The sequence below is a fragment of the Rheinheimera sp. KL1 genome (assembly GCF_001275035.1).
Classification (GTDB): Bacteria; Pseudomonadota; Gammaproteobacteria; order Enterobacterales; family Alteromonadaceae; genus Pararheinheimera; species Pararheinheimera tangshanensis.
Genome location: NZ_LAMX01000008.1, coordinates 1 through 57,671 on the forward strand (window position 1 = coordinate 1; position 57,671 = coordinate 57,671).

General features: G+C 47.4%; 46 protein-coding genes and 3 pseudogenes (1 of these 49 running past the window's edge). 12 read left to right on the forward strand and 37 right to left on the reverse strand.

The genetic code is table 11. The features are described 5' to 3' along the window. Positions 1-90 precede the first annotated feature (90 nt). Positions 91-632 (reverse strand): annotated as a pseudogene (locus WH43_RS21185) (ZrgA family zinc uptake protein). 198 nt (positions 633-830) lie between these two features. On the opposite strand from WH43_RS21185, the gene WH43_RS03170 reads away from it, so the two are divergent. The 5 genes from WH43_RS03170 to WH43_RS03190 are packed head-to-tail and all read left to right on the forward strand — an operon-like array spanning position 831 to position 6,535. Then, the gene (locus tag WH43_RS03170; RefSeq protein WP_053423213.1) at positions 831-2,354 is read left to right on the forward strand and encodes a cryptochrome/photolyase family protein; all 1,524 of its coding nucleotides are present in this window, start codon (positions 831-833) and stop codon (positions 2,352-2,354) included. Beyond that, positions 2,351-3,694, forward strand: coding sequence for an FAD-binding domain-containing protein (locus WH43_RS03175; RefSeq protein WP_053423214.1), 1,344 nt, complete (start codon positions 2,351-2,353; stop codon positions 3,692-3,694). Before WH43_RS03170 ends, WH43_RS03175 begins: the two co-directional genes overlap by 4 nt. Then, positions 3,691-5,208 carry a cryptochrome/deoxyribodipyrimidine photo-lyase family protein gene (locus WH43_RS03180; RefSeq protein WP_286049427.1) on the forward strand — a complete coding sequence of 506 codons (1,518 nt, stop codon included), beginning with the start codon at positions 3,691-3,693 and terminating at the stop codon, positions 5,206-5,208. Before WH43_RS03175 ends, WH43_RS03180 begins: the two co-directional genes overlap by 4 nt. Before the next feature lie 59 nt (positions 5,209-5,267). Beyond that, positions 5,268-5,726, forward strand: a complete 459-nt coding sequence (locus WH43_RS03185) for an OsmC family protein (RefSeq protein ID WP_082335664.1) — start codon at positions 5,268-5,270, stop codon at positions 5,724-5,726. Positions 5,727-5,731: 5 nt separating this feature from the next. Next, positions 5,732-6,535, forward strand: a complete 804-nt coding sequence (locus WH43_RS03190) for a pirin family protein (RefSeq protein WP_053423215.1) — start codon at positions 5,732-5,734, stop codon at positions 6,533-6,535. 18 nt (positions 6,536-6,553) lie between these two features. Here the strand turns inward: WH43_RS03190 and WH43_RS03195 are convergent, their stop codons facing one another. Then, a complete protein-coding gene (locus tag WH43_RS03195) occupies positions 6,554-7,501 on the reverse strand; it encodes a M28 family peptidase (RefSeq protein ID WP_053423216.1) in 948 nt (315 codons plus the stop codon). Continuing rightward, positions 7,502-8,689 (reverse strand): tetratricopeptide repeat protein, encoded by a 1,188-nt coding sequence (locus WH43_RS03200; RefSeq protein ID WP_053423217.1) that lies wholly within the window; start codon positions 8,687-8,689, stop codon positions 7,502-7,504. Positions 8,690-9,072: 383 nt separating this feature from the next. Between WH43_RS03200 and WH43_RS20275 the strand changes: the two genes are divergently transcribed. Further along, positions 9,073-9,231, forward strand: a complete 159-nt coding sequence (locus tag WH43_RS20275) for a hypothetical protein (protein ID WP_286049428.1) — start codon at positions 9,073-9,075, stop codon at positions 9,229-9,231. Between the two features lie 37 nt (positions 9,232-9,268). Here WH43_RS20275 and metH read toward each other — a convergent pair. The 4 genes and pseudogenes from metH to WH43_RS03235 all read right to left on the reverse strand — a co-directional run bounded on the left by metH (position 9,269) and on the right by WH43_RS03235 (position 15,783). Next, positions 9,269-12,959: pseudogene (gene metH / locus WH43_RS19755) on the reverse strand (methionine synthase). Continuing rightward, positions 12,956-13,882 (reverse strand): homoserine O-acetyltransferase MetA, encoded by a 927-nt coding sequence (gene metA, locus WH43_RS03225; protein ID WP_053423222.1) that lies wholly within the window; start codon positions 13,880-13,882, stop codon positions 12,956-12,958. The pseudogene metH and the gene metA overlap by 4 nt, the downstream one beginning before the upstream one ends. Positions 13,883-14,166: 284 nt before the next feature. After that, positions 14,167-15,225, reverse strand: coding sequence for a recombinase RecA (recA, locus tag WH43_RS03230; RefSeq protein WP_053423223.1), 1,059 nt, complete (start codon positions 15,223-15,225; stop codon positions 14,167-14,169). 66 nt (positions 15,226-15,291) lie between these two features. Continuing rightward, a complete protein-coding gene (locus WH43_RS03235; protein WP_053423224.1) occupies positions 15,292-15,783 on the reverse strand; it encodes a CinA family protein in 492 nt (163 codons plus the stop codon). 32 nt (positions 15,784-15,815) lie between these two features. Between WH43_RS03235 and mutS the strand changes: the two genes are divergently transcribed. Together mutS and WH43_RS03245 are read left to right on the forward strand one after the other, a co-directional pair. Continuing rightward, positions 15,816-18,401 carry a DNA mismatch repair protein MutS gene (mutS, locus tag WH43_RS03240; protein WP_053423225.1) on the forward strand — a complete coding sequence of 862 codons (2,586 nt, stop codon included), beginning with the start codon at positions 15,816-15,818 and terminating at the stop codon, positions 18,399-18,401. Positions 18,402-18,551: 150 nt separating this feature from the next. Beyond that, the gene (locus WH43_RS03245) at positions 18,552-20,393 is read left to right on the forward strand and encodes an alkaline phosphatase D family protein (protein ID WP_286049429.1); all 1,842 of its coding nucleotides are present in this window, start codon (positions 18,552-18,554) and stop codon (positions 20,391-20,393) included. A 91-nt stretch (positions 20,394-20,484) separates the two neighbouring features. On the opposite strand, the gene WH43_RS03250 is transcribed toward WH43_RS03245, so the two are convergent. The 22 genes and pseudogenes from WH43_RS03250 to xerD all read right to left on the reverse strand — a co-directional run bounded on the left by WH43_RS03250 (position 20,485) and on the right by xerD (position 43,165). Then, the gene (locus tag WH43_RS03250) at positions 20,485-21,291 is read right to left on the reverse strand and encodes a transglutaminase family protein (RefSeq protein ID WP_286049430.1); all 807 of its coding nucleotides are present in this window, start codon (positions 21,289-21,291) and stop codon (positions 20,485-20,487) included. Positions 21,292-21,385: 94 nt separating this feature from the next. Next, positions 21,386-22,411, reverse strand: a complete 1,026-nt coding sequence (locus WH43_RS03255; RefSeq protein WP_286049431.1) for an alpha-E domain-containing protein — start codon at positions 22,409-22,411, stop codon at positions 21,386-21,388. Then, a complete protein-coding gene (locus WH43_RS03260; RefSeq protein ID WP_053423228.1) occupies positions 22,398-23,861 on the reverse strand; it encodes a circularly permuted type 2 ATP-grasp protein in 1,464 nt (487 codons plus the stop codon). Before WH43_RS03260 ends, WH43_RS03255 begins: the two co-directional genes overlap by 14 nt. Then, positions 23,861-24,820, reverse strand: a complete 960-nt coding sequence (locus WH43_RS03265) for an alpha-E domain-containing protein (protein ID WP_053423229.1) — start codon at positions 24,818-24,820, stop codon at positions 23,861-23,863. The genes WH43_RS03260 and WH43_RS03265 overlap by 1 nt, the downstream gene beginning before the upstream one ends. A 3-nt stretch (positions 24,821-24,823) precedes the next feature. Then, positions 24,824-26,275: a circularly permuted type 2 ATP-grasp protein gene (locus tag WH43_RS03270; protein WP_053423230.1), complete on the reverse strand. Its 1,452-nt coding sequence runs from the start codon at positions 26,273-26,275 to the stop codon at positions 24,824-24,826. Positions 26,276-26,519: 244 nt separating this feature from the next. After that, on the reverse strand, positions 26,520-27,518 hold the full coding sequence (gene rpoS / locus WH43_RS03275; RefSeq protein ID WP_053423231.1) for an RNA polymerase sigma factor RpoS: 999 nt from the start codon (positions 27,516-27,518) through the stop codon (positions 26,520-26,522). Positions 27,519-27,615: 97 nt separating this feature from the next. Then, positions 27,616-28,464 (reverse strand): peptidoglycan DD-metalloendopeptidase family protein, encoded by an 849-nt coding sequence (locus tag WH43_RS03280; RefSeq protein ID WP_053423232.1) that lies wholly within the window; start codon positions 28,462-28,464, stop codon positions 27,616-27,618. A 3-nt stretch (positions 28,465-28,467) separates the two neighbouring features. Then, positions 28,468-29,046 (reverse strand): YqaA family protein, encoded by a 579-nt coding sequence (locus WH43_RS03285; RefSeq protein WP_053423233.1) that lies wholly within the window; start codon positions 29,044-29,046, stop codon positions 28,468-28,470. A gap of 16 nt (positions 29,047-29,062) precedes the next feature. Beyond that, a complete protein-coding gene (locus WH43_RS03290; RefSeq protein ID WP_053423234.1) occupies positions 29,063-29,701 on the reverse strand; it encodes a protein-L-isoaspartate(D-aspartate) O-methyltransferase in 639 nt (212 codons plus the stop codon). Between the two features lie 3 nt (positions 29,702-29,704). After that, entirely contained in the window at positions 29,705-30,457 is a 753-nt protein-coding gene (surE, locus tag WH43_RS03295) for a 5'/3'-nucleotidase SurE (RefSeq protein ID WP_053423235.1), read from the reverse strand. Between the two features lie 27 nt (positions 30,458-30,484). Then, positions 30,485-31,537 carry a tRNA pseudouridine(13) synthase TruD gene (gene truD / locus WH43_RS03300; protein WP_053423236.1) on the reverse strand — a complete coding sequence of 351 codons (1,053 nt, stop codon included), beginning with the start codon at positions 31,535-31,537 and terminating at the stop codon, positions 30,485-30,487. Continuing rightward, positions 31,537-32,019, reverse strand: a complete 483-nt coding sequence (ispF, locus tag WH43_RS03305) for a 2-C-methyl-D-erythritol 2,4-cyclodiphosphate synthase (RefSeq protein ID WP_286049432.1) — start codon at positions 32,017-32,019, stop codon at positions 31,537-31,539. Before ispF ends, truD begins: the two co-directional genes overlap by 1 nt. Beyond that, positions 32,016-32,705 (reverse strand): 2-C-methyl-D-erythritol 4-phosphate cytidylyltransferase, encoded by a 690-nt coding sequence (ispD, locus tag WH43_RS03310; RefSeq protein WP_053423237.1) that lies wholly within the window; start codon positions 32,703-32,705, stop codon positions 32,016-32,018. The genes ispF and ispD overlap by 4 nt, the downstream gene beginning before the upstream one ends. Continuing rightward, positions 32,702-32,986 (reverse strand): cell division protein FtsB, encoded by a 285-nt coding sequence (gene ftsB, locus WH43_RS03315; RefSeq protein ID WP_053423238.1) that lies wholly within the window; start codon positions 32,984-32,986, stop codon positions 32,702-32,704. The genes ispD and ftsB overlap by 4 nt, the downstream gene beginning before the upstream one ends. A gap of 104 nt (positions 32,987-33,090) precedes the next feature. After that, positions 33,091-33,735, reverse strand: a complete 645-nt coding sequence (locus WH43_RS03320; protein ID WP_053423239.1) for a hypothetical protein — start codon at positions 33,733-33,735, stop codon at positions 33,091-33,093. Positions 33,736-33,810: 75 nt separating this feature from the next. After that, positions 33,811-35,106 (reverse strand): phosphopyruvate hydratase, encoded by a 1,296-nt coding sequence (eno, locus tag WH43_RS03325; protein ID WP_053423240.1) that lies wholly within the window; start codon positions 35,104-35,106, stop codon positions 33,811-33,813. 61 nt (positions 35,107-35,167) lie between these two features. Further along, positions 35,168-36,804: pseudogene (gene pyrG / locus WH43_RS03330) on the reverse strand (CTP synthase). A gap of 194 nt (positions 36,805-36,998) precedes the next feature. Continuing rightward, positions 36,999-38,525 (reverse strand): lysine--tRNA ligase, encoded by a 1,527-nt coding sequence (gene lysS / locus WH43_RS03335; RefSeq protein ID WP_053423241.1) that lies wholly within the window; start codon positions 38,523-38,525, stop codon positions 36,999-37,001. Positions 38,526-38,552: 27 nt separating this feature from the next. After that, a protein-coding gene (gene prfB / locus WH43_RS03340) for a peptide chain release factor 2 (protein WP_185148506.1) occupies positions 38,553-39,651 on the reverse strand; the annotation gives its coding sequence in 2 pieces (ribosomal slippage) (positions 38,553-39,575 and positions 39,577-39,651; 1,098 coding nt in all). Between the two features lie 136 nt (positions 39,652-39,787). Continuing rightward, complete coding sequence (gene recJ, locus WH43_RS03345; RefSeq protein WP_053423243.1) at positions 39,788-41,509, reverse strand: single-stranded-DNA-specific exonuclease RecJ; 1,722 nt, start codon at positions 41,507-41,509, stop codon at positions 39,788-39,790. A 21-nt stretch (positions 41,510-41,530) separates the two neighbouring features. Continuing rightward, the gene (gene dsbC / locus WH43_RS03350) at positions 41,531-42,238 is read right to left on the reverse strand and encodes a bifunctional protein-disulfide isomerase/oxidoreductase DsbC (protein WP_053423244.1); all 708 of its coding nucleotides are present in this window, start codon (positions 42,236-42,238) and stop codon (positions 41,531-41,533) included. A gap of 21 nt (positions 42,239-42,259) precedes the next feature. Then, positions 42,260-43,165: a site-specific tyrosine recombinase XerD gene (gene xerD, locus WH43_RS03355; protein WP_147902817.1), complete on the reverse strand. Its 906-nt coding sequence runs from the start codon at positions 43,163-43,165 to the stop codon at positions 42,260-42,262. Between the two features lie 24 nt (positions 43,166-43,189). Here xerD and fldB point away from each other — a divergent pair, with 24 nt between their 5' ends. Further along, positions 43,190-43,795 (forward strand): flavodoxin FldB, encoded by a 606-nt coding sequence (gene fldB, locus WH43_RS03360; RefSeq protein ID WP_229670254.1) that lies wholly within the window; start codon positions 43,190-43,192, stop codon positions 43,793-43,795. Here the strand turns inward: fldB and WH43_RS03365 are convergent. From WH43_RS03365 to WH43_RS03375, 3 genes are all read right to left on the reverse strand, one after another. Then, positions 43,792-44,526: a substrate-binding periplasmic protein gene (locus WH43_RS03365; RefSeq protein ID WP_229670252.1), complete on the reverse strand. Its 735-nt coding sequence runs from the start codon at positions 44,524-44,526 to the stop codon at positions 43,792-43,794. The genes fldB and WH43_RS03365 overlap by 4 nt on opposite strands. Before the next feature lie 145 nt (positions 44,527-44,671). Then, positions 44,672-45,865, reverse strand: coding sequence for an amino acid aminotransferase (locus tag WH43_RS03370; RefSeq protein ID WP_053423245.1), 1,194 nt, complete (start codon positions 45,863-45,865; stop codon positions 44,672-44,674). 52 nt (positions 45,866-45,917) lie between these two features. After that, positions 45,918-46,607 (reverse strand): GAF domain-containing protein, encoded by a 690-nt coding sequence (locus WH43_RS03375; RefSeq protein ID WP_053423246.1) that lies wholly within the window; start codon positions 46,605-46,607, stop codon positions 45,918-45,920. A gap of 264 nt (positions 46,608-46,871) precedes the next feature. Between WH43_RS03375 and WH43_RS03380 the strand changes: the two genes are divergently transcribed. Both WH43_RS03380 and WH43_RS03385 read left to right on the forward strand, forming a co-directional pair. Further along, positions 46,872-47,267, forward strand: coding sequence for a translation initiation factor (locus tag WH43_RS03380; RefSeq protein ID WP_053423274.1), 396 nt, complete (start codon positions 46,872-46,874; stop codon positions 47,265-47,267). 51 nt (positions 47,268-47,318) lie between these two features. Beyond that, entirely contained in the window at positions 47,319-48,116 is a 798-nt protein-coding gene (locus WH43_RS03385) for a response regulator (protein ID WP_053423247.1), read from the forward strand. A gap of 38 nt (positions 48,117-48,154) precedes the next feature. On the opposite strand, the gene WH43_RS03390 is transcribed toward WH43_RS03385, so the two are convergent. From WH43_RS03390 to WH43_RS20280, 5 genes are all read right to left on the reverse strand, one after another. Beyond that, positions 48,155-49,828, reverse strand: a complete 1,674-nt coding sequence (locus tag WH43_RS03390) for a M28 family metallopeptidase (protein ID WP_053423248.1) — start codon at positions 49,826-49,828, stop codon at positions 48,155-48,157. Positions 49,829-49,870: 42 nt separating this feature from the next. After that, entirely contained in the window at positions 49,871-51,169 is a 1,299-nt protein-coding gene (locus tag WH43_RS03395; RefSeq protein ID WP_053423249.1) for an amidohydrolase family protein, read from the reverse strand. 11 nt (positions 51,170-51,180) lie between these two features. Then, entirely contained in the window at positions 51,181-54,264 is a 3,084-nt protein-coding gene (locus WH43_RS03400) for an amidohydrolase family protein (RefSeq protein ID WP_053423250.1), read from the reverse strand. 86 nt (positions 54,265-54,350) lie between these two features. Next, positions 54,351-56,954, reverse strand: a complete 2,604-nt coding sequence (locus WH43_RS03405; protein WP_286049434.1) for a bifunctional diguanylate cyclase/phosphodiesterase — start codon at positions 56,952-56,954, stop codon at positions 54,351-54,353. A gap of 23 nt (positions 56,955-56,977) precedes the next feature. Next, complete coding sequence (locus tag WH43_RS20280) at positions 56,978-57,343, reverse strand: hypothetical protein (RefSeq protein ID WP_286049435.1); 366 nt, start codon at positions 57,341-57,343, stop codon at positions 56,978-56,980. A 107-nt stretch (positions 57,344-57,450) separates the two neighbouring features. Between WH43_RS20280 and WH43_RS03410 the strand changes: the two genes are divergently transcribed. Beyond that, on the forward strand, positions 57,451-57,671 hold the 5' portion of the coding sequence (locus WH43_RS03410) for a c-type cytochrome (RefSeq protein ID WP_053423275.1). 232 nt of this gene lie beyond the right edge of the window; the window shows 221 of its 453 coding nt (coding positions 1-221); it begins with the start codon at positions 57,451-57,453; the stop codon falls past the right edge of the window.

Genomic DNA, 57,671 nt, shown 5'->3' on the forward strand with positions numbered 1-57,671 from the left:
ACTAAAAAACGCTCTGGCCGGTTTTTATGTGGGGTGGGACTATATGTCGCAACGCTGTGGAACCTTGTAGCGACCAAATCCGCACATGCTTTATTGTGCTGTCAGCGGTAATGCTGCTGAGTCTGGCGTCCAGTCCCTTGCCCCTTGCTCACCATTGACTATCCACTGTACTGATACTTTTTCTACACCTGCTGCAATAGTGGCTAGATCCAATGTCAACGCTTGTAAACGCGCCGGGTTCTGGCAGACCAGAGTATAGTTTGCATTTAAATCTGCATGTTGTGGCTGAGTGGTGCGCTCTGCCGTTAAATCTGAACTGATGTCAGTTCCTGTCACCGTACAGTTGGCTTGCTCATCAAACTAAACCAGTTGGCGTTGGTAAAATCTGCAATCATTTTTTGTACCAGCTGACGCTGTGCTTCGTCTTTCGCCTGATGTTCAAAACCGACAATATTCACCGTTGGCGTTGCAAAAGCCAGCTCAGCTTCATTGCCCTCCAGCACAAAAGTTAATACGGCCTGACCATGGGTATGGCTGCCATGTTCTTCATGCTGATGCTCCTGCGCTGTGGCCGAGTTGACAAACAAAGCTGCACCAAGCACTAAGCCCCATCGTCTTACTATTGTATTCATGGTTTTTGACTGCACGACCCACTACTCCGAAACAAGAAATATGTCTTTATCATAACCCCGACTTTTGGAAGATATCTGTTTTGCCACCGCCTTCTGCCGCAGTTTTTTGTTAATTCAACGGTATCACAGCTTTCGTCTTGTCATTGATCTGTTCCAGGGCCAGCGCCGTATCAAAAAGCAAAATAATGGTAATGAGTCATGGCAAAGTTAATTCTGGTATTAGGTGATCAACTCAGTCCTGCACTGTCGAGTTTACGTGACGTGCAACCCCAAGACCGGGTCCTGATGGCTGAAGTCGCCAGCGAGGCCAACTACACCCCACACCACAAACAAAAAATCGTGCTGATTTTCAGCGCAATGCGGCATTTTGCCTCTGTATTGCAACAACAGGGGATCCAGGTCAGTTACATAGACTATCAGCAAAAAGTCAGCAGTCTGACCGAAGCTGTGGCGATAGAGCTATCCCGTTATCCAGAGTTGCAGCAAATTTGTATCACCGAATGCGGCGAATACAGGCTGGAGCAAGAGATTTTAAGCTGGCAAACGCAATTTCAGCGCCCTGTAGTGATGCTGGAGGATGATCGTTTTATTGCCAGTAAAGCCATGTTTCAACACTGGGCGCAGGATAGAAAACAGTATCGGATGGAGTATTTCTACCGAGAAATGCGGCGTTACACTGGCCTTTTAATGCAGGACGGTTTGCCGGTAGGTGGACAGTGGAATTTTGATGCCAGTAACAGAAAAGCCATGTCGGCGAAACAGCAGTTGCCGCCAATACTTAAATTTGAACACGACGATATCACCAGAGAGGTTATCGCTTTAGTTCAACAGCAATTTCCGAACAATATGGGCAACGCAGAGCATTTTAGCTACGCGGTGACCGGCAAGCAGGCTCGTCAGGCATTTTTGCATTTTGTTGAGCATCAGTTACCACTTTTTGGTGATTATCAGGATGCGATGCAACTGGACGAACCTCATCTGTTCCACAGTATTTGTTCCATGTATCTCAACTGTGGTTTGTTGGATGTGCGCTGGGTCTGCCAGAAAGTAGAACTCGCTTACAAAGAAGGCAAAGTGCCACTGAACGCCGCTGAGGGTTTTATTCGCCAATTGATTGGCTGGCGTGAATTTGTCCGGGGTTTGTACTGGTTGCTGATGCCGGAGTATAAAGAACGTAACTTCTTAAATGCTCAAACCGCTTTGCCCGGCTATTACTGGACGGCGCAGACGAAAATGCGCTGTATGCAACAAGCCATCAGCCACACCATAGAACATGCCTATTCGCATCATATTCAGCGTCTGATGGTCACAGGTAACTTTGCACTTCTGGCTGGTTTGTCTGTTGATGAGATCTGCAATTGGTATCTGGCTGTGTATGCCGACGCCTATGAATGGGTTGAACTGCCCAACACACTGGGGATGGCCTTGTTTGCCGATGAAGGTGTCTTGGCGTCCAAACCTTATGCAGCCAGTGGTAAATATATTCAGCGCATGAGTAATTACTGCAAGAGCTGCAGTTACGATGTCGCAGAAACCACCAGCCCCACGGCCTGTCCTTTTAATGCTTTGTACTGGAATTTCCTCGAGCGTAATCAGGCGTTATTATCCGGCAATGCCCGAATGCAGCTGAGTTATCAGAACTGGTACCGTAAATCGGATGAAGAACGTGCGCAAATTACCGAAAAAGCCCAACAGTTGCTGATCCATCTGGAGCAATTATGAAACGCGCTTTGGTGTTGTTCAACCAGGCCCTGCGCTGGCACGACAATCTGCTGCTGTCAGAACACGCCGACTTCGATCAGCTAATTGCCGTTGTTGTGTTAGACCCCGCCGAATATTTGACTGAACAATATGGTATCAAACGCGCCAGTGCACAGCGTCTGCAGGCTCAATTAAAACTCCTGCTGGACTGGCAACAGCAATGGCAGCAAAAACACTTGGTGCTGCACCTTCGTATTGGCGACACCACAAGCTGTCTGCTGCAATTAGCTCAGCAGTATCAGGCTCAAAGCCTGATTGCAGCAGAGCCTACTGCACCGGAACAATACCAACAACTAAAGAGCACAGGCTTAGCACTCAGGTTGTATGACATCAATAGCTTGTTGCAGCACCAGCTCAGACCAGATTTAGTCTCATTACCTAAAAGTTTTTCAGCCTTTAGAAAGCAGCGCGAGCCAGAATTGCTGGTGCAGCGACCACTACAACTAAAGTTTTCCGGGCAGTTTTATGGTGAAACAAAGCTGGCTCTGGATACAGTCTCAGCTGATTTTATCAGTCGCTACCACACTCCGACTGCGGCTTTACTGAATGAGGCGGCGGCTCTGGAGCGTTTGACCAAATTTATCTGGCAGCAACGAGCAGTTCTTCATTACAAGCAAAGCCGCGATGCTTTGGATGGTGAATGGAACAGCAGCTTGTGGTGTTTTTATTTAGCTAATGGCAGTTTATCGCCCTGTTATGCCTGGCAGCAGGTTATGGATTTTGAACAACAGCAGATGGCGAATGAATCAACCTATTGGATCCGCTTTGAGCTGTTATGGCGTGAATATTTCCGCTGGCAGATGCGTCAGCACAGTAGCGCCTGGTTTAGTAAAAATGCCTTTCGTCCACCGCTGGATTATTCTGCACCTATCCCGGATAAGCGTTTCGAACTCTGGTGCAAGGGCCAAACAGGCCTGCCTTTGGTCGATGCCAATATCCAAATGTTGTTGCATACCGGCTGGATGTCGAATCGTGGCCGACAGAATGTCGCCAGTTATCTTATTTTTGAATTGCAGCAAGACTGGCGTCTGGGGGCCGCTTTTTTTGAGCAGCATTTACTGGATTATGATTGCGCCAGCAACTGGTGTAACTGGGCTTATATCGCCGGTGTTGGCAATAGCGGCGCCAGGCAGTTTAACCTGATCAAACAGGCCTTAACTCACGATCCGCACGGTGATTTTGTTCGCCATTGGCTACCAGAAAAAACGACAGCAGGCGCTTTGGTGCATTGGCCTGAGGCTAAAGTCCAGCTGCAGGACTTCTGGTTACCTTTTCTTAAGCAGCTCAAGAGTAAAGCATGATCAGTCTGGTCTGGTTTAAGCGTGATTTGCGTATCCATGACCATGGCCCTTTGACAGAGGCGGCACGGCAAGGCGCTGTCTTGCCTTTGTATATTGTTGAGCCTGATTATTGGCAACAACCTGACACCTCAGTACGGCAATGGCTGTTTATCGAGCAAAGCCTGCAACTGCTGGACCAACAGCTGACAGCCTTGGGTCAACCTTTGTTTGTGATCAAAGGCCCGGCCACCCAAGTGATCCGGCAGTTGTGTCAGGAGTTTCCGATCTCCCAGGTATTGAGCCATGAAGAAACCGGCAACTTATGGACTTTTCAACGCGATTTGGCGGTAAAGCAACTGCTGAAAGAACTGGCGATCCCATGGCGTGAGTATCGTCAGCATGCGGTGTTTCGGGCTTTAGATAACAGAGACCTATGGGCTGAACAAGCCGATCAGTATTTATCCGGCGCTTTGTTTCAGCCCCCTGCGTCATTAGATTTTTTAGCTGCAGGCCGCCAGTTGCTGCAGCCCTTCCGGCCACAAAGAGTGCTGGATTTGCCCCCTTGTCGTCAGGGACAAAAGGCTTTTGCTTTGCAAAATACAACGCAAAGCTTTTTTAGCCACAGAGCCAAAGACTACAGCCGGCATATTTCATTACCTGACAAAGCACTGCACAGCAGCTCACGGCTCAGTCCTTATCTGGCTTATGGTCAATTGAGTTTAAGAGCCTTGCAGCAGCAGACCTTGCGCAGCATCAAGCAGCAACCAGCCTTGAGTTTTGGTTTATCGTCTTTTTACAGCAGATTGCGCTGGCATTGTCATTTTATTCAGAAACTGGAATCCGATCCGCTGATCGAAACCGAGGCGCTGCATCCGGGGTATGCCAGGCTACGTAAGCAGGATTTTAACAGTGACTGGTTTTGGGCCTGGTCGCATGGGTATACCGGTTATCCGCTGATTGATGCCTGCATGCGCAGCTTACTCGCCACAGGCTGGCTGCATTTTCGTGCCCGTGCCATGTTAGTGGCCTTTGCCTGTTATCACTTATGGCTGGATTGGCGCCCCGTGGCATTGCATCTGGCTCAGTGTTTTGTTGACTATGAACCGGGCATTCATTACCCGCAAATTCAGATGCAGGCTGGTACAACGGGCATCAATCCTAACCGGATGTACAATCCTGTGCTGCAAAGCCAGCAAAAAGATCCACAAGGACACTTTATCAGGCGCTGGTGCCCGGAACTGACTTTATTGCCCGACAGCTGGCTGCATCAACCCTGGTTGATGCCTTTGTCGTTACAACAGCAATATGCCTGTGTGCTGGGCCGAGATTACCCTCTACCTGTTGTTGATTTACAACAGGCTATGCGACTGGCTAAACAACGCCTGACGGAATGCAAACAACAGCAGGATCAGAGCTGGTGGCGCGAGCAAAAACGTCAGGTCGTACAGCGCCATGCCAGCAGGAAAAGGCCATCAAAGCGCAAAACAAAATCGGCTAACTCGAGGGCGCAGCTGGACCTTGATCTGAACGAATGACACACCAGCTGGTCAATTTAAGTTAAGCTGAGTGCAGTTAACGTAAAAAGGATTGAGTTATGACCATTACAGTCAGCCAACATACGCCAGGCCAATTACGACAAACCATCCGTATTCATAGTCATCAAATCAATGCCGATTTAACTCAGGCTGCCGGAGGCTCAGACACTGGACCTGATCCACATGATTTGTTTGACGCAGCCGTGGCTACCTGTAAAGCCATGACCTTACAGTTATTTGCCAAACGCAAAAATATCCCTTTAGACGAAGTAAAAGTGGAAATCAGCAGGGATGACAGCGCCGAAAGCAAAGGTTTGTACCAGCTGTATGCCACTCTGGAATTGATTGGTGATTTAACCACAGAGCAGCGCCAGCAGTTGCTGGCTATAGCCGATAAATGCCCTATCCATAAATTGGTGACACACAGTGAAGTTCAGGTGCATACCAGCCTGAAATCCGAATCCGCCCGCTTCAAAGCAGTGAGCCTCTGCTTATCCAGCCACAGGAACGTGATATAGGTTTTATGATCAAAAGGTTATTGCCTGCCAAAGCCCAGCGTCGTGTCGGACCTTTTATTTTTGTTGATCATATGGGGCCAGCTACTTTTGTCGCTGGCAGTACTGAAGGTGATGTGCGACAGCATCCGCATATCGGACTGGCTACTGTCACCTATTTATTTTCCGGCGCTATGCAGCATAGTGACACCTTGGGTACCAGACAACGAATTGAACCAGGTGCCATCAATCTGATGCGTGCAGGTCGTGGTATAGCGCACTCTGAACGTATTCCGGTCGATATTCGTCAGGAGCAGGTTCAGGTCGAAGGTATGCAAATATGGCTGATGTTACCAGAGGAGCAAGCCGAGTCAGAGCCTTCGTTTCAACATTATCCCGCGGCTTTATTTCCGGTCATGCAGGTACCAGGCTGTGAAATCAAAGTCTTGTTAGGCGAATATTTTTCTCAGACGTCAGTGGTTAGTTTCCCATCCCGCTGCTGTTATGCCGAACTGAAACTGGACCCGTGCAGCAATCTGACGTTACCCAAATCAGAGCAGCAATTGGCTATCTACCTGGCTAAAGGCTCGTTAAAACAACCACAGCTGAACGCAGGACAAATGCTGGTGATGACTGACGATCTAACAGTGCTGGCCGGTGATGACGGTGCACATTTTATGCTGTTGGGTGGCGATGCAGTGGCAGATCCTGTGCTGCTTAACTGGAACTTTGTCGCCCGTACCCCAGAGCGTCTGGCTCAAGCCAAAGCAGACTGGAATAGCGGCAACTTCCCTCGTTTGACCGACGATCCCGAGTGGATCCCCGCACCTTAAAGTATGCTTGTTTTCTTATTAAGATTTACGCGCCGCCTGATACCATTCAGGCGGCTGCTGGTCCAGCCATAACAGCACCTGACTTAATGAAGAAAACATACGTTGCAAAAAGTCAGAGTCAATACGCTGCCAGTCGTCGTTTATACTGTGGTAATCCGCGTGAGTGTCGACCCCAAAATACAAAAATGGAATACCAGCGCGACGAAAAGGTGCATGGTCGCTGGCATTATCCCAATCTGTGCCTGATTGACCTTGTTGTCGCCCCTGACGCCTTAGTTTGATCTTCACCGCAAAAGATCGTTGTTTAAAAAACTCACTGACTCCGGGTAAAGAACGGGCACCATAGACGTAAAGCTGGTTAGATCGTTCTCCTCTGCTCAACATATCCAGATTCAGGTTAAGCAAAATATGTTCTGCAGCGACAGGGAAATGCCTGAGCAAAGCTTTAGCCCCGTATAAACCATTTTCCTCAGCGTCTGTAGCCGCAAAAATATAACTATATGCCGGACAGTTTTGTCCTAACAAGGCAGCCAATGCCAGCATAGTGGCGACACCAGAGGCATTGTCATCCGCACCGTTGTACACTCTGCTGCCGTACATACCTAAGTGGTCATAATGAGCAGTAATCACCACATAAGAAGACGGATGAACACAACCTTGTCGCCACCCTATGACATTCATTCCTTTCTTTTCAGTAAAACCTGATGAATAGCTAAATACCTGACGGAATCCCTTCTCCTGTATAGGTAGTAATTTTAACTGCTGGTAACGTTGTTCAATATAACGCCTTGCCAGCTCAGCGCCCGGATGCCCGGTTTTTCGCCCCTGCATCCGATCATCAGCCAGTAGTTTTATATCCGTAAGCAAGGCGCTTTCAAACTCAGCTACATCACCCCAAACGTTGACAGAGAATAAACAGCTAACAAAGCACAACCACTTCACCATCATTCGAGTCTGAGCCAGCATTTAATGCTGCTTAGAGGCGGTCATTAAAGAATCGAGCTTAGACTGATATCTTCCTCGCTCCTGCATGCTGGGTGCATGTTTTTTAGCTTGTACCAAGTAATGCCTGGCCGCCTCAGCATGACCAAGCTGGTAGTGCGCTTTAGCCAGCCCAGCCAATGCTTCTGATGCCTTTTTATTCAATTTAAGGCTGTATCTGAAATGCTTTATCGCCTGTTGATGATCACTCATCTGCATAGCTTCATTGCCAAGCATAATGTGATAATACGGATTGTCTAATCGTTGGATATACACTACCCGCTGTAAATCTGCTGCTTTTTCAGTTTCGCCTGTCAGCATATAGAGCAATGCCAAATTAGATTTCACATTGGTTGACTCAGGGTCTAATTGCAGTGCGAGCTTATACGCATCCTCCGCCAAATCAAAATGTTTGACGCTGCGGTACAACACCGCCAAATTATTCCAGCTCTCCGATGAGTTTGGGTCTGTTAAGATAGCCGCTTTTAGATAGGCGAATGCATGATCATAGTCTTTTTCAATCATAAACTGAGCGGCTTTATTGTTGTAAAACATGGCTATGATTTGCGGTTTTTTTAGTACACGAACCGGAAAATCACTCTTATTAGTTTCCAAGTCAAAATCGATAACATAACTAAATTGTTCATAATTTGCAGCTCCTCGTGAGGTCTTTGCGCCGGAGCCAGTCAATTTTAAGTTCACATGACCACTTAACAAACTGACGCCTTGCACATGGGTCCAGTATTCCGGAATGATGACGTCCTGAAAAAGGACGTTCATTTCTGCAACGCTGGCCAGACTGTACGCCAGAATAGTCAAAGACAAACAATTCGCTTGCTGCCTTGCCAATGTTTCTGTGGCGGTTAAGGTTGCGTTAGTCTCATAACTGATACGCTTTCCCTTAAGAAAAAAGATGTAATTTAACAATGCATCGGCTTTTTCTCTGGAGGAGTTCAAAGGCCTGACCATCCGCAACATGTCATGATAAACAGCATCTGGTAATGCGAAAATCTGTTGCTCAGTCTCTATACTTTGCTCGGGGATAGCCGTAAACAAATGATCAGCAAGATACTGCCGGGGTTCTGTATTTAGTTCATTTTGGACTGTCAGACTGCAACCAGCAGTCATCATCAGCAATAGACCACATAGACAACTGAGAGTAATTCTTTGCATTTGATGCTCCTGTCGGGACCCACTGCTCACTAAAAACGGAAGTTATCCCTCGCCTGCTTTTACTATAGAACACGGCCACGGTTCTGGTAAGCATCCTCATTCCCCACTCGCCCCTGATTTACTCCCACTGGTATCATCTCTTTACAATAAAGCGCCCCAGGAAATTTGCACTATGCAGTCAAATATGCCGCTTTATTTAAAGCAAAAAAGTGTTGCGTGATGGAGCAATGGTTAGACTCAGTCATGGTGCACAAAAAAGACCGCTGTCTGGTGTTGAAGCTTCCGCAGCGAGTTGTGGATGGAGGTTATAAAGATATTGTTCAATCAAACAGCATGCCGACACCAGTCCAATCAACAAAATGCCGCTGCTAATGGAGTTATTGGTGCCTGGCGAGGAGGAGCGTATTCAACTGCACGGTGAAATTATGAACTGTCATCTGGAATTACAAAAATTGTCTTTGGGTAGTAAGTTTGAACTGCCGGAACGACAAGTCATTAAAATGCTGCAACCTTTTATTGTTGATCCGACTATCGCCAGTTAAAGGCCGGGTCAGAGCCAGGGCTCTGATCCGATCATCATTATCCTAGATTAGGCGCTAACCAGCTGTCTGCTTGTTCAGTACTCCAGCTTTTTTTCGCGGCATATTCTTCTTTTTGATCAGTGCCAATTTTGCTGACAGCAAAGTATTTGCTATCAGGATGAGCAAAATACCAACCGCTGACTGCCGCGCCAGGCCACATGGCATAACTTTCAGTAAGCTTTATACCTGTTTTTGCTTCGACATCCAGCAGCTGCCATAAAGTGCCTTTTTCAGTGTGCTCAGGACAAGCCGGATAACCAGGTGCAGGCCGTATGCCCTGATACAACTCACGAATAAGCTGCTCGTTATCCAGGTTTTCCTCAGGTGCATAACCCCAGAATTCCCGCCGCACTCGCATATGCAGGTATTCGGCTAAAGCTTCAGCTAAACGATCGGCGAGGGCTTTGACCATAATGCTGTTGTAATCATCATGCTGCGCAGCAAATTCAGCAGCCAGTTCATCAGCACCAAAACCCGTACTGACAGCAAAACCGCCAATATAATCAGCAATGCCGGAACCCACAGGCGCAACGAAATCAGCCAGGCAGCAGTTTGGATTGTCGTTACGCAGCTGCAATTGCTGACGTAAGTTAAATAAACGGCAGCGTTCCACTGTACGGCTTTCGTCCGTGTAGACAATAATATCGTCACCTTCGCTGTTGGCCGGAAAAAAGCCAAATACAGCTTTACCCTGCACTTTTTGCTGCTGGATCATCAAATCCAAAATAGCATTGGCATCTTTATGCACACGACGTGCTTCCATGCCCACTTCAGGGTGATTCAAAATGGCAGGGAATTTACCGGACAGCTGCCAGGTCAGGAAAAATGGCGTCCAGTCGATGTAATCGCGAAGCCGCTCTAAATCCACGTCTTGCCATAAATGCACACCACTCTGTTTAGGCGCTGGTGCCACTTTGGTTAAATCCAACTGGAATTTATTGGCGCGGGCTTGCTCCAGGCTCAGCAGCTTTTCACCAGCCTGCTACGGGCATGCTGGTCACGTGCCCTGTCGTATTCGTCATTGACCCTTTCCAAAAAGGCTGGTTTATGCTCTTTGCTGATCAGCGACTGCACCACGGACACACTACGCGAAGCGTTAGGTACATAAACCACACCATGCGGATAATTCGGCGCAATCTTGATGGCGGTATGGGCTTTGGACGTGGTAGCGCCACCAATCAACAGCGGAATGTCAAAACCCAGACGGCTCATTTCTTTGGCTACATGCACCATCTCATCTAAAGACGGCGTAATCAGGCCAGACAAGCCAATAATATCGACATTTAGCTCTTTGGCTTTTTGTAGCAAGGTGGCACAAGGCACCATGACGCCAAGGTCGATCACCTCATAGTTATTACATTGCAGCACTACGCCTACTATGTTTTTGCCTATGTCGTGCACATCACCTTTGACGGTTGCCATCAGCACTTTGCCCTGAGCCTGAGCACCAGTACCGGCTTTTTCCAGTTCGATAAAAGGCTGCAAATAAGCCACTGCTTTTTTCATCACCCGGGCGGATTTGACTACCTGAGGCAGGAACATTTTTCCTTCGCCAAATAAGTCACCGACCACGTTCATACCGTCCATCAGCGGACCTTCAATCACGTGCAAGGGACGGTCAACAGTTAAACGGGCTTCTTCCGTGTCTTGATCAATAAAGTCGGTAATGCCTTTGACCAAGGCATGCTCAAGGCGTTTATGTACTGGCCAGGCGCGCCAGGCTTCGTCTTCTTTAACAGCCACAGCTCCATCGCCTTTGAATTCAGCGGCAATATCCAGTAAACGTTCTGTCGCATCGTCACGGCGGTTTAAAATTACATCTTCCACCCGCTCACGCAGCAGCTCTGGAATATCGTCATACACCGCCAACTGTCCGGCGTTGACTATGCCCATGTCCATACCTGCGCCAATGGCGTGGTACAAAAATACCGAATGCATGGCTTCACGCACCGGGTCGTTACCACGGAACGAAAAGGAAATATTCGACACGCCGCCTGAAATTTTGGCATAAGGGCATAAGCGTTTGATTTCACGGGTCGCTTCAATAAAGTCGACGGCGTAGTTGTTATGCTCTTCTATGCCAGTTGCGACGGCGAAAATATTCGGATCGAAGATAATATCTTCTGGCGGAAAACCAATTTGGTTGACCAGAATGTCATAAGCGCGCTGACAGATTTCGACTTTACGCGCTTTGGTATCAGCCTGACCTTTTTCATCAAAGGCCATCACCACCACAGCTGCACCATAACGGCGTAATAATTTGGCCTGATACAAAAACGGCTCTATGCCTTCTTTCAGCGAAATAGAATTGACGACTGGCTTCCCCTGAATACATTTCAGTGCAGCTTCAATCACCTCCCATTTGGACGAGTCGACCATAATGGGCACCCGGGAGATATCCGGCTCAGAGGCTAACAAATTCAGATAACGTACCATGGCCGCCTTGCTGTCGAGCATGGCTTCGTCCATGTTGATGTCAATGATCTGAGCGCCGTTTTCGACTTGCTGACGGGCAACGTCTAAGGCTTTTTCGTATTCACCTTCTAAAATCAGCTTTTTAAAACGGGCTGAACCTGTCACGTTGGTACGTTCACCAACGTTAATAAAACGGGCTTGTTGTCGCATTACCACTCCAGACCAAAAGCTTCTAAACCAGACAAATGAAACTGGTGCGTTTTTTCTTTCGGCTGACGAGCTGGCTTTCCTGCAACCACAGCACTGATGGCTTTAATGTGTTCAGGTGTAGTGCCACAACAGCCACCGACAATATTCAAAAAGCCCTGCTCTGCCCAATCAGCAATTTCTTTGGCCATCTCAGCAGCACCTAAATCGTATTCGCCAAATTCATTGGGTAAACCAGCGTTTGGATGTACTGAAACATAACACTCTGAAATACCTGACAAAGTCTCTACATAAGGTCGCAATAGATCTGGCCCTAAAGCACAGTTCAAACCAAAACTAACAGGCTCTACATGAGAGAGTGAATGGTAAAAAGCTTCAGTAGTTTGGCCAGATAAAGTACGACCTGAGGCATCAGTAATAGTGCCAGAGATCATCACAGGTAAACTGTAACCCAGCTCATCAAATACTTTCAGTACCGCAAAAGCAGCAGCTTTGGCATTTAAAGTATCAAAGATGGTTTCAAGCATAATAATGTCAGCACCACCTTCAATCAGCGCATGAGTAGATTCAGAATAAGCGCTGACCAAGGTATCAAAATCGACATTACGATAACCCGGGTCGTTCACATCAGGTGAAATAGAAGCGGTTCTGTTGGTTGGGCCCAATACCCCAGCGACAAAACGCGGTTTATCCGGCGTGCTGTATTCATCACAGGCCTGCCGCGCTAAAGCCGCTGACTCACGGTTGATACGGGCCGATAAATGCGACATCTCATAGTCCGCCATGGCGATAGGCGTGGCATTAAAGCTATTGGTTTCCAAAATATCAGCACCAGCAGCTAAGTACTGGCGATGGATATCCAGAATAAGTTCAGGCTTGGTCAGCACCAATAAATCGTTATTGCCTTTCAGATCAGTTGACCAATCGGCAAATTCAGCACCGCGGTAATCTGCTTCCTGCAATTTATACTGCTGGATCATGGTGCCCATAGCACCGTCTAATACCAAAATACGTTCCGCCAACAGCGTACGAAGAGCGCCTGGAGTTAACACACTGCGATTGGTCATAACTGCTGCCCTATCTGCTGAATATCAAAAGGTGTGGCCTGGTATACATAATAGTTCAGCCAGTTGCTGAACAATAAAAAGGCATGACTTTGCCATAACTTATGTGGACCTTTGGCCGGATCGTTTTGTTTATAGTAGTTCTCTGGGATTTTTGGCTCTAGACCTGCGGCCAGATCACGCTGATACTCATCATTTAGCGTGGTTAAATCATACTCAGGATGGCCAGTGACAAAAACCCGGCTACCCGTGCTGTTTTGTAGCAAATAGGCGCCTGTCACATCGGCTTCTGCTAACACATGCAAATCCGGGTGATGTTGATATTTTTGTTTAGGTACCTGCGCATAACGTGAATGTGGTACTAAAAACTCATCATCGAAACCCCGTACCAATGGGCTTAAAGGCTGACAGACGTTTTGCCAGTAGACCCCGGATAACTTCTCGCCACGAATTTCGCGCTGCAAACCATAATAATGATACAAAGCCGCATGGGCAGCCCAACATAAAAACAAAGTTGAGGTGACATGACGATCAGCCCAAGTCAGAATTTCTGAGAGCTGTGGCCAATAACTGACATCTTCGTAATTCACTAAACCTAAAGGTGCGCCTGTGATAATCAGGCCATCATAGTTTTGCTGCTCTACATCAGAAAAATAACGGTAAAAACAGTCCAGATGGTTCTGCGGGGTATGTTTGCTGACATGGTTATCAAGACGAATCAGCTCTATATCCACCTGCAGCGGACTATTGGCTAACAAGCGCAATAACTGGATTTCAGTCGCGACTTTGTTTGGCATTAAATTCAAAATGGCAATTTTCAGCGGCCGGATATCCTGCGACAAAGCCCGGCTCTCGGTCATGACAAACACATTCTCTGCAGAAAGAGCTTCCACAGCAGGTAACTGATCAATGACTTTAATAGGCATAGCATCTCCGGCAAGACTGAAAAATGAGGTTACTCTGGCTGAAAGCCCTGGAAATGTCAACTTCTAAACGTTTAGACGTCTACAAATAAGATGGAGAGAAAAAGTGAAACATCCAGCAACTCCAGACCTTAATTAACAGCTCCTTATTTGCCAAAAAGAATGAAACCGACACAACTCAAAAAAGCCGGAGCAGAATCAAAAATGACGAGGGTCTCAAAACAACAAACCCGGCCTGAGCCGGGTTCGTGTTAACTTTTGCGCTTATAGCTCAGAGCTGATCCCGCTTACAGATCGGCTTCAGCGTCTTCTGGCACCATACCAAAATCTTCTGCTGGTGACGGAGCACCTTTCGAAGGTTCCAGTAACAGCATACGGCGTAATTCAGCTTCAATTTCTTTGGCAACAGCAGGGTTTTCCTGCAGGTACTTCATGGCGTTGGCTTTACCCTGACCAATTTTGTTGCCTTTGTATGCATACCAGGCACCGGCTTTGTCGATTAGCTTATGCAGCACACCTAAGTCGATTAATTCGCCATCTTTGCTGATACCAGCGCCATACATAATAATAAATTCGGCTTGTTTAAAGGGTGGTGCGACTTTGTTTTTCACCACTTTGACGCGGGTTTCGTTACCCGTCACTTCGTCGCCATCTTTGACAGAACCAGTACGACGAATATCTAAACGCACTGAAGCGTAGAATTTTAATGCGTTACCGCCTGTGGTGGTTTCTGGTGAACCAAACATCACACCAATTTTCATCCGGATTTGGTTGATGAAAATACATAAAGTGTTGGAACGTTTGATATTACCTGTCAGTTTACGTAAAGCTTGAGACATTAAACGTGCCTGCAAACCGACGTGGCTGTCACCCATATCGCCTTCAATTTCAGCGCGTGGGGTTAAAGCGGCGACTGAGTCGACAATGATCACGTCGACCGCAGCTGAGCGCACTAACATGTCACAAATTTCTAGTGCCTGTTCACCTGTATCCGGTTGAGACACTAATAAGTCGTCGACGTTTACGCCTAATTTTTTCGCGTATACGGGGTCCAGCGCATGTTCAGCATCGATAAAAGCACAGGTTTTACCCATGCGCTGAGCTTCTGCGACGACTTGTAAAGTTAAAGTGGTTTTACCTGAAGATTCAGGACCGTAGATCTCAACAATACGACCACAAGGCAAACCGCCTATACCGAGCGCTATATCCAAACCTAACGAACCTGTAGGGATAAAGTCGATATCAAGCGCTGTGCTGTCGCCCAAACGCATAATAGAACCTTTACCAAACTGGCGTTCGATTTGACCTAAGGCTGCGGTCAATGCTTTTTGTTTATTGTCGTCCATTGCTCTCTCCGGTGGATTCTTGGATGCACTCAAAGTGCTGTATGCTCATACAGTAGTCTTTTTGCTTTAGTCTGTCAATAACAAGATCAACTGCTGCAACACAAAATCGATCGCCTGCTGGCGCACGCTAGCTCTGTCGCCAGCAAAAATACGCTGCGACAATACCTGATGGCCCTGAATTTCAAAACAAAAATGTACAGTACCCACAGGTTTAGCGGCAGAGCCACCATCAGGGCCAGCAATACCTGAAACTGCTACAGCTACTTCAGCACCCGCAGCTTTGGCTGCGCCTACCGCCATTTCCAGTACAGTTTCTTTACTGACAGCACCGTATTGCAATAAAGTTTCGGCTTTGACGCCCAGCAACTGTTGCTTGGATCTATTGCTGTAAGTCACAAAAGAGCGGTCCAGATAAGCGGAGCTGCCGGGCACTGCGGTTAACACATAAGCAATACCACCGCCAGTGCAGGATTCTGCTGTGGTGATACTGAAGTTTTTCCGCAATAATAGCGCTCCGAGCTCCGCCGCCAATTGATAGGTGGTTACTGGAATTGTCATCTTTGGTCCAACGCAGGAATTATTAAGCCATTATGCCGCCAGAACAGAAAGACGGGCAAGCCCTAAGCCCGCACACTCCGATGATGCAACAGTACCTTGGCCTGAAATGCCAGCATCCTGATATTTTGCTGTTTTATCGTATGGGTGACTTTTACGAGCTGTTTTACGACGATGCCAAAAAGGCCTCTGCCCTTTTGGATATTTCCCTGACTAAAAGAGGCCAGTCGGCAGGTCAGCCTATTCCCATGGCAGGTGTGCCTTATCATTCGATTGAGGGTTATTTAGCCCGTTTAGTACAGTTAGGCGAATCCGCCGCTATTTGTGAACAAATCGGCGATCCAGCTTTAAGCAAAGGTCCGGTGGAACGTGCTGTGGTGCGTATTGTGACGCCAGGCACTGTTACAGACGAAGCGCTGCTGAATGAACGGCAGGATACGCTGGTGTCGGCTTTGTATCAGCAAAAAGGCAGTTATGGTTTTGCGTATCTGGATTTAAGCAGTGGCCGTTTTTTAATTAACGAAGTCTCTCATTTAGACGACCTGCTGGCCTTATTGCAACGTTTAAATCCGGCAGAAATTTTATATGCCGAAGAGCAGGACTGGCCCGACAGCGTCATTAACCGCAAAGGCGTGCGTCGCCGCCCTGTCTGGGAATTTGAACTCAGCAATGCCAAACGTTTACTGACCCAACAATTTGGCACCCGCGACTTACAAAGTTTTGGTGTGGAGCAAGCGCCAGTTGCGCTAATGGCCGCAGGCTGTTTAATGGGGTATGTCAAAGACACCCAGCGCGCTCAGTTACCGCATATCCGCTCTATTGCGCTTGAGCGTAATCAGGACTGCATAGTACTAGACGCAGCCACCAGACGTAATTTAGAGCTGACCCAAACCTTAACAGGCCAATTTGACCACACGCTCGCGGCAGTATTGGATCAATGCCAGACCGCTATGGGCAGTCGTTTACTCAAACGCTGGATCCATGCGCCGCTGCGCGATCAGGCGTTAGTTTCAGCTCGTCATCAGGCCGTGGCTGAATTGCAGCACCATCATCAGAGCTTACAACCGCTGTTTAAGCAAGTAGGTGATACGGAGCGGGTAATCGCCCGTTTAGCACTTCGAAGTGCCAGGCCTCGTGATTTCTCACGTTTACGTGCTGCGTTGCAGTTATTGCCTGAACTATCGCCTGAACTGACTCTGTTACGCAGCCCTTTATTGGCTCAGCTCTCTGCCAAGTGCAAGCCACTGCCAGAGCTTTGTGATTTATTAGAGCGCGCCATAGTCGAGACTCCACCTATGCTGATCCGGGATGGTGGTGTGATAGCTTCAGGCTACAACGCCGCATTGGATCAATGGCGTGAACTGGCGACAGGGGCTACGGACTATCTGGAGCGACTGGAGCAACGCGAAAAAGAACGCACCGGCATAGCTTCACTCAAAGTAGGTTTTAACAGAGTGGCGGGTTATTACATTGAAACCGGCCGCAGCGCTGCCGATCAGGTGCCAGCCGATTATATTCGTCGCCAGACCTTAAAAAACAACGAACGTTTTATTATTCCTGAATTAAAAGAATACGAAGACAAAGTGCTTGGCAGTCAAAGCAAAGCTTTGGCCTTGGAAAAACAGCTGTATGACGAGTTATTTGATTTAACAGCACCTTACCTGGCTGATTTACAGCAACTGTCCGCTGCTTTGGCCGAACTGGATTTACTGACCAACTTCGCTGAACGGGCTGAACAGCTGAACTACCATCAGCCGGAGCTGACACCAGAGCCAGGCATCCAGATAGAAGCAGGCCGTCACCCTGTGGTGGAACAGGTCATGACCGAACCTTTTATTGCCAACCCACTTCAGCTCTCGCCAGAGCGGCGCATGCTGATGATTACAGGCCCGAATATGGGCGGTAAATCGACTTATATGCGTCAGAATGCCTTAATAGTGCTGATGGCTTATATAGGTAGTTTTGTACCGGCACAGCGCGCTGTATTAGGACCAGTCGACCGGATATTCACCCGGGTCGGTGCATCTGATGATTTGGCCTCAGGCCGTTCTACCTTTATGGTGGAAATGACAGAAACCGCCACTATTTTGCATCATGCGACAGCTCAAAGTTTAGTGCTGATGGATGAAATAGGCCGCGGCACCAGCACTTATGATGGTTTGTCTTTAGCATGGGCCTGTGCTGAATACCTGGCGCAGCAACTCAAAGCCATGACCTTGTTTGCCACCCATTATTTTGAACTGACGGAGCTGGCCTCCCAGTTACAGGGCTTAGCTAATATTCATCTGGATGCGGTAGAACACGACGAACACATCGTCTTTATGCATCAGGTGCAAGACGGCGCGGCCAGTAAAAGTTATGGTTTACAAGTGGCCCAGCTGGCTGGTGTGCCTCGGGTGGTGATCCAAAAAGCCAAACAAAAACTGGCCCAATTGGAACAACAGTCCGTGGTCAGTGCCAAAGCACCTGCAGCGGCTAAAACAATAGAGCCGCTGCAACAACAATTATTTGCCGAAGCCGAACCTCATCCAATACTGGAGCAGCTGACAAAACTGGATCCGGATCAATTGTCAGCCCGTCAGGCTTTGGACTTGTTGTATCAACTGAAAGCCAGCTTGTAGAAATAGGGTTGAAAAAGGAGTGTTGTTATTTCTGAACTAAGTGTGTCTAAAGTAGCAAATGGTATTCCCTTGGTGTGGGCTGGCCCTCTGTTACGCCGCCTGACACCAAAGCGGATATGTCTCTGGTTAGCGACTTCCGAAGCAGTCGAATTGAAACTTCAGCTCCAACCTGATCAAGCTGAACCGCTCGAGTTTGACGCAAAACAGCTGCAGCCCTTTGTGCAACACCTTCAGCTTGCCGGTAAATTACATCTGGTTTTGCTGGATCTGGAACTGAGCGAAGCGCTGCCAACAGAACGCTGGATTAGTTATGACTTGCAGCTAAAAACCAGCAGCAGCGACTGGCAAAACTGGCGGCAGTGGGCGGACGATTTAGTTTATCCTGGACGGGATTTACCGGGTTTTATCATCAAACCCAAGGTGCATTCGGTCTTGCACGGCTCCTGTCGTAAACCACATTTTGGTGCCGGAGACGGTTTAGTTCGTGCCGACCAGCAGTTAGCGGAAACAAACCCTGCAGAGTGGCCAAGCTTGCTGATGCTAAGTGGCGATCAGGTCTACACTGACGATGTGGCCGCACCTACGCTTTATGCTATTCATCAACTGATTGCTAAACTGGAATTTGCTGACGAAACCTTGCCTTGTGCTACTTTAAGCTCGAGCTATGAGCTACACAGCAAAACCCCTTATTATTACCAACGCGAGAAACTGCTGCCTGCTACCGAAGCCAGTTATCAGGTATTAAAACAGTTGTTTCAAGGCGCAAAAAAGCCAGTATTTACCACAGACAGTGCCCATAACCATTTGATCTCTATGGCCGAAGTGTTTTCGATGTACCTGCTGGTCTGGTCGCCTACGCCGTGGCAAGAGCTGGAGTTGCAGATGCCCCAAGCACAGCTCAATAGCTTTAGTCCGGAGCGTCAAAAGCGCTGTGCTACCTACAGCAAAAACCTGACAGAATTTAAAGCAGGTTTAAGCCAAGTCAGACGTGTAATGGCCCACCTGCCTGTCGCTATGATGTTTGATGATCACGATATTACCGACGACTGGAATTTAACCGCAGAGTGGGAAAAAACCGCTTACGAGCACCCGTTTTCACGCCGTATCATTGGCAATGCGTTGACGGGATATCTGCTGTTTCAGGGCTGGGGCAATGCACCGGAAAAAGTGCAAAAGCTACTGCCTTTGTGCCAACAAGCGCTGAGTCAACCCGGCTCTGAAGCGCATGATGAATGCATCAACAGCCTGCTTAAATTCTCTGAATGGCATTACAGCTGGCCAACCCAGCCGCCTTTGTTAGTACTGGATACCCGCACCCAACGCTGGCGCTCTGAGCTGTCAATGGCAAAACCTTCGGGCTTAATGGACTGGGAAGCTATTACTGAATTGCAGCAACAATTGCTGGGCCATGAAGCTGTATTACTGGTGTCCCCCGCCCCTGTATTTGGCGTCAAACTGATTGAAACTATTCAGCGTATTTTTACCAGCTTTGGTAAACCTCTGATGGTCGACGCTGAAAACTGGATGACCCACCCGGGCTCGGCTTATGCGCTGCTAAATTTATTCCGCCACCCCAAAACGCCTCGTAACTTCGTTATTTTATCCGGTGATGTGCATTACAGCTTTGTATTTCAGATAGAGCTAAGGCACAAACAACAAAGCCCATCGATTTGGCAAATCACCAGCAGCGGCCTGAAAAACGAGTTTCCGCATCGGCTTCTGGCTTTACTGGACACCGCCAATCGCTGGCTTTACGCCACACGATCACCACTAAACTGGTTTACCAAAAGACGCCGTATGAAAGTCACCCACCACAGACCCATAGGCGAAAGCAAAGGCCGCCGTCTGGTTAATGCGGCTGGTATAGGTTTAGTCGAGCTAACGGCTGAAGGTGTACCCTGCAAAATAGTGCAGCTGTGCGCTGATGGTGACACAGTAAGTTTTGAACTGGAAAAAGGCGATGATGAACTAACGCAGGATTATAGTTTGTAACTTGACCTGACCCAACATCACATCGGCACTACATCCACTTCCACTTCGAGCTGATGCACACCATGGCCTTGCAGCAAACCTTTCAGTGGCACTACGTCGGCGTAGTCACGGCCATAAGCAGGGTAATATGACGTTCTGCCGGCATCAGGTTGTTGGTGGGATCAAAATCAACCCAGCCCAGTTCAGGGTCGTATACAGCAAACCAGGCATGAGAAGCATCAGCACCTATTAAACGCGGTTGGCCTTCTGGTGGTGAGGTTTCCAGATAACCACTGACATAACGACTGGGAATACCTAAAGCACGTAAACAGCTGACAGCCAGTTGAGCAAAATCCTGACAGACGCCTTTTTTATGCAGCAACACTTCGGACACAGGGGTGACCACTGAGCTAAATTCAGGGTCGTATTCAAACTGGTGGAAAATCAAATCTGTCAGTTGTTGCGCTAGCTGTAATACGGTCAAAGTCGGGTCAGCAATGCTCTGAATTAATGCCTTTGTTTCATCCAGCACTGGGATCATCCGGCTTGGGCCGGTGCACAACAGGGCTTTGAGTTGATCGGGTGAATAGCCTTGTTGCTGACGGAAAAAAGCTGCGACTTGCGGCCAAGGCTGAGTTAAATCCAAAGCCAGACTCTGCTGCCGTGGTAAAACCTCAACCACAGAATAAGCAGTCACTGCCAATTGCTGGTGTGGTGGTTGTAAGTGGATAAAATGCTGGGTATTACCAAAAGTATCTGTTCTGGCATACACAGAAGAGGCTGTAGGCAAAACCTCTAAGCTGAAACTACATAGCTCCTGTGTCGGCAATTGCCGTGGCTGCAAACAAGCCAGATTGTAACTGTTGGCCACAGGATGCTGATAACAATAACGGGTCAGATGGCGGATTTGGTACTTCATAAGTTCGGCCCTGTTACTCTATCCCCAAAGTAATTGAAGTTGCAGCGAGCGCGCGCAGGTAACAATGCTGCAGCTTCAAGTAAGAAGGGGATCATTAAAAACTCTGCCAGGATTTGCCTGCTTCCGCATGGCTGAAATACGACAAGGTAATGCTGTCAGACAATTGCCGAAGTACGGTATGCAACTGCTGCAACAAAAGCTTCAGCTCTGGGGTTGCCTGTAACTGATCATCAAAAAGTTGTTCAGGTTCAGCCAGTTGCAGCAGAGATACCAGCTCCACGGCCAGCTTTTGCTCACGGCTCAGCACCACAGCTGCACCGGGTTTAGGCAGTTGCTGAATTTGGCTGGCAAGACGGGCGCACTGATAACCCACAGAACGTGGCGTACTGTCATCGAGCAGCAGTAAGTCAATCACAGCCAAGGGGTGCAGCTCAGTTTTATAACGGCGTCTGTAGGTCATCAAGGTGTCAGTCATCCGTAGCACGGATTCCATCAATGAAGCACTGCAGCTATGGTTCTGCTCAAATACGAAGACTTCCTGCAGCAAAGTGACACTTTGCAGCGCCCTTTCCAGATGCTGGCCTAAATCCATAAACCTCAGGGTTTGGGTGCGGCTCATGGTTTCGTTATTCAGACCATAAATAGCGGTCTGCAATAATATGACTTCATCCAGCAAACGCACCATTTGCTGTGGCTGCTGCCAGTTCAGCGGATTCGGCCATTGCGTTAGCGCCAGCTGTAATTTATCCAGCACATACCAGGTGTCTTCGCTGAAGTATTCCCGTACCGACTGCGCATTAAAGAGTAAATTTTTCAGCACCTGCGCCAAACCGGCCGGATGCTGCAGCGAAAAGAGTTCACTTAAGGCCTGCTGCAAGGCGCTGGTCTGCTGTAATGAACTCAATGCTGCGCTGTCTGGCAAAGTGCCATTGGCCTGCAAACAAAACCGAACTAAAGCTCTGCTGTCATCTTGTTGACCAGCCGTCACCTGGAAACTGGTTAAAAGCGGCACTGTGTACCGTAAAGCCCGGCAGACTAAATTTAATCGCTCGTTATAACGGCCCAACCAGAATAAATGATCAGCAACCCGGCTTGGCAGCAAACCACTATGACGGGACAACAAGATACGTTTTGGGTATTTTGCAGCAAGCTAACCGCATGATCCTGATCGGCCAGCACCCAGACGTCCTTGGCGACAAAGCCCATGCTGTACTGATGCTGCAAGCTTGGCGCATCAGGCTGATCCGAGCCAAAGCGCCAGGCATCACAGCAGGGCTATGCTGCTCGGATAACAAACCAAATAAACGCAACGCGCCATACTGCTGATGCTCGCCCTGAGTGGCATTCCAGCAAGGTACAGAGCTTAATGGCAGCAAGCGGATGGCAATAAAGACTGTGGGTTCTGCCAGCAGTTGCTGCTGCAACTCTTGTTGTTGCAGCGGGTCTAGTTCAGCCCAAAGCCAGCTTTGGTTTGTATCAATCCGGCGGAATCTGTACTGGTTTGCATCAGATAAAACCTGTTGTAACTGCTCAGGCTTACCACACCAAAAAGCGGCAGTAGTGGGCAATAACAATTCTTCATTTAAAAGCGTTCGGCAAAGCGCAGGTAAAAAGGGCAATAACACACCAGAATCCACTAAGGCAGCTCCTGGCGGATTGGCGCAAAACAGCTGCTGCTGACGAATACTTTGCAATAAACCCGCAGTGCCTGTTGAATCGGGATCCAGCTCCAGCGCATCACAACGGGCATCTGGTAAATAGCGCATCAGGCTGTCAACCTGCTGTAAACCCGTCACTGTTTTTAGCCACAAAGCCCCATCTTTAAACATCAGATCGGCGCTGTGCATCAAGGCTATATCTAAATAATTGGCTAAAAAGGCATGTTCAAAATAGGCGGCGTCGCGTTTGCCATGGGTTAATAAACCACAAAGCGGTCGTCGCCCTTCTGCTGTATGGCCTGTGCCCTGCGCAAACACCAGCTGCAATTTACGGAAAAACCCGGCCAGCTGGCTTTTGCCAATACTGTGATTCAGTTCACCAATACAGTGATTAAACGCCAGCCTGTGCTCTAATACAAAACCTAAGCCTGCCGGCATCTGGCTCTGGTCGGCATAAACACAAAAGGCGCCATTGGCATCGCGACCTATATCCACCGCCAGTAAACTCAGCCACTGCTGATGATTAGGCACCAGTTGATGACAAGGCAACAGATAGTTTTTGTTCTGGAAAATCAGTTCAGCAGGTAATAGCCCCTGCTGGATCAGCAGCTGTGGGCCGTATAAATCCTGCAATACTAAAGAGAGCAGCAACTGACGCTGCTTTACACCAGCCTGCAACTCTTGCCACTCTTTATCACTGACCAGCCATGGCATTAAATCCAGCTGACGTTGTTGCTCCAGCCAGGGATCAAAAGTAGCACCGTTTTCCCGCAGTTGATGTTGCAAGTCGGTATGCAGCTGCACCAGATGCTGCTGACTTTGCTGCTGCCACCACAGCTGCAGTTGCTGCCACTGTGGCAAATCAGTCCATCTTAGCTGTTCGCTTAACTCCTGACTTTCCACAGTCATCATCAGGCCGACATTTGCTGGCTGAGATCTGTGGAGAATTCAAGTTTTGGCGTACTAATCACCTGATGCAATTCAATAATCCCTGTTTGAAATTGGTCAATCAGCTGATGCAGCTGGCCTGTGGTTAATTCTGATAAGTTTTGTGTTTTTAACAAGTCCTGCAACTGCCAGACCCGTTGTAATATAGCAGCACTATGAGGCAAAGCTTTGGCTGATGCAGCTACTCTATGCAAACAGTAGGCAATGGAGCGCGGAAAATCAGCATAAGTTAACAAATAATCCACCGCATCCACTTCGGTGTTTTGATGCGCCAGATAGTAGTGGTACGACTCAACCCCACCCAGGGCATTTAAAATCGAAGTCCAGCGAAAACGTGGTCTTTTAATGTCTGTTGGCTGCAACTGCTGCAACACCATCACATCCATAATACGGGTGGTCATATCAGAGCGCTCTACATGCCGGCCAATATTAAACAAATCAAAAGCGTCGCTGCGCAGCATAGTGCCATCCAGCACCCCGACCACCATCTGACAACGGCGGCTAACCTCTGTCATTAAGCGGTATCTGTGCTGACGACCTTGTAACTGCTGACAATGCTCCTGTAAAAACAAATCCAGTGAATTCAGCTCTTCCCACATATCACGGGGGATCAGTTGTCGTACTGTTCTGGCATTTTGTTTCAGTGCACTGCAGGCCGAACGGATAGAGACCTGACTATCAACATCGGTGATTAAAAAGCCCATCACTTGCTGCTCGACCGTCAAATCACTCGCCGGTAATTGCCTTAAAAGCTCAGCGCCATTCTGACCTAACACATCCAGTAACAAAGGCCAGCTAAACTGACTGTCTTTGTGACTGTCGATCAGCAAATGGCTGGTGGCATTAATTAAACGGGCCGTATCGTCCAACCGTTCCAGATAACGGCCTAACCAGAATATATGATCCAAAGATTTTAATAACATAGATCAGACCTCATCGTTGATGATCCAGGTGTCTTTGCTACCGCCGCCCTGCGACGAATTGACCACCAAAGAGCCTTTTTTCAGCGCCACCCGGCTTAAACCGCCTGTGGTGCAGTACAAATCTCTGCCCTGCAAAATAAAGGGCCGTAAATCCAGATGCCGGGGTTCCAGCACACCGTCACATAAAGTTGGAGCTGTGGATAACGCCAGAGTCGGCTGAGCTATAAAATTACGTGGATTGGCTTGAATAGCGTCCGCCATTTGCTGTTGCTCTGCTTTGGTGGAGCGTGGGCCTATCAAAATGCCGTAACCACCGGATTCATTGGCAGGTTTCACCACCAGTTGATCCAGATTAGCCAACACATAGTCACGCTGTTTTGGATCCAGACACAAATAGGTAGGAACGTTGTCGATCAGCGGCTGTTCGCCGAGATAATAATTGATGATTTGTGGCACATAGGCGTAAATCACTTTATCGTCGGCCACACCAGAGCCTGGCGCGTTAGCGATAGATACATTGCCTTTGGCCCAGGCTTTGATTAAACCCGGAATACCTAAAACAGAATCGGACCGGAAAGCTTGTGGGTCGATAAACACATCGTCCACCCGGCGATAAATCACATCCACCCGTTGCAGTCCATGCAGAGTTTTTAAATAAACAATGTCGTCCTGCACCAGTAAATCAGTATTTTCGGCCAGTTCTACACCCATTTGCTGAGCCAGAAAGCTGTGCTCAAAATAAGCCGAGTTATAAACACCTGGCGTTAACACCACTATACAAGGCACATCACCAGGACGAGGAGATAAAGAGGCCAACATACGCCAGAGTTGATGCGGGTAGTCGTCTACAGGGTAAATAAAGGAATCGGCAAATAACTCCGGAAACACCCGTTTCATCACAGTGCGGTTTTCCAGCATATAAGACACTCCAGACGGCACCCTTAAGTTATCTTCCAGCACTAAAAATTGGCCTGAGCCATCACGCACCAAATCAGTCCCGCAGATATTGGCCCAGACCCCATAACGGAGCGAAATGCCCTTACATGGTGCAAGGTAGTTGCGCGAGTCCAGCACTAAATCAGCCGGTACTATGCCGTCCTTAAGAATGCGCTGGTCGTGGTACAAGTCGTCAATAAACAGGTTTAACGCAGCTAAACGTTGTTTCAGGCCAGCACTGGTTTTTTGCCATTCAGAGCTTGGGATAGTGCGTGGCATTACATCTAAAGGCCAGCAGCGGTCGATATTATTACCGTCTGAATACAAGGTAAAGCAAACGCCCATGGCGCTAATCGTTTGATTTAACTGCTCTTGCCGTTGAATCAGCTCAGCAGAGCCGTGGCGTTCAATAAAACGAGCTATAGCCGCAGCCGGTGGTCGTATTTGTCCATCCGCCTGCACCAGCTCATCAAAACACTGGCTGATTTGCTGATAGTGCCCAAAACTTTTTGCACCCATTGGCGACTCCTTCCCGTCCGATACGACCCGAACAACTTAACTGATGGGCCTGCTTTTTTTGTTCTGTATCAGAAAGGAGCAAGGGTTATGCCATTGCAGTTCAGAGCTTGAACTTTGAGTGACAAGTTGGTGACATACAGAGAAAGTTGGGACTTCAGGTTTTAAGCGGAGAACTAAAACAGACTAGATTGTTTTGCTATTAAACAGAATATTAGGGTCAGAGCTAAAGCTCTGACCCGCTTCATTATTCCTGGAATAATGTTTCGATATTCAGGCCCTGATGAGTCACAATTTCACGCAGACGGCGCAGTGCCTCTACCTGAATTTGTCTTACTCTTTCGCGGGTTAATCCAATTTCCTTACCTACATCTTCCAGCGTCGATGGCTCATAGCCTAATAAACCAAAACGGCGGGCTAAGACTTCTCGTTGTTTGGCATTGAGCTCATCCAGCCAAATCACCAGATGCTGGCGAATATCTGCATCCTGTAATTCAGTTTCCGGGCCTAATTCTTTTTCGTCGGCCAATACATCAAGTAGCTGTTTTTCCGAAGAGCCTGCAACAGGGGTATCCACTGAGGTAATTTTTTCATTCAGCTTCAACATCTTGCGAACTTCTTCAACAGGTCTGTCGAGAGCAGCTGCTATTTCTTCCGGTGTTGGCTCGTGATCCAGTCGTTGTGATAACTCACGGGCTGCACGCAGGTAGATATTCAGCTCTTTGACTACATGAATAGGCAAGCGAATAGTACGGGTCTGATTCATAATGGCCCGTTCTATGGTTTGACGGATCCACCAGGTAGCATAAGTTGAAAAACGAAAACCTCGTTCAGGATCAAACTTTTCCACAGCGCGGATCAAACCTAAATTCCCCTCTTCAATCAGATCCAGCAAGGCTAAACCCCGATTGATATAGCGACGAGCAATTTTCACCACTAAACGTAAGTTGCTTTCAATCATACGTTTACGGGCAGCTTTATCGCCTTTGAGTGCAAGACGGGAAAAATAGACTTCTTCTTCAGCGGATAATAAGGGGGAAAAACCAATTTCACCCAGATAAATCTGAGTGGCGTCCATAGCTCGCTGGCTATCATTGGCTGTAAAAACGTCGTCTGGGGTAGTGTCTTCTTCCGCTGCTAAAGCGGCTAAATCGGGTTCTGCGTTATCATCATCTGCTAAAAGAACATCATCTGTTAATTCAGCTTCTTTAAATTCAATTACATCATCGTCATCTTTATGGCCCATTTCCTTCTCCCACTTCTACAAGCTTTGGGTATCACCTGAACTGCCCGGTATCCTTACCTGTTCGCCCTTTCGGGGTGATGTTTTTTATTATATTTAATTATTTTAAGTATCGTTTTGGATCAACAGACTTACCACGGAAACGGATCTCAAAATGCAGCCGGACAGAGGTCGCATCAGTATCACCCATTTCAGCTATAGTTTGTCCGCTTGCGACAGTATCACGCTCTTTCACCAGTAATTTACGGTTATGAGCATAGGCGCTTAAGAAGTCGTCGTTGTGACGGATAATCACCAGATTGCCGTAGCCCCTTAGTGCATTTCCCGCATAAACGACTTCACCCGCCGCAGCTGCTTTTATAGGAGTCCCTGCTTTTCCTCCTATATCTAACCCTTTGTTACCATGTTCAGCATTAGAGAAGCCTGCCAGTAGTGGTCCACGAACTGGCCATGACCATCTTACTTTAGAACTGGAAACAGAATTTTCTGCTGAAGTTGCATTTTCCTTTACTGTCTGCTTTTGAACATAACCCGTTTGATTGTTGCGCGCAACAGCTTTGTTAGCAGTTGTTAATTTACTTTGCGTTCGCGAAGGATTTTTTACTGTTGCAGTCGCTGTTTTTGGCACTTTAACGGATGAATAACGCTGTTCACCGCGAATTGATGTGTATTTTTTGTTACTAAATCGTAACGTTTGGCCTGCAAAAATACGATAAGGAGGTAAAATATTATTCAGTTGAGCCAGTTCCCGATAATCCATACCGGCTCTGAACGCAAGCGAATACAAGGTGTCACCTGTTTGAACAACATAACCTGAGACTGGTTCACCTTGTGGGTATTTTTTGTAGTAACTTTTGATGTCATTGAGTGTAGTAACAGGTGCTGGCGATTCTCTTGAGCTACAAGCCGTTAATGTCAGAACCAGGCAACAGACACTCAAATACTTCATCAGTTAGCGATAGACCAAATATAAAATACCGCCCAGAGCTACAGTCCCCCACCCAAGCAAGTCGACAATATCGCGCAGTTTTTGCTGCATTTTTTCACCGCCCCAGTACATCAGGCCTGCAACCAAAAAAAACCGACTAGCGCGGCCAATAAAAGAAGCGATAACAAAAGGAAAAAAAGCCATATTCATCAATCCTGCGCCTACGGTAAATAACTTGTAAGGAATAGGAGAGAAACCCGCAATAAATACCACCCACACACCATAGGTAGTGAACCAATGTTCTACTTTGGCAAAAGTCTCCTGATAGCCCATGTATTCGACTGCTGGCAGCACCACAGGCTCGTACAACCATAAACCGAGGAAATAGCCGCAAATACCACCAAATACTGAAAATAATGTGGTGATCCAGGCAAAACGCCAGGCTTTGTCAGGTTGGGACAATGCCATAGGAGCTAACATCACATCTGGCGGTATAGGGAAAATAACGGATTCAGTAAAACTCAAGCCTGCTAAATAACGTTCTGCATGCCGGTGTTTTGCCCATACCAGTGCTTTGTCATACATCCATTGGAAAATTTTCAACTGTTCATCCTTTTGATTAAGCTAGCTCACCCGGAACTAAGGGTACAAAACGCACGGCCTCGACATCTTTTTGCTCAAACTCATCCCCAATACGGGTGAATACTCGTAACACTTGCTCCTGAGAGCCGACTGGGATCACTAAACGCCCGCCCTCTGACAGTTGCTGCAATAAAGCTTGTGGCACTTCATGAGGTGCAGCTGTCACTATAATGCAGTCAAAAGGCGCTTTACTGGCCCAGCCAAGCCAGCCATCGCCATGTTTCATCGACACATTGTGTAAATCCAGTTGCTGCAAGCGGCGTTTCGCCTGAAACTGCAGTGACTTTATCCGTTCGACGCTACAAACCTGTGAAAATAAACGCGCCAGTACAGCGGTCTGATAACCGGAGCCAGTGCCTATTTCCAGCACCTTTTGACATTGCTGAGATTGCAGCAATAACTCTGTCATTTTCGCTACTATATAAGGCTGCGAAATAGTTTGGCCCTGCCCTATAGGCAAAGCCGTATTTTCATAAGCTTTATGCGCCAGTACTGCTTCAACAAACAAATGCCTTGGCGTTTGCGCAATAGCGGACAACACTCTGCTGTCCTGAATACCATCCTGCTGGAGCTTTTGTGCCAATACTGCGGCACTGCGATGGGTGACTACAGCCATAACTTAACACTCAATTCCATCTAACCAGTCCGTTAATAATTCCATGCTGCGATAGGCGGTCATGTCGACATGCAAAGGCGTAATAGACGCGTAACCCTGGGCTATCGCATAGAAGTCTGTGCCTGGGCCTGCATCCAGCTCGGGTCCTAAGGAGCCATACCAATAGATGGGACGGCCCCAAGGGTCTGTAGAGCTTTGCATGGTTTCAGCCTTATGACGACGGCCCAAGCGGGTCACCTGTATACCGCGCAGTTGCTCCAATGGCACAGCTGGTACATTAATATTTAAAATTTGATCCGCAGGCAGTGGCTGAGATTTTAATTTTTTAATCACCTGCACTGTGACATAAGCTGCGGTAGCAAAATGCTGCTCATCACGACCAGCTAAAGAGACCGCAATGGCAGGCAAACCTAAATGTCTGCCTTCGGTAGCTGCAGCTACGGTGCCCGAATACAGCACATCGTCGCCTAAGTTTGCACCGTGGTTAATACCAGCCACCACCAAATCCGGTGCTTTGTCCAACAACTGATTGATCGCCAAATGCACACAGTCTGTTGGGGTACCATTGACTGCGATAAAACCATTATCCAACTGCTGAGTACGTAACGGGTTTAATAGGGTGAGCGAATTGCTGGCCCCACTACAATTGCGATCGGGCCCTACAGTAGTGACTTCTGCTATGGCAGATAAAGCCTGCTGCAGCACCTGAATACCTTTGGCGTACACGCCATCGTCGTTACTTAATAAAATTCGCATTGATGATCTGCCCTCGCCCCAAAGGGGTTAATCCAATGTGGCGTAATTACGTTGCACATCCTGGTAATTCACCAGCTCCCGTAAAACGGCAGTAGCAAAACAACCGGAATAGAGTTTAAAGCTAATTTTTACATTCTGGCCTTGTACTTCGGCCGTTAAATCTTTTGGTATAACCCGAATGCTGCGTCGCTCCGCCCTGACATTGAGTTCAGCGAGCTTATCGACCCAATGTTGCCAGAGGCTCAGGCTTTGTTGTTCAAAAGCCAAAGCATCGGCCGTAGTTAAAGGCTCACCTAAACCCGGCAAGCCCGCCGTGGGGTGAAGGTCAGCCTCCAGTAAGCGTTGCCTTAAAGTGTCATCGCTCTGCGGCACTTTAAAAATAGAACCAGAGCCATCCAGTTGAACCACTTCACCCATCAGCAACTGATTAAAAGTACCAGCTTTTACCCGCGCATCGACTTGTAAATTAAACAAAAAAGAACGGCTGGCCGACAAAGCTAAACCGCGTATTTTCCGATCTTCAATACCACCGCCAGAAAATAGCTGTTCGGCTAAAGCTAAATTACCACCCTGAATACCAAAACGTTGTTCGCCGTAATAATTCGGCACGCCTTTTTTTACTAACTCTAACCGCGCTAACAGAGCCGGAATATCACTGACATCCCTTAACGTCAGGGTGAATTCGTTATATTTTATCGAGCCTAACTTTAACCTGCGCTGATGACGGATACTGTCGAGAACTTTAACGCCCTCGATATTCCAGTCCTGCCAGTTCAGTTGTTGTTTGATAGGCACGGGCACACAAAACCACTGACGGGTGACAGCGTGCCTGTCTTTTAACCCCGCATAACTGACCTGGCGGGCTTTACAACCTACTAATTCAGCCAACAGCTTGGCGACATATTGCGTATTCTGACCAATTTTTTCCACTAGCAGCAGCATATGCTCGCCAGCGCCGGTCGGTGTAAAACTCAGCTCTTCATGCACAACAAAATCATCAGGTTGCACACGCAATAAAGCTGTAGTTTCAGGCTGGCCATATAAATAACTTAGCTGTGGCAGCTGCACTGTTTTTTGCATCAGGACTTCACCAACAGCACCACGGCTTCGACGGCAATGCCTTCTTTGCGACCAACAAAACCAAGTTTTTCTGTTGTAGTGGCTTTGACATTGACTTGTGACAAACCGCAGACCAGATCTTCAGCAATACAAGCGCGCATCGCATCGACATGAGGTGCCATTTTTGGCGCTTGCGCCATAATGGTCACGTCCAGATTACCCACTTCGAAGCCTAAAGCTTTGACATCAGCAAAAACTTTACGCAATAAAATGCGGCTGTCTATGCCTTTAAAAGCCGCGTCTGTGTCAGGAAAATGATGGCCTATATCACCTAAGGCCATAGCGCCTAACAATGCGTCAGATACAGCATGTAGCACTACATCACCATCTGAATGCGCCAGCAAACCTTGTTCGTAAGGAATTTTTACCCCACCTAAAGTGACAGGACCTTCACCACCAAAAGCGTGCACATCAAAACCATGACCAATACGAAACGGCATCATACAGAATGCTCCAGATAAAAAGCGGCCAAAGCTAAATCTTCAGCCTGAGTAATTTTGATATTGTCAGCATGGCCCTGCACCAAAAGTACAGGCAATCCTGCCCATTCCATAGCGCTGGCTTCATCAGTAATAGCCACGCCCTGAGCTAAAGCTTGTTGCAATGCATCCTTGAGCTGCGCTGTCGGAAACAACTGCGGCGTATAGGCATGCCATAAACCAGCCCGATCAACAGTATGCTGTACAGTGTCAGAACCACGTTTCATGGTATCCCGCACAGGCGTGGCCAAAATGCCGCCTTGCCCTTGTTGAATACAGCTCTGAATCAAAAGCTCGATATCACTGACCCGCACTGCAGGGCGGGCGGCGTCATGCACCAGCACCCATGGATACTGCTGCGCGTCAATCTGTAGCAAAGCGTTAAGCACTGAATTAGCGCGTTCAGCGCCACCATTCAGGCGTTGAATCGTCGGGTCATTCGCCAGAGGCAATGCAGGAAAATAAGGGTCATCCGGACTCAGCGCCAGATAAAACTGTTGTAAAGCAGGAACTTGTTTTAAGCGATGCAGCGTTTGCTCCAACACAGTCAGGCCACAAAGTTGCAGATACTGCTTGGGCTTATCCGCTTGCATTCGTTTGCCAACACCAGCGGCCGGGATCACAGTCGCAATAGCAGGAATAGCGGTCATTTTTTATCCAGCGGGCTAATAATCCGGAAAAATACTTCGTCTTGTCTGATCAAACCTAATTCGTTGCGGGCGCGCTCTTCAATAGCATCCAGCCCTATTTGCAGATCAGTCACATCAGCTTTAAGCAATTTATTGCGTTTCGCCAAGACTTCATTTTGTTGTTCCATCTTTGCTAGCTCAGTTTTATGCGCCCAATACTCCATCACGCTATGCTGGCCGAGCCACAAGCGGTGCTGAAGTGCTGCAAGCAGCATGAGTAGCAATAAAACTAACAAGCGCATATCAAACCAAAAAAGACAGAATTGAAAGTATTATGAAGCTTATCGGCCTGACTGGAAAGCCCTAATAAGGCCGAAAATAAAGGCTTGCTAGTGAAAAATACCGCTTAAGGCTGAAAAGGCTTCGCAAAGTTCTGCCAATTTAGCCGGCTTGCCAGCAATAACTCTCTTAAACTCAAGACCCGTGGGGTTTTGCGTTCACTGTTAAGCCACTGATGACCACAACAAGCGGCTGTCATTAAGCTTTTTGTTGGCTTAAGTAAGAATTTATCACTGTTTTCGTCGGTCAAAGGCGTGCCGTTAAAACTAAACCAGCCATGTTCATTGCAATGCAATCTCTGCCCATCGATATCAATTTCATCGACTGAGTCCAGCCAAACTGTTTCTTGCGCCAATTGGTTTTGGTAGACAGGCACTATCAAAGCTAATTTTTTGTGTTTTAAGTAAAACTGTTCAATTTGTTCAATGCCTTGTTCTCTGGCCGGACACTGTGGGCTTTGACGACCTATCCAACTGGCATTTTGACTATCCATTTCAAGCGGGGATTTGTGCGACAAAATACTGCTGGCGCAGCGGCGGATATAAAAAGGCAAACTGGCAATTTTTTTAGGAAGACCAGCTAAAAACTCGGGGGCGGTTTTGGCATAACGCATCAACTCCCGTTCATACAAAGCATTACAAAGCTCTGTATACGTCAGGTCCTGCGCCGGGCCTTGCCACAGCTGATGTTGATCGGCTGAATGTTTTTTCATCCGTTGATGGTAATCAAGGGAGCAAAAGCAATCAAGAGGGCAAAAACCACCCTTGATTGCTTTATCTGACCAGGCTTACGCCTGGCCTTTAATTTCTACGCGGCCACGGTACGGGGCTTTAGCACCTAATTCCTGCTCAATACGCAGTAACTGGTTGTACTTAGACACGCGGTCTGAGCGACATAAAGAACCTGTTTTAATTTGACCAGCAGCGGTACCTACAGCCAAGTCAGCAATAAAGGCATCTTCAGTCTCGCCTGAACGGTGTGAAATCACTGCAGTGAAACCTGCGTCTTTCGCCATTTTAATAGCGGCTAAAGTTTCAGTTAAACTACCGATTTGGTTGAATTTGATCAGGATAGAGTTACCAATGCCCTGCTCAATACCACGGGTCAGGATCTTGGTGTTGGTGACAAATAAATCGTCGCCTACTAACTGGATTTTGTTGCCCATTTTATTGGTCATGTCTTTCCAGCCATCCCAATCCGACTCGTCTAAACCGTCTTCGATTGAAACTATAGGGAAACGCGTAGCTAAACCAGCCAGGAAGTCATTGAATTCATAGGAGGTGAATTCTTTGCCTTCGCCAGATAATTTGTACTTACCATCGACATAAAACTCAGAGGCTGCGCAGTCTAAAGCTAAAGTGATGTCTTTGTTCAGCTCGTAACCAGCAGCGGCCACAGCTTTAGAAATCACAGTTAAAGCTTCTTCGTTAGACTTCAGATCCGGTGCAAAACCACCTTCATCACCCACAGCTGTATTTAAGCCCTGACTGTGCAGTTCTTTTTTCAGTTGGTGGAAAATTTCGGCGCCCATACGCAGCGCTTCAGCGAAGGTTTTAGCGCCAACAGGCTGCACCATAAATTCCTGAATATCAACGTTGTTATCCGCATGTTCACCACCATTGATGATGTTCATCATAGGCACAGGCATGGAATACACACCAGGTGTGCCGTTTAAGTCGGCAATGTGCTGATACAATGGGATTTTTTTGTCAGCGGCAGCTGCGCGGGCTACAGCTAAAGATACAGCCAGAATAGCGTTAGCACCTAACTTAGATTTAGACTCAGTACCATCAAGATCGATCATGATCTGGTCAATTTCTGCTTGTTTGTACGCGTTTTTACCCAGTAAAGCCGCTTTGATTGGACCATCGATATTGGCAACCGCAGTGCGCACGCCCTTCCCTAAATAACGGCTCTTGTCACCATCGCGCAGTTCTAAAGCTTCACGGGTACCGGTAGAAGCACCTGATGGCGCACAGCCACGACCCATGGCACCGCTGGCCAGAAATACATCGGCTTCTACTGTTGGGTTACCGCGCGAATCCATGATCTCACGGGCGATGATATTGACGATCTCAGACATGTAAATCCCCTTCTATGCTGCATAAACAAAAGCCGGACTCAAGGGCCCGGCTTTAATCAAATTAAACCAATTGCTGTTTCTGATATTTATAAGCGGCGGCCACGAAGCCCTGGAATAACGGATGTCCGTCACGTGGTGTAGAGTTAAATTCCGGATGGAACTGACCCGCCACAAACCATGGGTGTGTAGGTATTTCAATCATTTCAACCAGCTGGTTGTCCGCCGACAGACCAGAGATCTTTAAGCCAGCCTCTTCGAGCTGAGCAACATAGTTGTTGTTCACTTCGTATCTGTGACGATGACGTTCACTGATGATGTCATTGCCATAGATCTCACGGGCTTTGGTATTGGCTTTGAGGTTACAGTTTTGGCTACCCAAACGCATAGTGCCGCCCATATCAGACTTATCAGTCCGCTGTTCAACATTACCGTCCGCATCCAGCCATTCTGTGATGAGACCCACCACAGGGTAAGGTGTTTTCTTATTAAATTCAGTTGAATGCGCATCTTTCATGCCGGCTACATTACGGGCATATTCAATCAGCGCGACTTGCATACCTAAACAAATACCCAGGTAAGGCACTTTGTTTTCACGGGCATAACGGGCCGCTAAAATTTTGCCTTCGACGCCACGCTCACCAAAACCACCAGGCACCAGAATCGCATCCACACCAGCTAAAATGTCAGTGCCTTTGCTTTCGACGTCTTGCGAGTCAATGTATTTGATATGCACAGTTAAGCGATTTTTTAAACCTGCATGGTTTAACGCTTCGTTGACTGATTTATAAGCATCTGGCAGTTCAACGTATTTACCGACCATACCAATGGTCACTTCGCCTGTAGGATTGGATTCCTGATACAACACCTGTTCCCATTCGGTCAGGTCAGCTTCAGGACACGTCATATGGAAACGGCGCACCACTAAATCATCCAGACCCTGTGATTTTAACAGTGCAGGAATTTGGTAAATGCTGGAGACGTCTTTTAATGAAATAACTGCACGTTCTTCCACATTGGTGAACAGTGCAATTTTAGCGCGCTCGTTCGATGGGATAGCGCGGTCAGAACGGCAGACCAGAATATCCGGCTGAATACCAATAGAACGCAGCTCTTTGACCGAATGCTGAGTCGGTTTGGTTTTGATTTCACCGGCCGTGCCAGGTATGGCACTAAAGTCAGATGCATAAACATGGCACGTTCACGGCCAATTTCAGTGCCTAACTGACGAATAGCTTCTAAGAATGGCAATGACTCGATATCACCGACAGTGCCACCAATTTCCACTATGGCAATGTCATACCCTTCGGCGCCTGCAATCACACGGCTTTTGATTTCATTGGTGATATGAGGGATCACCTGAATAGTGGCACCTAAATAATCACCACGGCGCTCACGACGTAATACGTCTGAATAAATACGGCCTTGAGTGAAGTTATTACGTTTGGTCATTTTAGTGCGGATAAACCGCTCATAGTGACCTAAATCGAGATCGGTTTCTGCGCCGTCTTCTGTGACGTACACTTCACCGTGCTGAATTGGGCTCATGGTGCCCGGATCCAGGTTGATGTACGGATCCAGTTTAAGGATGGTCACTTTCAGGCCACGGGCTTCTAAAATAGCTGCTAAGGATGCAGCAGCAATGCCTTTACCTAAGGATGAGACAACCCCACCCGTCACGAAGATGTATCTTGTAGTCATGAGACCCCTGAGACGCCATTGGCAATAAAGAATTTACGAACTTAGGACGGGGGGAAATTATAACAAAGGGCAGCTTGCTGCTCAATCAAAAGGCAGGATAAAAAAATAATAAATCAGCAAAGCACAGTAAAAGGCTCTGTTTTAACGGAGCACAGAAGAAAAAGGCAGCTTGCGCTGCCTTTTTCTTCAAAGCCTTATGAGCCGTGTTTATCTGTATGACGCATATGCGGGAACAGAATCACGTCGCGGATGCTTGGCGCATCGGCCAGTAACATTACCAGACGGTCGATACCAATACCCTGACCTGCGGTTGGCGGTAAACCATGTTCCAGTGCAGTGACGAAATCTTCGTCGTAGTACATGGCTTCATCGTCGCCCGCTTCTTTTTGTGCAACTTGCTCACGGAAACGTTCAGCCTGATCTTCTGCGTCGTTTAATTCGCTGAAACCATTGCCTAATTCACGACCACCAATAAAGAACTCAAAACGGTCGGTGATTTCCGGATTGTGATCGTTACGACGCGCCAGCGGAGAAATCTCTGCCGGGTATTCAGTGATAAAAGTAGGTTGTTGCAGCTTGGTTTCGACCAGCTCATCAAAAACTTCCATCAGAATACGGCCATGACCATAGTTGGCTTTGACTTCAATGCCTAAGGACTTGGCCAATTCAGCGACAGCTTCACGGGTCGTTAACTGCTCTAACTTCACTTCTGGGTTGTAGTGCAGAATAGATTCAGTCACAGACATACGGGCAAAAGGTTTACCGAAATCAAACAGGTTGCCCTGATAAGGCACTTCAGTGGTGCCCAGCACAGACTGCGCCAGACCACGGAATAACTCTTCGGTGATATCCATTAAGTCGTTGTAATCAGCATAAGCCCAGTAGAATTCCAGCATAGTGAATTCAGGGTTATGACGGGTAGAAACGCCTTCGTTACGGAAGTTACGGTTCAGCTCAAATACTTTTTCAAAACCACCGACCACTAACCGCTTCAAATACAGCTCTGGTGCAATACGCAGGAACATTTGCATATCCAGCGCATTGTGGTGCGTCTCAAAAGGACGGGCCGAAGCACCACCTGGAATGCTTTGCAGCATTGGGGTTTCTACTTCTAAAAAGCCTTTGCTGTTAAAAAACTGACGGATATAAGCCACAGTTTTTGAACGGATTAAAAAGGTTTTGCGTGACTGATCGTTCACAATCAAATCTAAATAACGCTGGCGGTAACAGGCTTCCTGATCGGTTAAACCGTGGAATTTATCCGGCAAAGGACGCAAGGCTTTGGTCAGTAAACGGATTTCGTCTAACCAGACGGTCAGCTCACCCGTCTGAGTTTTAAACAACACACCGCTACCGCCTATGATGTCGCCTAAATCCCACTTTTTAAAGCCTTCGTTATAGACATTCTCAGGCAGACTGTCGCGTGCTACATACAACTGCAACTTGCCGCCGACATCAGAAATAGTGGTAAAGCTGGCTTTACCCATAATACGACGCAGCATCATACGACCTGCCACAGTGACACGGATTTTCTTCTCTTCCAGCTCTTCTTTGCTCAGATGCTCGTACTGAGCATGGATCTGGTCAGAAGTGGCATCACGGCGAAAATCATTTGGAAATGGGTTACCCATCTCACGTAAGCCAGCCAACTTATGTTTTCGCTCAGCAATCAGTTTATTTACGTCCTGATGTTCTTCGATAGGAGTGTTTTGTTCAGACATGATAAGTTCCTGATTTTGTGAGCTAAATTACAAACCGGCTTTTAAGCTGGCTTCAATAAATTTGTCGAGGTCACCGTCCAATACGGCCTGGGTATTGCGGGTTTCCACGCCTGTGCGTAAGTCTTTAATCCGCGAGTCGTCCAGCACGTAAGAACGGATTTGACTGCCCCAGCCGATATCCGACTTGGTGTCTTCCAGCGCTTGTTTTTCGGCGTTTTGTTTTTGCAGTTCAAACTCATACAACTTGGCGCGTAATTGCTTATAAGCGTTATCGCGGTTTTTATGTTGTGACCTGTCGTTCTGACACTGCACCACAATATTGGTGGGTAAGTGAGTAATACGCACCGCTGAGTCGGTTCTGTTGACGTGCTGACCACCAGCGCCTGAAGCACGGTAGGTATCTATCCGTAAGTCGGCCGGGTTGATTTCGATTTCAATATCGTCATCGACTTCTGGCGACACAAATACCGACGCAAACGAGGTATGGCGACGGTTGCCCGAGTCAAACGGGCTTTTACGCACTAAACGATGTACACCGGTTTCAGTGCGCAACCAGCCATAGGCATATTCGCCGGTAAATTTGATAGTACAACCTTTGATGCCGGCCACGTCGCCATCTGTCACTTCGTACAGTTCAGGTTTAAAGCCTTTGGCTTCGCCCCAACGCAGATACATCCGCATTAACATACTGGCCCAATCCTGAGCTTCAGTACCACCAGAACCAGATTGAATATCCAGATAACAATCCGCCGGATCGCTTTTGCCTGAGAACATACGACGGAATTCCAGCTTTGCCAGCTGAGTTTCCAGATCAGCAAGTTCAGCCTGAGCTTCATGAAAAGTATCTTCGTCTTCAGCTTCAATGGCAAGCTCGACCAGACCGGCAACGTCTTCCAGTCCCTGGTCCAGCTTGTCAATGGTACCCACCACTTGCTCTAAAGCCGAACGTTCTTTACCTAAAGCCTGAGCATATTCAGGTTTATTCCAGACGGCAGCATCTTCCAGCTCGCGGCTGACTTCTTCTAACTTTTCTTTTTTGGCGTCGTAGTCAAAGATACCCCCGAAGCACATTGGTGCGTTCAGTCAGATCTTTAATGGCGTTGTATACCGGATTTACTTCAAACATGATTTAAGGCGCTTAGAAAAAAATTGGTGGCGATTGTAGCAATTTTTCTGCAGACATGCAGCCATCCCGACGATTTTCTGTTGCGGATACTTTAGGGCCACAAAAATGCTGGCCCTAAAGTACTTATTTGGCCAAGCTAACCAATTTTTTCAATTAAACGCACTATCAATTGCACCGACTGTTGCTCACGGTAGTCGTTGATATCCAACTGATAAGCCACGCGGATTTTTTTAACATTGGCATCAGGCCAGGCCTTGTTATCAGCGTTAAACCAGATGGCATCTACTAAGCTGCCATCACTGGATTCCAGCATCAGTTTCAGATGTTTATCAGCTAACAAGCGTTGTTGGCGGATAATAAATTCGCCTTCAAACACCGGTTCAGGAAAGGCTTGTCCCCAAGGACCTGCTTGTTGCAACAGCCTTGCAAAAGGTACAGACAAGCAATCACTACCCAAATCTCCGTCTGTATAGAGCACGGCTGTCAGTAGCTCTGGCGTCAGGTATTTTTTTGCAACAAAGTTCAGCGCCAGCTTAAAGGTTTCAAACCGCTCTTCGGCAATAGTTAAACCAGCCGCCATCGCATGACCGCCAAACTTTTTAATCAGGCCAGGGTATTGGGTAGAAACTTCATCTAATAAATCGCGGATATGTAAGCCCGGAATTGAACGAGCAGACCCTTTGAGCTCGCCTGCATCGCCTTGAGCAAACACCAGCACAGGTCTGTGGTACTGCTCTTTAATACGGCCGGCCAAAATCCCGATCACGCCCTGATGCCAATCACTTTGGTACAAACACAAAGCGTCCGGCAACTCTTCAGAGGCAAAGGACAACCGCTGCAAATAAGCCTGAGCTTCCTGCTGCATGCCCTGCTCTATTTCACGGCGCTCGACGTTTAAGCTATCGAGTTCTGCCGCATACATACGGGCGCGGGGTAAATCAGGTGCTAATAAGCAGCTAATACCAAGGCCCATATCATCTAAACGCCCTGCGGCATTTAAACGGGGAGCTAAAGCAAAACCAAAATCCTGAGCTGTCAGTTTTTCCGCTTTACGATTGGCAATATCAATTAACGCCTGAATGCCTGGCCGGGCTTTGCCACTGCGAATACGTTGCAAGCCCTGATGCACCAGAATTCTGTTATTGGTATCCAGCGGGACAACGTCGGCCACTGTGCCTAACGCCACCAGATCCAACAGATCCGCCAGATTAGGTTCAGGCTGAGTTTCGGTAAAATATCCAAGGCTTCGAAGTTCAGCACGCAGCGCCAACAGCAGATAAAACGCCACACCTACACCAGCCAGTTGTTTACTGGGAAAGTCACAGCCCGGCTGGTTTGGATTGACGATAGCATCCGCATCCGGCAGTTCGTTGCCAGGTAAATGGTGATCTGTGACCAGCACTTTGACACCCATTTTTTTTGCCAGCACTATGCCGTCAATGGCTGAAATACCATTATCAACTGTGACGATCAGCTGAGCGCCCTGAGCCACAGCAATTTCTGCCATTTCAACCGACAAACCATAACCATATTCAAACCGGTTCGGCACCAAATACTCCACATGCTTAAACCCCAGGCTTTTTAAGCCTGTCAGCAAAGTGGCTGTGCTGGTGGCACCATCTGCATCAAAATCGCCGACTATGACAATATGCTGTTGCTGCTGTAACGCTTCAATCAACAAGGTTATTGCTGCTGAAATACCTTTGAGCAAAGTAAAAGGCAGTAACTGAGCAGCGCCCCGTGCCAATTGTAGCGAGCTTTCAATGCCACGGCTGGCATAGATACGCTGGATCACCGGATGGTACTGGGAAAGCTCCGCCGAAATCGCCGGTACAGGCCGGCGTTGTAATTCTTTCATGATACTCAAGGATGGTTCCGCTTAAGACGCATTCTGACTCAGGGTAGCTACTAAAGCTGCGGCGGGTTGATAACCTGGAATTAAACGACCATCAGGTAAGATCAGAGCTGGAGTGCCATTGATACCAAAACTCTGGCCCAACTCGTATTGCTGCGCCACGTTGTTCTGGCAGCTGGCTTGCTTCACGGCTTTACCATTTTTTGCATCCGTCAGCGCCTGTTTGGCATCTTTAGCACACCAAATCGACTGCAACTCGTCATAGGTTGCCGACTGGATCCCTCCGCGAGGGAAAGCGAGGTAACGTACGGTAATACCAGCTTTATTTAAATCCGCCATTTCGTTGTGTAACTTACGGCAATAACCACAGCTGGTATCGGTGAATACATGGATCACATATTTTTCGTCAGCGGCTTTAAACTCAATGACTGAGCCGTCAAAGTCTTTTACACCGGCTTTGCGGATGTCTTTCAGGATATCCTCATTCACCAGTTTTTTATTTTTTAAGTCGTAAATATTGCCTTCAAACAAATACTGCTTGTTGTCTGACATAAAAAATAAACCTTTGTCGGTTTGCACCTGCAGCATGCCGGGCACAGTGGAGTCCGCTACAGCTTTGACAGTTAAGCCCACTTCAGAAAAGGCTTTATTCACTTCAGGTAACACCGCCTGTGCTGCTAAACCTGTACTCAAACATGCTGCCATAACGGCGAGATAGCTAAACTTCTTCATCTCTGTTTCCTGCTCCGCGGGCTAGCCCCTTGGATGATGTTGTTGATGTAAACTTTGCAGGCGCGCTTGCGCCACATGGGTATAAATTTGGGTAGTTGATAAATCGCTGTGTCCCAACAGTAACTGTACGACCCTTAAATCAGCACCATGATTCAATAAATGGGTAGCAAAAGCATGTCGTACCGTATGCGGAGACAACTCTGCACTAATGCCTGCCACTTTGGCATAAAACTTAATCCGGTGCCAGAAAGTTTGTCGGGTCATTTGCTGGCCTCTGTTGCTTGGGAACACCACATCACTTTGACCATCGAGCAACAAGCCGCGGCCCTGACGCAGGTATTGATCCAGCCATTCCACCGCAGTTTCCCCCAAAGGCACCAGCCGTTCTTTTTTGCCTTTGCCTGTGACCCGGACTAAGCCCTGGCGCAGATTAATCTGTTGCAAGGTTAAACCGACCAGCTCCGAGACTCGAAGACCGGCTGCATAGAGAATTTCTAACATCACTTTGTCACGAAACTGAATTAAATCACTGACATCCGGCGCAGCCAATAATAAATCTACGTCCTGCTCAGACAGAGTTTTAGGCAAAGAACGACCAATTTTGGGGTTAAAAACATCAGATAAAGGATTTTCGCTGATTTGTTTGGTTTTGTGCAGATGACGATAAAAGCGTCGTAAGCTGCTTAAAGTGCGGGAGGTGCTGCGTGGGCTAAAGCCCTGATCCACTCTGTAGGCCAGATAACTATTCAGCAGCAGTTGATCCACAGCCGTCAATTGCTGGTCGTGCTGCTGCAAAAACAACGCAAATTTAGTCAGATCTGTGCCATAGGCGCTTAAGGTATGTTCACTGACACCTTTATCCAGCCATAGCTGATCTAAAAAAGCCTGGATCAGTTGTTGCTCTGAGCTGGCCAATACCGTTGCCACTTCTTACTCCCGGGTTAATTTATCTTGTCTGACTTTGTTGGTTCAGACGCTTCTGCTACACTGCCGGCCCCACAAAGTGCTGAGTTATATCAGATGAACATTGGTCTTTTTTACGGATCCACCACCTGCTACACCCAGATAGTGGCAGAGAAAATTCAGGTGCTTTTAAGTGCTGACCCAAGTTTGCCGGATGGCAGCAGTGTAACACTTCATAATATTAAAGATCAGCCTCTGACGCTGATGGCAGACTACGATTTGCTGATTTTGGGTATTTCTACCTGGGATTTTGGTGAGCTGCAGGAAGATTGGGAAGCACATTGGGACGACATTAAAGAAGTCGACTTAAGCGGAAAAATAGTGGCTATTTATGGCATGGGCGATCAACTGGGCTATGCCGAATGGTTTCAGGATGCTGTAGGTATGTTGCATCAGGCCATAGCGCCGCAAGACTGTATTCGGATCGGGTTCTGGCCTACAGAGGGTTATGACTTTATTGCCTCCAAAGCAGTGACCTCAGACGGCGAATGGTTTTATGGGTTGGCGTTGGACGAAGAAAATCAATATGACCAGACGGATCAGCGTCTTAATGTATGGCTGACTCAGTTAATGAACGAACTGGTCGAACTTTAAAAACGACCAGCCATCACATTCTGGTACAAGGCTGTTTTTTGCACTTGAAGATGGGCTTGCTGCAGCTTCTTAACCAGTTCAGGATCGGTGTCCTTACTGGCTGCCAGATAGGTTTTTTGCTCAAGCTGTGGGATAGCCAACACAAAACGTGTGATGCCTTGAGGTTGAGCCAACTGCTTCTCCATCAACGTCAAGGCAGCCTCGTCGTCGATCACATAATCTACCTTGCCTTTGAGCAATAAACGCCAGGATTCCAGTATATCAGCAGAGAGTTGCAGCTCTTTGCCAACCTTCATACCTTGCTGTTTTAACCAGTGATAAGAGAAATCATCTCTTTGCACCGCAATCACAGCAGAGCCTAAGTCTTTGAGATGGTTTGGAGTCAAATCAGTGCGTTCTGTCAGTCTGACTAACCCTAACCTGTAAGTGGCGACAGGACCAATCCAGTGAAATTCTGTTTCCCGTTCTGTAGTTCGGGCCATGTTGTAAATCAGCACATTCGGCGTGCTTGTCGCAATATAAAAAGCCCTGGCCCAGGGATAGACTTCGATGCGGCTTTGCAGCCCCGCCTGTTGTAACGTAGCCTCAACAATTTGTGTGCTGACACCAGCAACCCGGCCATTTTCGACCGTCTGATGTGGAGGCGATAGCTCTGTCACTACCCGGATTGACGCTGCATAGGCAGACACAGCTGACAAAGAAAACAGAACAGCACATAGACTTTTTAGCACTACTAACCTCAGGCAGATGTATGACTATCTATACGAAACTTTATTTATGCTAGCTTAAATCAGCGCCACCTTCCTGCGACTGAGTACTTTTTGCTGCAATTAAAAAGGGTGACACAAGCCACCCTTTACTGGTTAGTCTGAACGCTTAACCTTTTAGCACCTGCGCCATCGCTTTGGCGAAGTAATCAATATTGCTGTGGTTTAAGCCGGAGATACTGACGCGGCTTGAACCCACCATATAAATGCTGAACTCTTTCCGCAGACGCTCTATTTGTTCTTTGTTAATGCCGAGGAACGAGAACATACCATGTTGTTTAGTAATGAAGCTGAAATCCTGTGTAATACCTTCAGCAATAAATTTATCGATAATCAGCTGACGGTAGTCATTGATACGATTACGCATCACAGCAAGTTCCTGATGCCACAGCGCCGTTAATTCCTGGCTATCCAGAATATGACTCACGATAATAGCGCCATGAGCTGGTGGCATAGAGTAGATACTACGTACCACGCTTAACAACACTGATTTTGCAATTTCAGTGGTTTTGCTGTCCGCTGTTACTATGCTACAGGCCCCTATACGCTCACGGTACAAACCAAAGTTTTTCGAACATGAACTACATAAAATCAGTTCCTCGACCAGATCAGCCAGATAACGTAAGCCCTGAGTGTCTTCTTCCAGACCTAAACCAAAACCCTGGTAGGCCATATCCACCAGTGGCGTAAAACCTTTTTCTTTGGCCAAATGCGCAAATTGTTTCCACTGCTCAAAGTTCAAATCCATACCGCTTGGGTTATGGCAGCAGGCATGTACCAGCACCACGTCACCTGCAGGGACTTGCGCCAGCTCAGTCAGCATGGCGTCAAACTTTAAGCCTTTGGTATCCCAGTCATAGTAACTGTATTCTTTGACTTTCAGACCGGCCGCCTGAAACAGAGAAATATGGTTAGCCCAGGTTGGGTTGGTGACCCACACCGTAGCATCAGGATTGGCTTTTTTAATAAATTCAGCAGCCACCCGCAATGCGCCTGTACCACCAGGGGTATGCGCTGTAGTGACACGGCCAGACAACAGTACTTTATGCTGACCAAAAGCCAGTTTCTCGATATGGCTGTTAAAGGATAAATCACCCGCCATACCAATATAGGTTTTACTGTCTTCGTTTTTTAAACGCAGCGCTTCGGCTTTTTTCACACAATCCAGCACAGCCGTATGGCCTTGCTCGTCTTTATAGACACCCACCCCAAGGTCCACTTTCAGTGGATTTGGATCTTCTTTATAAGCGGCCATTAAACCTAAAATGGGATCGATAGGGGTCGGCTGTAAGTGCGAAAACATAAATTTTACCTGTCAGTTTGCAGTGTTAAAAAATCAATTCGGTTTCATCTTATCATGCAGGCAGCAAGTCTGGCAGCACAAGACAGATAGCGACCAGACGAACCAGTGCATCTGTATGGTAGGCCTGACGTTTAAATGCCTCAGCGTCAATAATACCTGCCAGTTCACCTGTACTATTGAAGAGAGGCAAACAAGCTTCGGATAATACTTTGGGGTCGCAGGTATAATATTCGCCACCTGCGGTTAAATACGCAGTGACATCGTTAATCACTTTAGCTTTGCCGGTCAGACCCACAGTGCTGTTATTGCTGATTTGGGCAAACTCGGCTGTTAACGGAAATTCAGCACGGGAAGCCGCACCAAAATAGGCCAGCTTCACCAGTACGGTGTCGCCTTGTGGGTTCTGACGTTTCTGATAAATGCCAAACCAATCACTGTCATTGCTCTGCTGATAGTTTTTCACCACAGCAGTTAGTTGACTCAAAGCTTTTGTGGTTGCTTCGCTTTTACCTAAAGTAGCAGCTAAATCATAAGGTTCATCGGCCAGTTGACCAAACAAAGAACAAGCACCGCCTTCGCCTAATTCCGGCACCTGATACGACCAGGTCACAGCAGGAGCTGACGCTGCGGCAAGTTGTGTTTTCAGTGCAGCCACGGCCTGTTCTATGGCAGTTTCCTGCCCTTCCAGCAAGGCAGCTAATCCTGTTTGTTCCAGATATAAATTAATAGACACTTCAGCCATCCAGATTTCTAAAATTAGTCGTAGTTTACCAGAAGCCTTTTATTTGCCAATGGCTTTTTTTACCTCCTTATTTTTATACCCTAAGTAATTGGAGTTGCAGCAAGGCGACAAGAGATCGAGCCCAAGGAGCATAGGCCACTATGTGACTTGGGCGAGAGCGCGCAGGTAACAAAGCGGCAGCTTCAAGAACGACGGGGATAGCGCTTGCTGTTTATTATTAACTTGTTTATCGTGCGCTTTCTGACGACTTACACAGATTGTTTTATGAGTGGCAAAAAAATCTCGTTGGCCGACTGGCAACAACAATTGGGCCGACCTGCTGAAGCTGCAACAGCAGCATCGGATGATTTGGTCTACAGTACAGATTCAGGCCGTATTGATAAACCCAAACCACAAAAAGCTGTGGCGCAGAGTTTTTCTGACGGTCATGCACGATTAAGACGGGAGACCAAAGGCCGCAATGGCAAAGCGGTGATCACTATTTCCGGCCTGGCTGAAAGCACAGAAACACTGGCGGAAATAGCAGCCCTATTAAAGAAAAAGTGCGGTTGTGGTGGTTCGGTCAAAGATGGTGTCATTGAAATTCAGGGAGACCAACGCGAGCTGGTGCAGCAGGAGTTAACCAAATTAGGTTACAAACATAAGTGGGCTGGTGGTTAACCCGCCCCCCTTTTATACCCAAGATCCCCAAGCGGATTAAGCGAGCGTCTGATGCAACAACTCTCCCCTTCTGATTTATCTATCCTGTTGATTGAACCTTCAGATGTTCAACGCAAAATTATTATCAAACAGCTGGCCGAAGAAGGCGCCACCCAGGTCAGTACAGCAGACAACATAACAACAGCCATGCAGCAGCTCAAACAGCATAAAGCCGATCTGGTGATCAGCAGCTTGTATTTTGAGCAAGGAACTAGCCTGGAGCTGTTAGCAAAACTAAAAAACGATGCAAATTTAGCGGACGTGCCTTTTGTGCTGATTTCGTCTGAAACCAAAAAAGCCCAACTAGAGCAGTTTAAACAATCAGGCGTAGTAGCCATTTTACCTAAACCTTTTAATTCAGTGCAGTTAGGCAAAGCCTTAAATGCAGCTATCGACTTGTTAAGTCCGGCCGAACTGGAACTGAGTTTATTTGATGTGCACGATATAAGGGTGTTGGTGGTAGACGACAGTCGTCTGGCTCGTAATCATATTAAACGTGTACTGCAGAATCTGGGCATTCAGCATTTAACGGAAGCAGAAGATGGACAACAAGCCATTGAGCTGCTGCAAAACAACATGTTTGATTTAGTAGTGACCGACTTTAATATGCCGGAAGTGAATGGTCAGGAACTGACCCAGTATATTCGTGAACACAGCCAGCAAAGCCATATTCCTGTCTTGATGGTGACCAGTGAAGCCAATGAGTCTCATCTGGCCAACATAGCTCAGTCGGGTGTGAATGCGCTTTGCGATAAACCTTTTGAACCTGAGACAGTGCGGGCTTTGTTAAGCCGCATTATGGAACACTAAAAAAAGAAGGGTCAGAGCTTATGCTCTGCCCCTTCAGATTACTTCTGTTGGTTGTAGTCTTTGCCAAAAATCTTGCCAAAGAAACTGTCTTTTAACCAGACAGGACGCTGTGGATTATTCGCCACCTCAGTGGTGATACCAAAGTTAATGTCGGCAAATGTAGCACCAGCATCATAACGAATAGCACCAAAGTCAGCGGTTAAACCCGCTTTATCATCCGTTGGCTTGTGGTAATGTTTGGCAAAAAACTTGCCCCAGACTTCGCCACCTTTTTGCTTTGGATCTTTGGAAGTAAAACCTGTCATCAGGAACACGGATGGCACGCCTTTTTGCACTAAAGTGTAGTGGTCTGAACGGGTAAAAATAGCTTGTTCAGGCATAGGATCCGGGCTTTGGGTAATACCAACAGCAGCAGCTGCGGTATCTACTGTGACACCTAAACTGGAGTGATTGGCGCCAAAAGCTACGATGTCAGCAAAAGGATACAACAACACCGGCATATCGATATTGACGTTCGCCACCAACTTGTCGATAGGACGGGTTGGATAATGGGCAAAATAGTCAGCCCCCAACAAACCTTTTTCTTCCCCTGTTACCGCAACAAATAACAAAGAACGTTTTGGCCGCTGCGCTTGCTGAGCAAATAAACGCGCCGTTTCCAGCATAATGCTGACGCCGGCGGCATTATCCATCAAGCCATTATTGATTTTGTCTTTACTGCGCACATCGTTGGAAAACCCTATGTGATCCGAGTGCGCTGTTATAACCACATACTCATCTTTAAGCTTTGGATCTGAACCTGGTAATACCGCAGCCACGTTTGGGCTGGTGATATCTTCAGTGGTAGATTCTCGCTTTAAATTAACCGTACCTTCCAATGCAAAACCTGTTGGCACCTTTTCTGCGGCTAAGTCAGCAAAAATATCGTCCAGAGAACGACTGGCTCCTGCAAATAATACTTTAGCTGCATCAGGGTGCAGATAAGCAGAACCTGTTAAGGACTCAAACTCCCCTTCTGCTTTGCCATCTTTATGCAACCAGCGCATACGAGGGCTGGTCAGATACATCAGACTATTGGCATAAGGCCGTACTTTTTCTTCTGAAGGAGTATGCAAGGTGATCACACCGACAGCACCACGTTCAGCAGCGTTTTCCGCTTTTAAACTTTGGATATGCGCAGCTTCCTCGCTAGGCAAGGACTTAGGACGACCACTGAGCATCACCACTATTTTGCCTTTCACATCCAGATTAGCGTAATCGTCCAGATTAAATTCTTTCGACACCAGACCATAACCAACAAACACCAAAGGCGCTGTGACATCTACTTTGGCATGTAACGTACTGGGGCCAGTGAAAAACTGCTTTGGATACTCAAAGTTTGTGGTTTTGCCATCTTTAGTCAGCGACATTTTGGCGCTGCTTTGCACCAGTAAAGCTTTGCGCATAGGTACAGACTGAAAATAGCCTTGTTCCCCTGCTGGCTCTAAACCTAAACCTGCCAGTTGAGTGGCAATGTAATTAGAGGCAATTTGATGACCACGACTACCAGTGTCACGGCCTTCTAAGCTGTCATCGCCTAAAAAGGTCATGTGAGCTTCGATGGCTTTCGCACTGGCTTTGGGCTGCACAACCACAGAGGAAGGAGCAGTGGTGCTTTGACAACCCGCCAGCACCAGCATGGCGGATAAAGCACTGACTGACATCAGTTTCATAAAGTTTCCTTAAAAAATTCAGGGGCTTTCGCCCCTGACTGTTTAGTTTTCAGCCTGGTAACGCTGCTGATATTTATCATGCAGTTGTTTATGTCTGCTGTTTAAATCCACAGCGCGACCGTCAATCCACATGTACCGAACTTTGTGCCCCAGATAATCAAAAATATCACCATCAGACACCACCAGAGTGGCGGCTTTGCCCACTTCGATGCTACCGATTTTATCAGCTACACCAGCAATTGCCGCTGCATCAAGTGTAACAGAACGTAACGCCTGCTCAGGACTCAAGCCATAGCTAATCGCCTGTCCTGCGGCAAAAACCACGTTGCGGGTATCCCAGTAGCCGTCCAGTGATAACGCAAACTTCACACCTGCTTTAGCAAGCAGTGCAGGCGTCTGGAATGACTGACTAGTCGCTTCATCGGCACGTTGTGGAATGCCATAAGGTGAGGTGTAAATGACAGACACCTTAGCAGCTGCAAGTTGCGGCGCTATGCGCCAGGCGTCACGCCCTCCTACTATGGTCAGTGCAAAACCATACTGCTGGGCAAACTTCATGGCTTGCTCCATCTGGCGCTCGTCATTGGCATGCACAAAGACCGGCAATTCGCCTTTAAACACCGGGATCATCGCCTGCCAACGTGAGTCAACTGGCAGTTTTACACCTTTCCCGACAGCGTCAGCATAAGCTTTTGCTGTTTTGAAGTAGCCTTCAAGCTCTGCCATAACCTTTTGACTGGCTTTACGAATGTCTTCCGGCTTTTGTGGCCGCCATGGACTTGGCGTCACATCAGCACGGGGCCATTTGATATGTAAGGCTACTGAATCTACCACTGTGGCATCAGTCCAGTTCCAGGCATCCAATTGCATCAATGCCGACTGGCCCATGATCAGAGAGCCATTTGGATAGACCAGGCTGTAACTAAAACCATTAGCGCGAATCGTAGGGACTACTTCGGAGTCAGCGTTGTAAGCGACCTGAGCTTTGATATCCGGGTTGGTATTGGTCACTTCTGTGGTGTCATCTGTTGACCGTACTGCTTCAATTTCGGTTAAACCCAGCTGATTCGCTAAAGCGACCAGACCTGGATACAACTGCTTGCCTTGTAAAGACAGCACTTGTGCGCCAGCTGGCACTGCTAAATCTGCGCCTATAGCGCTGATTTTACCGTCCACCAGTAAGACATCAGTATCTTTTAAGACACCATTGGTCACAGTATGCACAGTGGCATCCTGTAACAGGATAGCCTGACGTTGTGCAGGAGCTGGCGCTATATCATTAGCCTGTGCCGTTACACAAAGTGCTGCCGTCATCAGGGTAAAAAGTTTAGAAAATTTCATGACGGACTCCATTAATGCTGGTGATCAAAAGCAAGGGATAACACGTCATGGTTATCCTCACAGTGCCAAACCGGGTTATTGGCTTTATAGGACGCGCCAGAACCTGCTTTTTCCTCATCAGAAGATTGCAGCACCTTCTGGATCAGCTGTTGTTTTTCACTGGCCACTTGCTGTTGCAGTTGCTCGTCTTTCGTCAGTTGATAATAAGGTGTACCTTCAATCCAGGTTTGTTGGGCACGGGCGTACACAGACAATGGATGAGCAGACCACAAGACGAAGTCAGCCTGTTTGCCCTCTTCGACTGAACCCACTTTTTCATCAATTTTTAACTGCTTCGCTGGATTAATAGTTACCATATTCAGCGCTTGTTGTTCATCCATACCACAGTAGACCACAGCTTTGGCCGCTTCCTGATTCAAACGACGCTGTAAATCCGGGCTATCTGAGTTGACGCTGACCAACACGCCTTGTTGTTGCATTAAACAAACGTTGGTTGGAATAGCATCCTGCACTTCCATTTTATAAGCCCACCAGTCGGCAAAAGTAGAAGCGCTGGCACCATGTGCTTTCATCTCGTCCGCGACTTTGTAGCCTTCCAGAATGTGCGTGAAAGTGGTGATGTTAAAGCCCATTTCCTCGGCTAATTTGATAATCATCAGAATTTCAGAGGCCACATAAGAATGTACGTGGATAAAACGTTCTTTATCTAAAATTTCAACCAAAGCTTTTAAACGATAATCCAACCGGGGTGGTGCAGTTTTACTCTGCTCCGAACTGGATAAATCCTCATACTCCGCCCATTGTGCTTTGTATTCTTTGGCAGCCTGGAAGGCATCACGAATAATAGTGTCAACACCACTACGGGTTTGTGGATAGCGGGTGACAAAGTCGTCGCCCCAGTTGGATTGTTTGACGTTTTCACCTAAAGCAAATTTGATGCTCTGTGGTGCACCTTTAAACTTCAGTTGCTCTGAATTATCGCCCCAGCGCAGCTGAATAATTTGTGCCTGACCACCAATAGGGTTAGCACTGCCGTGTAACAGTTGGGCTGTGGTAGTACCGCCTGCTAAACCACGATAAATATTAATGTCATCCGCATCCAGTACATCACCAATCCGCACTTCGGAGGTGACAGCGTCTGAGCCTTCGTTCACGCCTTGATCAATGGCGATATGCGAGTGCTCATCGATAATACCAGCTGTTAAGTGCATGCCGGTGGCATCAATCACCTGAAAACCAGACGGAGTAGATAAATTTTTACCAATTTTGACAAACTCGCCGTCTTCTACCAGCACATCGGTGTTTTCTAACTTACCTGCTTTGGCTGAAGTCCAGACTGTGGCATTTTTGATATGCACATTTTGCTGTTTGGCTTGTTCAGTCACGCCAAAAGCCCGATTAGGAGTCGTCAGTTTTGACACTAAAACAGGTTTTTCTGTGACTTTTTTCTGTTCAACTTTGGCAACGAGAGGTTGCTGCAGACTACTGATCGCAAGAGTATTGCCCTCTGCAGTGACTAACTTGCCTTGCAAGGTTTTACCTTTGAGTTCGCCGCTAAACTGCGCTATGCCTGCTCCCTGCCCTAAAGCTTTTAGATCCAGAGCAAACTGCAGCTGATTTTTTTGTACAGCCACATGTTGTAACTTACTGGTTTTATCGCCCAGCTTGACTGTACCCTCGACTGAGCCTTTTTTATCTGTCAGTTCTAACGGCAAGCTGCTGCCATTGACATTCAACTGATAGGTACCGGCAAATTGTGGTAAATCCATAGCTGTGAACTGTTGTTGCTGACCACGCACCCAGGTCGCTACTATTTCACCATCAGCAAATAAATCGCCTTTACTGACCACTAAATCGGCTTGATAACCTTCAGCAATTTTACCTATCTGTTGCTCCATCCCCAGCCATTTGGCCGGTTCGGTCGTCAGTGCGGCTAAAGCTTTTTGCTGACTTAAGCCATAAGACACAGCTTTACGCAGGTTTGGCCAGAATTGTTCTGGTTTTTCCAGTTTATGCAGTGTCAGCGCAAAAGGCACTTTGGCCTGCTCCAATACCGCAGCATTAGCTGGCGCTCTTTCCCAGTGTCGTAACTGCGCTAATTCCACATCCAACTGATCATTCAGTTGCTGTACTGCAGGTGCTGCAGGAAAAGCCAGAGGCAGTATAAGCGGACGGCCCGTTGCTTTGATTTGTTCAATACGACTGTACTCATAGCCTGAAGCGATCAGAGCCGCTTTATTCAAGCCAAATTCTTTTAACAGCTTATCCGCCCGTAACAAGGCCTGATCGTCAGCAGCTTCAAACACCAGCCCCTGAGTCTTTAACTGGCCTAATGCCGCTAAATCAGCATTAAATTCAATGGCTTGATTGTAAAAACGCCAGTTGCCTTTGCCGTAAGCCTGACTGTACCAATTGGCATCCGCCAAGGTCTGACGAATAAGGGCTATGCTGCCCATCAAGGACGATGGATAACTTTGCACCGAAGTCCCTTTGCTAAAGGCCATAAATTGGTTGGCCTGTGCCCGCATCACAGCTTCATTCGGCAAACCCGGCACTAATGAGGCAACAAAAGCCTGGCCACGAAAAATACCGTCAAAACGACCGGATTGCACCGTAGTAAAGCCCTGCTGCTGATAACTTTTTGCCTGTTCAGCATCAGGTTTAAATTCACTGACCCACTGCTGGCGAGCATGAATAGCGGCATTGCTGGCATTGCCACCTTTGCGGTCATTGGTGTAATTCGGCTTGCGACCGAATTCGAAGCCATTGCCCTTTTCTGCTTTGGGCAAGCCATACTGACTGTATAGATCGATAAAACCCGGATAAATAAAATAGCCGCTGGCATCTATCGTCTGGTAACCAGCCGGTACATCCGCTTTATTTTGTATTTTGCTGATTTTACCGTTGCTGATAAGCACAGTCGCTTTGTCCAGCCGTTTGCCAGGTTCAGTGATCACTGTGGCATTGGTTAAAGCGTAAAGTTGCGGAGATTTATCACGTATGCCCTGAACAGGCGTGGTTTGATCCGCCGAAGCTGCAGGCAATAGCGCGCAAAGCATTGCCGTACTGCACAAGGACAGTCTTAGTTTGATCATGGATGTTTCCTGGTTTTGTTGAGGTTTTGCCCTGTACACTGACGAGGAAAAGCATGCAGCAAAGCGGGCTTAGTCCCAACTACAGATTACAGTGGCGTTTCCCCTATTAATAATGGTTGATAACTCAGGTTATATAAGTCCTGCTCTGCTCTTGGCATGCTGAAGTAATAACCTTGTACCAGATAGCAAGCATTGTTTTTCAAGAATTCAACCTGTTCTTTGCTCTCTACCCCTTCTGCCACCACCCTCAGGTTCATTTTTTGCGCCATCGCGATAATGGCCGCAACTATGTCCATGTCATTGGTTTCATTCGGAATATCTTTGACAAAAGAACGGTCTATTTTCAGCTCGTCTACCGGGAATCGCTTTAAATAACTCAGCGATGAATAGCCTGTACCAAAGTCGTCAATAGATAAAGTCACCCCCAGCCCTTTTAACTCATTTAACTGGGCAATAGCCGCATCAGTGTCTCCCATTAACATGGACTCAGTAATTTCGAAGATCAGTTTATCGGGTCGGGCCCCGGTTCTTTGCAATACCCGCTCGACCACTTCGGTCAGATTTTGATCGGTAAATTGCCGTGCCGACAGGTTGATAGAAATGCTGACATCATGACCCCTGGATTGCTGGCGGCTGATAAAACGACAAGCCTCCCATACTATCCATTCGCCAATTTCCACTATCAACCCCGTGCTCTCTGCCACCGGGATGAAGCGCAAGGGCGGGATCATCGAACCATCAGGCCGAACCCAACGCAGCAATGCTTCATAACCAATGACGACATTAGTGCGAATGTCTATTTTTGGTTGGTAATACAAGACAAATTGATGCTCGCGTATGGCTTCACGCAGCTGGTTTTCAATCTGTAATTTCTCTTTGGCAGCCTCGTTTAAATCCTGACTGAAGAAATGATAGGTGTTACGACCACGAGCCTTAGCCTCATACATAGCCAGATCAGCATGTTTGAGCAACAGCTCCTCATCAGCCGCATCTTCTGGCGCTATGGTGATACCAATACTGGCGCTGATTGCTACTTCCTGACCTGTTAATTTGACTGGGGCCGCAAAACTTTGCTGCAAATTTTCAGCAATAAGGGCAGCCTGGGCTCTGTCTTTAATCCCGCTTAAGATCACGGCAAACTCATCGCCCCCTAAACGGGCTATGGTATCTTCCTCACGCAAACGACTGATTAACCTGCGGGCTACTTCTTTGAGTAATTCATCACCGGCATCATGACCTAAAGTGTCGTTAATCCGCTTAAATTCATCCAGATCAAAATACAACAAAGCAAAGTGGTAATAACCCCGGGAGGACATGGCAATAGCTTTGCGTAACTGGTCGCGGAAATAACTGCGATTGGCAAGGCCGGTGAGCATATCGTAATAGGCCAGCTGTTCCATTTTACGCTGACTCTCTTTGATAAAAGAAATGTCCTGCATGGCGCAGACATAGTTGCTGACATCCCCCTTTTCATCACGGATCGGTGCTATTGCTAATGACACCCAAAGTTTACGAAGTACATGCTGCAACAACATATCACCGCGCCAATGATGACGTTCCCGCAAGGTTTGCGCTATTTCTTCACCGACAAAAAACATTTCAGCGGCAAACAGGGAGGACAAAGGTTTCTGCATCATCTGCTCTGCGGTACAGCCAATCAGTTCCAGCATAAAAGGATTGGCGTATTCAATATGCAGTTCTTTATCAGTTAACAGCAATCCAGAGCTGGAAAAAGCCACGGCTTTGGTCAGTTTACGGGTTGCCCGTTCAGCTTGTTCTTTTTCAACAATACGAGTATTTAACCCTGATATCAGTTGATGAATTTCGTCCGCCATACCATTAAAAGCCCGGTTCAGCATGCCTATCTCATCGTCATTCTGATCCAGAGCTATTTGTTGCAAGTCGCCACGGCTAATACGCTGTACTGCAGAGGATAAGCGGGTTAAGCGTTTTAAAATAAACTGATAAATAAAAAATTGCAGAGATAAAGCCACTACCACAGCGACCGCAAGGAAGATTAACATCACATTGTCACGAAAATCTTTCAGGCCACTCATCACAACCTGTTTATCCTGATACAGAGTCAAGTACCAATCTAATCGCTCTACTTTAGCCGCGGAGATCAGATAGTTAGTCACATCGGCTTGTCGCAGCTCCAGCTGTTTTGGATTTGCAACCACTTGCTGAATAAAAGCGGCCAGCTCCGGACGTCTTGGTGTAACTGAACTATATCTGGCATCAAAGTTTTGCTGCGCGCCCCCCTCCACTGCTACTGGCTTTTTCCCATCCAGTAACAGATGACCTCTAGAGTCAAATAACAGGCTACGTACGCCATTTGAGGACTGCTCAATAGTGGTCAAATCAAGAAACAGTTCATCGAGGACATAGTCACTGCCTGTGACCCCCAGAAATTCATCCTCTGCGTAGACAGGGATCACCAGACTGGTCATCCATTTTTGCCAAATCGGATCGTAATAAAGGGGAGTCCAACGAGGCAGACGACTGGGGTTTTGTTCGGGACTTGCGATATCAAAGAATATATCTTTGGTGAAGTCATGAGTGACCGGTACTTCAAGAGCCCAGTCGGCAGGAGCTATACGGATCAACCCCTGTTTCGAAATAAAATAAAAATTAAAAAACTCCTCCAGCATTAAAGGCGCCAACTGTTGCCATAATTCTTCGGTTTGCACTAACCAGCGTGCTTGCTGAGCATCTAACTTTGTTTGAGGAATAAAGGCTGCCGATAAATCATCCTGCTACGCACACTACCATCTGGCAAGGTTGCAGGCACGGAGGAAGTGACTGCTGTATTTTTTGTTAAATAACGCACCACTATGTTATTTGCACTGATAGCTTTTTTTTCTCGGGTCAGAAAAGCAGCATCCAATTCACGGGCATATTTCTCAGATTGCAGTTTTAGTTGTTGTTTTTCCTGCTCAACTAGTACACTTTGTTGCAATATCAGCACAGCATAAGCAATAGCCGCACTGGCAACTATGGTTAGCATAAATACCAGCAGCGCGAACTTAATGCTAAGGGAATTCATACCTGTAGGTTTGTGGAAATTGACTTCCTTCACATGATTTCCTGAATTGACAGCGACGGGGTTCAGTTGTAATGCTAATGTGGCATACAAAAGCATCAAACCATTATTGCATCAAAATCAAATAAATGAGAATTAAGCCAATGAAAAATCTGTTTATCTTGCTATCTTTGGGTTTATCTTCTGCCGCAGCTCTGGCGGGCAGCGCCTTTACCGACGCCGAAGACTCAGTCACCTACCGCCAACATAGCTTCCAGTTGATCCGGCATAATTTCGTCGATTTAGGAGACATGATGCGCGGCAAAGTGCCTTTTGACGCGAAACGTGCAGAAAAACGTGCTGATGCTTTAGCAACACTGACCAC

Excerpts from the sequence above, each read along its gene's own strand:
- WH43_RS03170 (WP_053423213.1), top strand. The coding sequence starts at position 831 with ATGGCAAAGTTAATTCTGGTATTAGGTGATCAACTCAGTCCTGCACTG.
- WH43_RS03175 (WP_053423214.1), top strand. The coding sequence starts at position 2,351 with ATGAAACGCGCTTTGGTGTTGTTCAACCAGGCCCTGCGCTGGCACGAC.
- WH43_RS03180 (WP_286049427.1), top strand. The coding sequence starts at position 3,691 with ATGATCAGTCTGGTCTGGTTTAAGCGTGATTTGCGTATCCATGACCAT.
- WH43_RS03185 (WP_082335664.1), top strand. The coding sequence starts at position 5,268 with ATGACCATTACAGTCAGCCAACATACGCCAGGCCAATTACGACAAACC.
- WH43_RS03190 (WP_053423215.1), top strand. The coding sequence starts at position 5,732 with ATGATCAAAAGGTTATTGCCTGCCAAAGCCCAGCGTCGTGTCGGACCT.
- WH43_RS03195 (WP_053423216.1), bottom strand. The coding sequence starts at position 7,501 with ATGCTGGCTCAGACTCGAATGATGGTGAAGTGGTTGTGCTTTGTTAGC.
- WH43_RS03200 (WP_053423217.1), bottom strand. The coding sequence starts at position 8,689 with ATGCAAAGAATTACTCTCAGTTGTCTATGTGGTCTATTGCTGATGATG.
- metA (WP_053423222.1), bottom strand. The coding sequence starts at position 13,882 with ATGCCTATTAAAGTCATTGATCAGTTACCTGCTGTGGAAGCTCTTTCT.
- recA (WP_053423223.1), bottom strand. The coding sequence starts at position 15,225 with ATGGACGACAATAAACAAAAAGCATTGACCGCAGCCTTAGGTCAAATC.
- WH43_RS03235 (WP_053423224.1), bottom strand. The coding sequence starts at position 15,783 with ATGACAATTCCAGTAACCACCTATCAATTGGCGGCGGAGCTCGGAGCG.
- mutS (WP_053423225.1), top strand. The coding sequence starts at position 15,816 with ATGCCGCCAGAACAGAAAGACGGGCAAGCCCTAAGCCCGCACACTCCG.
- WH43_RS03250 (WP_286049430.1), bottom strand. The coding sequence starts at position 21,291 with ATGAAGTACCAAATCCGCCATCTGACCCGTTATTGTTATCAGCATCCT.
- WH43_RS03260 (WP_053423228.1), bottom strand. The coding sequence starts at position 23,861 with ATGATGACTGTGGAAAGTCAGGAGTTAAGCGAACAGCTAAGATGGACT.
- WH43_RS03265 (WP_053423229.1), bottom strand. The coding sequence starts at position 24,820 with ATGTTATTAAAATCTTTGGATCATATATTCTGGTTAGGCCGTTATCTG.
- WH43_RS03270 (WP_053423230.1), bottom strand. The coding sequence starts at position 26,275 with ATGGGTGCAAAAAGTTTTGGGCACTATCAGCAAATCAGCCAGTGTTTT.
- rpoS (WP_053423231.1), bottom strand. The coding sequence starts at position 27,518 with ATGGGCCATAAAGATGACGATGATGTAATTGAATTTAAAGAAGCTGAA.
- WH43_RS03280 (WP_053423232.1), bottom strand. The coding sequence starts at position 28,464 with ATGAAGTATTTGAGTGTCTGTTGCCTGGTTCTGACATTAACGGCTTGT.
- WH43_RS03290 (WP_053423234.1), bottom strand. The coding sequence starts at position 29,701 with ATGGCTGTAGTCACCCATCGCAGTGCCGCAGTATTGGCACAAAAGCTC.
- surE (WP_053423235.1), bottom strand. The coding sequence starts at position 30,457 with ATGCGAATTTTATTAAGTAACGACGATGGCGTGTACGCCAAAGGTATT.
- truD (WP_053423236.1), bottom strand. The coding sequence starts at position 31,537 with ATGCAAAAAACAGTGCAGCTGCCACAGCTAAGTTATTTATATGGCCAG.
- ispF (WP_286049432.1), bottom strand. The coding sequence starts at position 32,019 with ATGATGCCGTTTCGTATTGGTCATGGTTTTGATGTGCACGCTTTTGGT.
- ispD (WP_053423237.1), bottom strand. The coding sequence starts at position 32,705 with ATGACCGCTATTCCTGCTATTGCGACTGTGATCCCGGCCGCTGGTGTT.
- ftsB (WP_053423238.1), bottom strand. The coding sequence starts at position 32,986 with ATGCGCTTGTTAGTTTTATTGCTACTCATGCTGCTTGCAGCACTTCAG.
- WH43_RS03320 (WP_053423239.1), bottom strand. The coding sequence starts at position 33,735 with ATGAAAAAACATTCAGCCGATCAACATCAGCTGTGGCAAGGCCCGGCG.
- eno (WP_053423240.1), bottom strand. The coding sequence starts at position 35,106 with ATGTCTGAGATCGTCAATATCATCGCCCGTGAGATCATGGATTCGCGC.
- lysS (WP_053423241.1), bottom strand. The coding sequence starts at position 38,525 with ATGTCTGAACAAAACACTCCTATCGAAGAACATCAGGACGTAAATAAA.
- recJ (WP_053423243.1), bottom strand. The coding sequence starts at position 41,509 with ATGAAAGAATTACAACGCCGGCCTGTACCGGCGATTTCGGCGGAGCTT.
- dsbC (WP_053423244.1), bottom strand. The coding sequence starts at position 42,238 with ATGAAGAAGTTTAGCTATCTCGCCGTTATGGCAGCATGTTTGAGTACA.
- WH43_RS03370 (WP_053423245.1), bottom strand. The coding sequence starts at position 45,865 with ATGTTTTCGCACTTACAGCCGACCCCTATCGATCCCATTTTAGGTTTA.
- WH43_RS03375 (WP_053423246.1), bottom strand. The coding sequence starts at position 46,607 with ATGGCTGAAGTGTCTATTAATTTATATCTGGAACAAACAGGATTAGCT.
- WH43_RS03380 (WP_053423274.1), top strand. The coding sequence starts at position 46,872 with ATGAGTGGCAAAAAAATCTCGTTGGCCGACTGGCAACAACAATTGGGC.
- WH43_RS03385 (WP_053423247.1), top strand. The coding sequence starts at position 47,319 with ATGCAACAACTCTCCCCTTCTGATTTATCTATCCTGTTGATTGAACCT.
- WH43_RS03390 (WP_053423248.1), bottom strand. The coding sequence starts at position 49,828 with ATGAAACTGATGTCAGTCAGTGCTTTATCCGCCATGCTGGTGCTGGCG.
- WH43_RS03395 (WP_053423249.1), bottom strand. The coding sequence starts at position 51,169 with ATGAAATTTTCTAAACTTTTTACCCTGATGACGGCAGCACTTTGTGTA.
- WH43_RS03400 (WP_053423250.1), bottom strand. The coding sequence starts at position 54,264 with ATGATCAAACTAAGACTGTCCTTGTGCAGTACGGCAATGCTTTGCGCG.